43 protein-coding genes are annotated in these 45,086 nt (G+C 66.0%); 25 read left to right on the top strand and 18 right to left on the bottom strand.

The genetic code is table 11. The features are described 5' to 3' along the window. From lpdA to hmgA, 11 genes are all read right to left on the bottom strand, one after another. The coding region (gene lpdA, locus E8M83_RS13820; protein ID WP_137173925.1) for a dihydrolipoyl dehydrogenase at positions 1-1,319 on the bottom strand (1,319 nt) is incomplete at its 3' end. Between the two features lie 4 nt (positions 1,320-1,323). Next, positions 1,324-2,664, bottom strand: coding sequence for a dihydrolipoamide acetyltransferase family protein (locus tag E8M83_RS13815; protein WP_137173924.1), 1,341 nt, complete (start codon positions 2,662-2,664; stop codon positions 1,324-1,326). A gap of 3 nt (positions 2,665-2,667) precedes the next feature. Then, on the bottom strand, positions 2,668-3,726 hold the full coding sequence (locus E8M83_RS13810) for an alpha-ketoacid dehydrogenase subunit beta (RefSeq protein WP_373995050.1): 1,059 nt from the start codon (positions 3,724-3,726) through the stop codon (positions 2,668-2,670). Between the two features lie 2 nt (positions 3,727-3,728). Next, on the bottom strand, positions 3,729-4,961 hold the full coding sequence (locus tag E8M83_RS13805) for a 3-methyl-2-oxobutanoate dehydrogenase (2-methylpropanoyl-transferring) subunit alpha (protein WP_137173923.1): 1,233 nt from the start codon (positions 4,959-4,961) through the stop codon (positions 3,729-3,731). Positions 4,962-5,187: 226 nt separating this feature from the next. Next, on the bottom strand, positions 5,188-5,577 hold the full coding sequence (locus E8M83_RS13800; protein ID WP_137173922.1) for a hypothetical protein: 390 nt from the start codon (positions 5,575-5,577) through the stop codon (positions 5,188-5,190). 74 nt (positions 5,578-5,651) lie between these two features. Then, complete coding sequence (locus E8M83_RS13795; protein ID WP_137173921.1) at positions 5,652-7,004, bottom strand: amino acid permease; 1,353 nt, start codon at positions 7,002-7,004, stop codon at positions 5,652-5,654. Positions 7,005-7,246: 242 nt separating this feature from the next. Beyond that, positions 7,247-7,948, bottom strand: a complete 702-nt coding sequence (locus E8M83_RS13790) for an MBL fold metallo-hydrolase (RefSeq protein ID WP_137173920.1) — start codon at positions 7,946-7,948, stop codon at positions 7,247-7,249. Between the two features lie 66 nt (positions 7,949-8,014). Next, positions 8,015-8,821: a TlpA disulfide reductase family protein gene (locus tag E8M83_RS13785; RefSeq protein ID WP_137173919.1), complete on the bottom strand. Its 807-nt coding sequence runs from the start codon at positions 8,819-8,821 to the stop codon at positions 8,015-8,017. Between the two features lie 58 nt (positions 8,822-8,879). Beyond that, entirely contained in the window at positions 8,880-9,632 is a 753-nt protein-coding gene (locus tag E8M83_RS13780) for an SDR family NAD(P)-dependent oxidoreductase (protein ID WP_137173918.1), read from the bottom strand. A gap of 138 nt (positions 9,633-9,770) precedes the next feature. After that, entirely contained in the window at positions 9,771-11,096 is a 1,326-nt protein-coding gene (locus E8M83_RS13775) for a hemolysin family protein (RefSeq protein ID WP_137173917.1), read from the bottom strand. A gap of 120 nt (positions 11,097-11,216) precedes the next feature. Next, positions 11,217-12,524, bottom strand: coding sequence for a homogentisate 1,2-dioxygenase (gene hmgA / locus E8M83_RS13770; protein ID WP_137173916.1), 1,308 nt, complete (start codon positions 12,522-12,524; stop codon positions 11,217-11,219). 201 nt (positions 12,525-12,725) lie between these two features. On the opposite strand from hmgA, the gene E8M83_RS13765 reads away from it, so the two are divergent. The 5 genes from E8M83_RS13765 to E8M83_RS13745 all read left to right on the top strand — a co-directional run bounded on the left by E8M83_RS13765 (position 12,726) and on the right by E8M83_RS13745 (position 17,085). Next, positions 12,726-13,631 carry a LysR family transcriptional regulator gene (locus E8M83_RS13765; RefSeq protein ID WP_137173915.1) on the top strand — a complete coding sequence of 302 codons (906 nt, stop codon included), beginning with the start codon at positions 12,726-12,728 and terminating at the stop codon, positions 13,629-13,631. Between the two features lie 31 nt (positions 13,632-13,662). Beyond that, the gene (hppD, locus tag E8M83_RS13760; RefSeq protein WP_137173914.1) at positions 13,663-14,757 is read left to right on the top strand and encodes a 4-hydroxyphenylpyruvate dioxygenase; all 1,095 of its coding nucleotides are present in this window, start codon (positions 13,663-13,665) and stop codon (positions 14,755-14,757) included. Between the two features lie 101 nt (positions 14,758-14,858). Beyond that, entirely contained in the window at positions 14,859-15,227 is a 369-nt protein-coding gene (locus E8M83_RS13755) for a CidA/LrgA family protein (RefSeq protein ID WP_137173913.1), read from the top strand. Continuing rightward, positions 15,220-15,957 carry an LrgB family protein gene (locus tag E8M83_RS13750; RefSeq protein ID WP_137173912.1) on the top strand — a complete coding sequence of 246 codons (738 nt, stop codon included), beginning with the start codon at positions 15,220-15,222 and terminating at the stop codon, positions 15,955-15,957. The genes E8M83_RS13755 and E8M83_RS13750 overlap by 8 nt, the downstream gene beginning before the upstream one ends. A gap of 102 nt (positions 15,958-16,059) precedes the next feature. Beyond that, positions 16,060-17,085 carry a patatin-like phospholipase family protein gene (locus tag E8M83_RS13745; RefSeq protein ID WP_229491522.1) on the top strand — a complete coding sequence of 342 codons (1,026 nt, stop codon included), beginning with the start codon at positions 16,060-16,062 and terminating at the stop codon, positions 17,083-17,085. A 56-nt stretch (positions 17,086-17,141) separates the two neighbouring features. Here E8M83_RS13745 and E8M83_RS13740 read toward each other — a convergent pair whose 3' ends face one another. Next, on the bottom strand, positions 17,142-17,744 hold the full coding sequence (locus E8M83_RS13740; protein ID WP_137173910.1) for a hemerythrin domain-containing protein: 603 nt from the start codon (positions 17,742-17,744) through the stop codon (positions 17,142-17,144). Between the two features lie 348 nt (positions 17,745-18,092). Here E8M83_RS13740 and E8M83_RS13735 point away from each other — a divergent pair, with 348 nt between their 5' ends. From E8M83_RS13735 to E8M83_RS13720, 4 genes are all read left to right on the top strand, one after another. Next, the gene (locus E8M83_RS13735) at positions 18,093-19,094 is read left to right on the top strand and encodes a manganese catalase family protein (RefSeq protein WP_137173909.1); all 1,002 of its coding nucleotides are present in this window, start codon (positions 18,093-18,095) and stop codon (positions 19,092-19,094) included. A 62-nt stretch (positions 19,095-19,156) separates the two neighbouring features. Beyond that, a complete protein-coding gene (locus E8M83_RS13730) occupies positions 19,157-20,065 on the top strand; it encodes a ZIP family metal transporter (protein WP_137173908.1) in 909 nt (302 codons plus the stop codon). A gap of 104 nt (positions 20,066-20,169) precedes the next feature. Continuing rightward, positions 20,170-20,919, top strand: coding sequence for a TetR/AcrR family transcriptional regulator (locus E8M83_RS13725; RefSeq protein WP_137173907.1), 750 nt, complete (start codon positions 20,170-20,172; stop codon positions 20,917-20,919). A 55-nt stretch (positions 20,920-20,974) separates the two neighbouring features. Continuing rightward, the gene (locus E8M83_RS13720) at positions 20,975-21,460 is read left to right on the top strand and encodes a hypothetical protein (protein ID WP_137173906.1); all 486 of its coding nucleotides are present in this window, start codon (positions 20,975-20,977) and stop codon (positions 21,458-21,460) included. A gap of 76 nt (positions 21,461-21,536) precedes the next feature. Here the strand turns inward: E8M83_RS13720 and E8M83_RS13715 are convergent, their stop codons facing one another. Continuing rightward, entirely contained in the window at positions 21,537-22,880 is a 1,344-nt protein-coding gene (locus E8M83_RS13715; protein WP_137173905.1) for an MFS transporter, read from the bottom strand. 157 nt (positions 22,881-23,037) lie between these two features. On the opposite strand from E8M83_RS13715, the gene cyoA reads away from it, so the two are divergent. The 10 genes from cyoA (at position 23,038) to E8M83_RS13660 (ending at position 33,176) form a co-directional block, all read left to right on the top strand. After that, positions 23,038-24,045 (top strand): ubiquinol oxidase subunit II, encoded by a 1,008-nt coding sequence (gene cyoA, locus E8M83_RS13710; RefSeq protein WP_137173904.1) that lies wholly within the window; start codon positions 23,038-23,040, stop codon positions 24,043-24,045. A gap of 2 nt (positions 24,046-24,047) precedes the next feature. Beyond that, positions 24,048-26,057, top strand: a complete 2,010-nt coding sequence (gene cyoB / locus E8M83_RS13705; RefSeq protein WP_137173903.1) for a cytochrome o ubiquinol oxidase subunit I — start codon at positions 24,048-24,050, stop codon at positions 26,055-26,057. Beyond that, positions 26,050-26,688 (top strand): cytochrome o ubiquinol oxidase subunit III, encoded by a 639-nt coding sequence (gene cyoC / locus E8M83_RS13700; RefSeq protein WP_137173902.1) that lies wholly within the window; start codon positions 26,050-26,052, stop codon positions 26,686-26,688. The genes cyoB and cyoC overlap by 8 nt, the downstream gene beginning before the upstream one ends. Further along, positions 26,685-27,062, top strand: coding sequence for a cytochrome o ubiquinol oxidase subunit IV (gene cyoD, locus E8M83_RS13695; RefSeq protein WP_137173901.1), 378 nt, complete (start codon positions 26,685-26,687; stop codon positions 27,060-27,062). Before cyoC ends, cyoD begins: the two co-directional genes overlap by 4 nt. After that, positions 27,063-27,890, top strand: a complete 828-nt coding sequence (locus tag E8M83_RS13690) for an SURF1 family protein (RefSeq protein ID WP_137173900.1) — start codon at positions 27,063-27,065, stop codon at positions 27,888-27,890. Positions 27,891-27,939: 49 nt separating this feature from the next. Then, complete coding sequence (locus tag E8M83_RS13685; RefSeq protein ID WP_137173899.1) at positions 27,940-29,298, top strand: ATP-binding protein; 1,359 nt, start codon at positions 27,940-27,942, stop codon at positions 29,296-29,298. Further along, positions 29,285-29,824 carry a response regulator transcription factor gene (locus E8M83_RS13680; RefSeq protein WP_137173898.1) on the top strand — a complete coding sequence of 180 codons (540 nt, stop codon included), beginning with the start codon at positions 29,285-29,287 and terminating at the stop codon, positions 29,822-29,824. The genes E8M83_RS13685 and E8M83_RS13680 overlap by 14 nt, the downstream gene beginning before the upstream one ends. 15 nt (positions 29,825-29,839) lie before the next feature. Beyond that, positions 29,840-30,265: a cytochrome c family protein gene (locus E8M83_RS13675; protein WP_137173897.1), complete on the top strand. Its 426-nt coding sequence runs from the start codon at positions 29,840-29,842 to the stop codon at positions 30,263-30,265. Between the two features lie 570 nt (positions 30,266-30,835). Then, complete coding sequence (locus E8M83_RS13665) at positions 30,836-32,068, top strand: cation:proton antiporter (RefSeq protein ID WP_137173896.1); 1,233 nt, start codon at positions 30,836-30,838, stop codon at positions 32,066-32,068. Further along, on the top strand, positions 32,055-33,176 hold the full coding sequence (locus E8M83_RS13660) for a YbdK family carboxylate-amine ligase (RefSeq protein ID WP_137173895.1): 1,122 nt from the start codon (positions 32,055-32,057) through the stop codon (positions 33,174-33,176). Before E8M83_RS13665 ends, E8M83_RS13660 begins: the two co-directional genes overlap by 14 nt. Positions 33,177-33,179: 3 nt before the next feature. On the opposite strand, the gene E8M83_RS13655 is transcribed toward E8M83_RS13660, so the two are convergent. Beyond that, on the bottom strand, positions 33,180-33,680 hold the full coding sequence (locus E8M83_RS13655; protein WP_137173894.1) for a MarR family winged helix-turn-helix transcriptional regulator: 501 nt from the start codon (positions 33,678-33,680) through the stop codon (positions 33,180-33,182). Positions 33,681-33,781: 101 nt separating this feature from the next. Here E8M83_RS13655 and E8M83_RS13650 point away from each other — a divergent pair, with 101 nt between their 5' ends. Both E8M83_RS13650 and E8M83_RS13645 read left to right on the top strand, forming a co-directional pair. Then, positions 33,782-36,595 carry an EAL domain-containing protein gene (locus E8M83_RS13650; RefSeq protein ID WP_137173893.1) on the top strand — a complete coding sequence of 938 codons (2,814 nt, stop codon included), beginning with the start codon at positions 33,782-33,784 and terminating at the stop codon, positions 36,593-36,595. Positions 36,596-36,680: 85 nt separating this feature from the next. Continuing rightward, on the top strand, positions 36,681-39,161 hold the full coding sequence (locus E8M83_RS13645; protein ID WP_137173892.1) for a penicillin-binding protein 1A: 2,481 nt from the start codon (positions 36,681-36,683) through the stop codon (positions 39,159-39,161). Here the strand turns inward: E8M83_RS13645 and E8M83_RS13640 are convergent. Further along, positions 39,088-39,687 carry a M23 family metallopeptidase gene (locus E8M83_RS13640; protein WP_137173891.1) on the bottom strand — a complete coding sequence of 200 codons (600 nt, stop codon included), beginning with the start codon at positions 39,685-39,687 and terminating at the stop codon, positions 39,088-39,090. The two genes, E8M83_RS13645 and E8M83_RS13640, sit on opposite strands and share 74 nt — an antisense overlap. Positions 39,688-39,895: 208 nt before the next feature. Here E8M83_RS13640 and E8M83_RS13635 point away from each other — a divergent pair, with 208 nt between their 5' ends. Next, positions 39,896-40,654, top strand: a complete 759-nt coding sequence (locus E8M83_RS13635) for a class I SAM-dependent methyltransferase (RefSeq protein ID WP_137173890.1) — start codon at positions 39,896-39,898, stop codon at positions 40,652-40,654. Positions 40,655-40,675: 21 nt separating this feature from the next. Here the strand turns inward: E8M83_RS13635 and E8M83_RS13630 are convergent, their stop codons facing one another. Both E8M83_RS13630 and E8M83_RS13625 read right to left on the bottom strand, forming a co-directional pair. Beyond that, entirely contained in the window at positions 40,676-41,515 is an 840-nt protein-coding gene (locus E8M83_RS13630; RefSeq protein ID WP_137173889.1) for a glucose 1-dehydrogenase, read from the bottom strand. Between the two features lie 100 nt (positions 41,516-41,615). Continuing rightward, positions 41,616-41,792, bottom strand: coding sequence for a DUF3606 domain-containing protein (locus E8M83_RS13625; RefSeq protein WP_137173888.1), 177 nt, complete (start codon positions 41,790-41,792; stop codon positions 41,616-41,618). A gap of 172 nt (positions 41,793-41,964) precedes the next feature. Between E8M83_RS13625 and E8M83_RS13620 the strand changes: the two genes are divergently transcribed. From E8M83_RS13620 to E8M83_RS13610, 3 genes are read left to right on the top strand one after another with little or no spacing between them, the layout of a single operon-like run. After that, positions 41,965-42,285, top strand: a complete 321-nt coding sequence (locus E8M83_RS13620) for a thioredoxin family protein (protein WP_137173887.1) — start codon at positions 41,965-41,967, stop codon at positions 42,283-42,285. Further along, positions 42,282-43,580: an MFS transporter gene (locus tag E8M83_RS13615; protein ID WP_137173886.1), complete on the top strand. Its 1,299-nt coding sequence runs from the start codon at positions 42,282-42,284 to the stop codon at positions 43,578-43,580. Before E8M83_RS13620 ends, E8M83_RS13615 begins: the two co-directional genes overlap by 4 nt. Then, a complete protein-coding gene (locus tag E8M83_RS13610) occupies positions 43,577-44,059 on the top strand; it encodes a GNAT family N-acetyltransferase (RefSeq protein WP_170976802.1) in 483 nt (160 codons plus the stop codon). Before E8M83_RS13615 ends, E8M83_RS13610 begins: the two co-directional genes overlap by 4 nt. On the opposite strand, the gene E8M83_RS13605 is transcribed toward E8M83_RS13610, so the two are convergent. Further along, a complete protein-coding gene (locus tag E8M83_RS13605; protein ID WP_137173884.1) occupies positions 44,047-44,850 on the bottom strand; it encodes a YdiY family protein in 804 nt (267 codons plus the stop codon). The two genes, E8M83_RS13610 and E8M83_RS13605, sit on opposite strands and share 13 nt — an antisense overlap. Positions 44,851-45,086: the final 236 nt, after the last annotated feature.

Genomic DNA, 45,086 nt, shown 5'->3' with positions numbered 1-45,086 from the left:
ACGGTGCGCGCCACGTCTTCGAGCTGGGCGCCCAGCTCGATCGACTGGGTAAAGCCCGCGGCCAGTTCGGACACGCCGACGCCGACCGCCTGCCAGCCCAGGATCAGGTGGTTGTCCTTGCGCGCAACCACGCGCACGAAACCATCGACACTCTCGATCGTCATCGCACGGCCATTGGCGCTGAACGGGAAGTTGGCGCTAATCGCGTCGATGCCGGCAGCCGCCGCCTCGGCGGGCGACATGCCGGCCACGACGATCTCGGGATCGGTGTAGCACACCGCCGGAATCGCCGCCGGCTGGAACCAGCGGCGCTTGCCGGCGATGATCTCGGCCACCATCTCGCCCTGGGCCATGGCGCGGTGGGCCAGCATCGGTTCGCCCGTGAGGTCGCCGATGGCCCAGACGTTGCGCATCGAGGTACGGCACTGCTCATCGACCTTGATCGCGCGGCCGGCCATGTCGAGCATCAGGTTCTCGAGGCCCCAGCCGGTGGTCGCCGGCTTGCGGCCCACGGCCACCAGCACCTTGTCGGCGTCGAGGTAGGCCTCGACCCCGGAAGCGTCGCGCACTTTTACCTGCTCGCCTTCCATGCCCAGCACCGACGTCGCCAGCCGCAGCTCGATGCCGAGACGCTCGAGCGACTTGGCCACCGGCTTGACCAGCTCGGCGTCATAGGCCGGCAGGATGCGTTCCGCCGCCTCGACCACGGTGACCTGGCTGCCCAGCTTGCGGTAGGCGGTGCCCAGTTCCAGGCCGATGTAGCCGGCGCCGACCACCACCAGGCGGCGCGGCACGCCATCTTGCGACAGCGCCTCGGTCGACGAGATCACCGGTCCGCCGAAGGGCATGAAAGGCAGCTCGACGGCCTGCGAGCCGCTGGCCAGCAGCAGGTGCTCGCAGCGGATGCGCACCGTCTCCTGGCCGTCGGCCACCACCTCGACCGTCTTGCCGTCCAGGACCCGCGCCCATCCGTTCACCACGCGTACGCCCTGTTTCTTCAGCAGGGCGCCGACGCCGCCGGTCAGGCGCTTGACGATGCCGTCCTTCCAGGCCACGGTGCGCGCCAGGTCGATTTTCGGATTATCGACGCTGATGCCGAGTGGCGACTCCTGGGCCGCATAGGTCGCGGCCTTGTGGTATTCGTCGGCCGCGTGGATCAGCGCTTTCGACGGGATGCAGCCGATATTCAGGCAGGTGCCTCCCGGGTTGGCGCCTTCGACCACGATGGCCGGGATGCCGAGCTGGCCGGCGCGGATGCCGGCCACGTAGCCGCCGGGACCGCCGCCGATGATCAGTAAAGTCGTGTTGATCGTCTCCATCGGCTCACTCCACGAACAGGGTTGCAGGGAATTCGAGGTAGCCGCGGATCGCTTGCACGAACTGGGCCGCCACCATGCCGTCGATGACGCGGTGGTCGAACGAGGACGACAGGTTCATCATCTTGCGCGCCACCATCGCGCCGTCGCGGATCACCGGACGGTCGACGATGCGGTTGACGCCGACGATCGCGACTTCAGGGCGGTTGATCACCGGCGTGGTGACGATGCCGCCCAGCGCGCCCAGGCTGGTGATCGTGATGGTGGAGCCGGTCAGCTCGTCGCGGGTGGCCTTGCCGGTGCGCGCGGCTTCGGCCAGGCGCGCGATCTCGGCCGCGCTCGACCACGGATCGCGCGATTCGGCGTGGCGCACCACCGGCACCATCAGGCCGTTGTCGGTCTGGGCCGCGATGCCGATATGGGCCGCGTCATAGGTGGTCAGCAGGTTCTTGTCGTCGTCGTAGCGCGCGCTCATCATCGGATAGCTGCGCAGGGCCAGCACGACGGCGCGCATCAGGAGCGGCAGCAGGGTGAGTTTTCCCCGTTCTGCACCGTATCGGGCGTTAAGCTGGATGCGCAGCGCTTCGAGTTCGGTGACGTCGACTTCTTCGACATAGGTGAAGTGCGGGATGTGGCGTTTTGCATCCTGCATCTTCTCGGCGATCTTGCGGCGCAGGCCGATGATCTGGGTCGCGTGTTCGCCATGCTGCTCGGCGTAGCGTTCATCGCTACCGCCATTGGCGGCGCCGCGGCGGCCTTCGACGTGGGCGTCGAGGTCGGCGTGGGTGATGCGCCCGAGCGGACCGCTGCCGGCGACGAACTGGAGCTCTACACCCAAATCCCAGGCGCGCTGGCGCACGGCCGGCGGCGCCAATGGTTTCTCGCCTTCGGCGCGCAGCTGCGGCGCGCCCTTCGGGGCTGGCGCGGGACGTGGCCCCGGCCTGGCTGCCGGGGCAGGCGCGCCGGCAGGGGCCGGGGCCGAGGCTTCGCTGGTCGCCACGGCTTCGAGCTGGGGCTCGGCCACTTCCTCGGCCGGCGCGGTCGCGGCGGCGGTTTTCACCGGCTCCTGGACGGCCTTGGCGGCGCCGTCCTTCAGGTTGCCGGCGCCTTCGACTTCGAGGCGGATCAGTTCCGCGCCCACGGCCAGCGACTGGCCGATCGCGCCGCCCAGGCTCGTGATGGTGCCGGCGACCGGGGACGGAATCTCGACCGTCGCCTTGTCGGTCATGACGTCGGCCAGGACCTGGTCTTCCTTGACAACGTCGCCCGGCTGCACATGCCAGGCCACGACTTCGACTTCGGCGATGCCTTCGCCGAGGTCAGGCATCTTGATGACGTGAATACCCATGAATCAACCCTCCATCACGCGTTTCAGGGCCGCGCCGACACGGTCGGGCCCCGGGAAATAAGCCCACTCCTGCGCATGCGGATACGGGGTGTCCCAGCCGGCGACGCGCCCGATCGGCGCCTCGAGCTGGTAGAAACAATGCTCTTGCACCAGCGCGGCCAGTTCGGCGCCGAAGCCGCTGGTCTGGGTCGCTTCGTGCACGATCACGCAGCGGCCGGTCTTCTTGACCGAGGCGACGATGGTGTCGAGGTCGAGCGGCCAGATGCTGCGCAGGTCGATCACTTCGGCGTCGACGCCGGATTCGCGCGCCGCGGCTTCCGCCACCCAGACCATGGTGCCGTAGGCCAGCACGGTGACGTCGTTACCGGGGCGAACGATGGCGGCCTTGTCGAGGTCGACGGTGTAGTAGCCGGTCGGGACTTCGCCCTTCGGATGGCCGGACCACGGCACCACCGGACGGTCGTGGTGACCGTCAAACGGACCATTGTAAAGACGTTTGGGTTCCAGGAAGATCACCGGATCGTCGTTCTCGATCGAGGCGATCAAGAGGCCTTTCGCGTCATACGGATTGGACGGCATCACGGTGCGCAGGCCGCACACGTGGGTGAAGAAGGCCTCGGGGCTCTGGCTGTGGGTTTGCCCGCCATAGATGCCGCCGCCGCAAGGCATGCGGATCACCATCGACGAGGTGAATTCGCCGGCCGAGCGGTAGCGCAGGCGCGCCGCCTCGGACACGATCTGGTCGGTCGCCGGATAAAAATAGTCGGCAAACTGGATCTCGACCACGGGGCGCAGGCCATAGGCGGCCATGCCGACCGCGGTGCCGACGATGCCGCCTTCCGAGATCGGTGCGTCGAACACGCGCGACTTGCCATACTTGGCTTGCAGCCCATCCGTGACGCGGAACACGCCGCCGAAATAGCCGACGTCCTGGCCATACACCACCACGTTGCCATCACGTTCCATCATCACGTCCATGGCCGAGCGCAGGGCCTGGATCATGGTCATCGGCATAGTCTGTGACATATTCGCCGTTTCTTTTGCTTGATCGTCTCGTGCCATGCTCATACTCCCAACTGCTGACGCTGACGGCGCAGGTGCTCCGGCATGTCTTTATAAACGTCCTCGAACATGGTCGCGGCGCTCGGTGCGCGCTCGTCGCCCAGGATGCCGTAGCTCTCGGCTTCCTTCTGCGCGGCCAGCACTTCGGCCTCCAGCTCGGCCTGCACTGCCTCGTGCTCGGCGTCCGACCAGCAACCCAATTTGGTCAGGTACTGGCGCAGGCGGGCGATCGGGTCGCCCAGCGGGAAGCGGGCGTAGTCGTCGGCCGGACGATAGCGGGCCGGATCGTCCGAGGTCGAGTGCGGGCCGGCGCGGTAGGTGACCCATTCGATCAGGGTCGGTCCGAGGTTGCTGCGGGCGCGCTCGGCGGCCCAGCGCGAGGCCGACAGCACGGCCAGGAAGTCATTGCCGTCCACGCGCAGCGAGGCGATGCCGCTGCCGATGCCGCGGGTGGCGAAGGTCACGCTCTCGCCGCCGGCGATCGCCTGGAAGCTCGAGATCGCCCACTGGTTGTTGACCACGTTGAGGATGACCGGCGCGCGGTACACATGGGCAAAGGTGAGGGCGGTCGAGAAATCGGATTCGGCGGTGGCGCCGTCGCCGATCCAGGCCGAGGCGATTTTCGTGTCGCCCTTGATGGCGGACGCCATGGCCCAGCCGACGGCCTGCGGGTATTGGGTAGCGAGATTGCCCGAGATGGTGAAGAAGCCGGACTCACGCACCGAGTACATCACCGGCAACTGGCGGCCCTTGAGCGGATCGCGCTCGTTCGACAGCAGTTGGCAGATCATGTCGACCAGGGGCACCTCGCGCGCCATCAAGAGGCTTTGCTGGCGGTAGGTCGGGAAATTCATGTCGCCGTGCTGCAGCGCGAGGGCGTGGGCGGTGCCGATCGCCTCTTCGCCGAGCGAGATCATGTAGAAGGACATCTTCTTCTGGCGCTGGGCGATCACCATGCGCGCATCGAAGATGCGGGTCTTCATCATGGTGCGCAGGCCGAAGCGCAGCAGCTCGCGGTCGGGTTCCTCGGCCCAGGGGCCGACGGCATTGCCTTCCTCGTCGAGGACGCGGATCAGTTGTTGGGCGATGTCGCTTGTCTCCAACGGCGCGACATCGATCGGCGGACGCCGGACGGAACCGGCAGCGCTGACTTGTAGGTACGAAAAATCGGTCTTGCAGCCCGGGCGGCCGGTAGGCTCCGGTACGTGCAGCGACAGAGGATTGCTCTGGCTCATAGTTATGCTTTCCCTTTTGAGGTGTTTTGCAGCAAGGAGCATGATAGCCGGTTAGTTGACGTTTACGTCAACTGCGGATGACTATTTTCATATTGCGATGCAACATGGACCTGAACGCGTTCGCAGGATCTGGCGTATCGCCAACTATAGAATGCGTAGCGATTTTCGCGTTGGGCGTTGCCCGCAAAGTTTGAGCTCCGCGAAATGTCATCCACGCGGGAGGCAGCTAATCAGATGCAGGATAGGCAGCGATCGACAGCGTCAATCCGGTCGCGGCGATGCGCTGCAGGTCATGGGTGGTGAATTCGAGCACAGAAGCGAATTGAACGGCGTCGCCGACCGCGACACCGATGGACAGTTCGCCGTGAAGGTCGTAAGCGGGCAAGGTGACATTGCCGGTCACGCAGCGCTCCAGAAATTGCCGGATGCTCGCGAGCATGGCCGCCGGTGTCGGCGCATCGGCAATGTCGATCGTGCAGCCCGACGAAGCATGGACCCTGCCACGACTGCGTGGGTCGCCCGCCTTCCAGTTTGCTGACGTCTCAAGCTGGAGCGTGTGGCAGAACGCTGCGAGGGCACTGTCCGAGCCCAAGAGATGCAACAAGGCAATGTTCATGGTCGCGCGTGAGATTGGATGGCGCAGTGTAGCAGCGGCAGCCATCTAACCGCGCGCGGAAAAACCGCACGCCGTTAGCGCGGCCTGTGTCGCGCGCGCAGCCAGTAGCCCAGGCCCAGCACCGCCAGCCACACCGGAATCAGGAATACCGAGATGCGCAGGCCTGGCGTGAGCAGCATCACGATCAGAAGCAGTGCGACGAAGCCCAGGCAAACGTAGTTCGACAGCGGAAACCACGGGCTGCGGAAGGTCGCCCGTTCGCCCAGGTTGTCCTTGTGGCGACGGAAGCGCAGGTGGCTCCATGAAATCATTGCCCAGTTCAGGACCAGTGCGGCCGTGGCCAGGGTCATGACCATGCCCAGCGCCTCGCGCGGCAGGAAGTAATTGATCGCGATGGCGGAACCCGTGGCGACGGCCGATACGCCCAGCGCGACCAGCGGGACGCCGCGCCGGTTGGTGTATTTCAGCACCGCCGGCGCATTGCCCTGTTCGGCCAGGCCGAACAGCATGCGGCTGTTGGCGTACACGCAGCCGTTGTAGACCGACAGCGCGGCGGTCAGCACGACCAGATTGAGGACATTGGCGACCCAGCCGCTGTCGAGCGCCTGGAAGATCAGCACGAAGGGGCTGCCGCCGGTGACCACCTTTTGCCACGGATACAGCATCAGCAGCACGGCCAGGGCGCCGATGTAGAAGATCAGGATCCGGTACAGCGCGTTATTGGTGGCGCGCGGGATGGTGCGCGACGGGTCGTCGGCTTCGGCCGCGGTGATGCCGATCAGTTCCAGGCCGCCGAAGGAGAACATGATCACCGCCATCGCCATCGCCAGGCCGGCCACGCCATGGGGGAAGAAACCGCCGTGCTGCCACAGGTTGGCCACGCCGGCCTCGGGACCGGCGCCGCCGCCGACCAGGAGGTAGAGGCCGAAGACGATCATGCCGACCACCGCCACCACCTTGATCACGGCGAACCAGAACTCCATCTCGCCGAAGGCTTTCACGTTGAGCAGGCTGATGCAGTTGACCAGCACGAAGAAGCCGAGGGCCGAGACCCAGGTCGGCAGCTCAGGGAACCAGTACTGCATATAGATGCCGAGCGCGGTCAGCTCGGCCAGGCTGACCAGGATGTACATCACCCAGTAATTCCAGCCCGAGACGAAGCCGGCCCAGCGCCCGCAGTATTTGTCGGCGAAGTGGCTGAACGAGCCGGCGACCGGCTCGTCGACGATCATCTCGCCCAGCTGGCGCATGATCAAGAAGGCGACCGCGCCGGCGATCGCATACCCCAGCAGCACCGAGGGACCGGCCATCTGGATGGTCGAGGCGATGCCGAGGAACAGGCCGGTGCCGATCGCGCCACCGAGGGCGATCAGCTGGATGTGGCGGTTCTTCAGCCCGCGCTTGAGTTCATTGTGCCCGTCGGCCATGGTCGGTCTCTTCTTGCCAGAAAGACAGGGATTCTACTGCATCCTTGGGGCCGGGCAAACCTGCGCCGCGCTATTGAGCCACAGGCTATGCTGGCGTCGACGGCATGTCGCCGACCACTATCGAGGAGAACCTATGCGCAAGATGATCATGATGGCCCTGGCAGGGCTGATCTGGAAACAGTTCCAAACGAAAGTCCTGAAGCGTCCACCGGTACGCAAGAGTACCCGGCGCTACTGATACCTCACACGCTGTGCGGCAGGCCGAGGTTGCGGTTTGCCGGCACGGCGATATCCATCATCCGCGGGCGCGGCAGGTCGAGCGCGGCCATCAGGGCGATGAAATCGTCGCGGCTGCGATTGGCCAGGCGCGCATTGTGGCGCTTTTCCCAGCCGATGCTCGACACCGACTGGCCCTTGTAGTCGTGGCCGGGCCACACCCTCACGTGGTCGTCGAGCGTGAACAGCTTGCGGGTGACGCTGTCGTACAGGCTTTCCGGGCTGCCGCTCTGGAAGTCGGTACGTCCGCAGCCATCGATCAGCAGGGTGTCGCCGGTGAACAGGTTGCCACGCCACAGGTAGCACATGCTGCCCGCGGTATGGCCCGGCGTGTGGATTACCGCGATATGCTCGTGCAGGCCGAAGCGGATCTGGTCGCCATCCTGCAACTGCACCTCGGCCGGCGGAATGTCGCAGCCGCTCGGCACGCAGGCCATGGCGCCGGTATGCTCGCGCAAGCGGCCGGCCGACGTCACGTGGTCGGCATGGGCGTGCGTTTCGAGCACATGGGTCAGCTTCAATCCAAGTCGTTCGATATGGGCCAGGTCGCGCGTGAAATGGCGGTCGACCGGGTCGATGATGACGGCGTCGTAGCTGCCCGGCGCGGCCAGGATATAGGTAAAGGTCGACGATTCGGCGTCGAATAGCTGGATTGGATTGACTTGCATAGACATCTCCTCGGTTGCCGCGATGTTTTACCACAAGTCGTTGTGCGAGGGTAGCCTGCCGGCGGCTCACGGCCGCAGCATTTCCAGCTTGTCCCTCAGGGTCGCTTCCGACAGCTCGCCCACATGGCGCAATTGCAGCTTGCCGTCGGCGTCGTAGAACAAGGTGGTCGGATAGCCGGCCGCGCCGGTGCGCGCCGCCAACTGGCCGGCCGGATCGATCACCACATTCTTCAGGTGCAGCTGCTGGGTGGCCAGGAACCGCCGCACGATCACGCTCGACTCGCGCTGGTTGACGAACACAAAGCCGATCCCGGGGTTGGCCTCCTGCGCCGCCTGCATGGCGGGCATCTCACGCCGGCACGGCGGGCACCAGGTCGCCCACAGGTTGACCACCAGCGGCCGGTCGGCCAAGCTGCGCAGGGCGACTTCGCTGCCGTCGAGCCGGCGCACCATCACGTCGGGCATGGGCGGGCGCGGCGGGGCCAGGGCCTGGGCGGCCAGCTGGCCGCCGATCCAGACCGCGCCCCCGGCCAGCACGCTGGCCAGCAGCGGCCGGCGCAGCTCGGCGCGGCGCCGGGTGAGTTCGGCGCCGATCACACAGGCCACGATCAGGCCTGCCGACAGTTCAAAGCCGCCGTCGCGGATGTCGAGGGCGGTCCACGGCGCCCTGGTGTAGATGTCGTGGTGCTTGAGCACGAATACGGCGCGGGCGGCGACGAAGCCGACCAGTATCATCCGCCACAGCACCGTGCCGGCGTCCGCGCCGCGCCGGCGATACAGCCAGTCGGCCGTGGTGGTCGCCGCCAGGATGGCGAGCACCGTCAGCACCGCCGACAGCGGAATGATCAGGGGGCCGAGCTTGACGACGTCCATGGTGCCTTTCTTGCGCTGGCAAAGGCGCAAGTATACGCGCTTGGGCGCCGCCCCGCCGCTAGGCGATGTTCAGGCCCCCATCGACCGCCAGCACCTGGCCGGTGATCCACCCGCCCATCGGCCCCGCCAGGGAGACGATGACTTCGGCGACATCGTCCGGCTGGCCGCGGCGGCCCAGCGGAATGCGCGCCGTCTCGTCGGCCTTGACGGCCTCGATCTGTTCCGGCGTCAGCCCCATGCGCTCGGCCAGGAAGTCGGTCTCGGTCGGCCCGGCGGCGACCGCGTTGACGCGGATGCCACGCGGCGCCAGCTCAAGCGCCCAGCAGCGGGTCAAGTGTTCGATCGCGGCCTTGCTGGCGCCATAATGGGACAGCATGGCGCCAGCCTTGTGGCCGAAGGTCGAGGACAGGTTGACGATGACACCCCGGGTGGCTTCGAGATGGGGCAGCGCGGCGCGCGCCAGCAGCGACGGACCAACGACGTTCACCTCGAAGATGGCGCGGACCTGGTCCGCATCGGCGTCTTGCAGCGGCAGGATGGCCCCGGCGCCGGCGTTGTTCACCAATACATCCAGGCGGGCATGGCGCTCGACGACGGTGGCGATCGTGCGCACCGCATCGGCGGCCTTGCCGGCGTCGGCCACGATATAGTCGATGCCTGCGTGTTCGGCGGCGAGCGCCTCGAGCGGCGCTTCGCGCCGGCCGGTGACGACGACTCTCGCGCCTGCGCGCGCAAATTGCAGTGCGGCGGCGCGGCCGATGCCGGCGGCGCCGCCCGTGATCAAGACGACCTTGTCATTCATGTGCTGCATGGTGCTGACTCCTGTTTCGGTTGAATGGCGTGACCGTTCACGATGCGAGCGTGAACCTCACGTCCAGCAGACGAGCCGCGAGCAGGATGTGTGACACCGTGACGCCCAACCCTCCACAAAGGGAGAGGGGAAGCAGGATCAGGGGTTGCCGGGCGCTACCTCGGGCGGCGCCAGCTGGGCCACCAGTAGCCGGTCGATCCGGTTGCCATCCATATCGACCACCTCGATCCGGTAGCTGCCCCACTCGAAGAATTCAGAGGTCTTTGGAATATAGCCGAACTGGTACAGCACGAATCCGGCCAGCGTGTGATAGGCCCCCGTTTCCTCGTTCGGGAACCGGACATCGGTATTCATCAGGTCCCGGAAGCGATCGAGGTCGACGCCGCCGTCGAGCAGCCAGCTGCCGTCCTGGCGCTGCACGGCATCGGGGTCGTGCTCCTCTCCGATCACGGTGACGTCCCCCACCAGGGCGCTCATCACATCCGACAGGGTGACCATGCCCTGGATGTCGCCGTACTCGTCGACGATCAGGGCCAGCTCGGCGCGGTTCTTCTTGAACAGCTCGAGCAGCACCATCGCGCTCACGGTCTCGGGCACGAACAGGATCTCGGACACCGCGTGCTCGATGTTGACCGCCTCGAGCGAGCCATGGCGCACCGATTGCGCCAGCAGGTCGCGCACCTTTACATAGCCCAGGATCTGGGCGCGGTCACCGCGATAGACAGGGAAGCGGCTGTAGGCGTGGCAGCTGATCAGCTCGAGGGTGTCGCGGCGCTCGGCGTCGAGGTCGATCATGACCAGGTCGACCCGCGGCGTCATGAGCGCCTTCAGGTGGCGGTCGTCCAGGCGCAGCGCACGCGAGACGATGTCGTACTCGGTCTTTTCGAACAGGCCGGCGTCGGTGCCTTCCTTGAACATGCCGGCGATGTCTTCCTCGGTCGGGGCGTCTTCCTTTGCTTCGTGGATGCCCAGCAGGCGCACGATCGCCTCGGTCGTCAAGGAAAGCACCTTGACGAACGGCGACATGACCACCGACAGCATATTGAGCGGCGGCGCGATCAGGGTCGCCATCGTCTCGGGATGGCGCATCGCGATGCGTTTCGGGACCAGTTCGCCCAGGATGATCGAGACGAAGGTGATCCCCAGCACCACGATGAACAATGCAATCTCGTAGGCGTACGGCGCCAGCAAGCCAACGGACTCGATCTGCGGCTTCAGGCGCGAGACCAGCGAGGCTTCGCCGAAGGCGCCGGTAAAGATGCCGATCAGGGTGATGCCCACCTGGACGGTGGAGAGGAAATGGCTGGGATTGTCGGCCAGCGCGATGGCGGTGCGGGCGCCGTGGCTGCCTTCGGCGGCGCGCCGCTCGAGACGCATGCGCTTGGCGGAAACGAGCGCGAGTTCGCTCATTGCGAACACCCCGTTCAACAGGATCAGAACGAGGATGATCAATATGTCTGACATGCTGGGCACTTGCCCCATGACCGGTCGAACCGGGCCGCGGCCGGGCAGGCCCCGATGGCCCGCCCGCGAATCATGGCATAAATGACAAAATCCGGGAACACCGCAGCGTGCGCCAGGCTGTCAGGGCGTCAGTCGGAAATGCTTGCGTATGCCGGCCCAGCACTGCTGGTAATCCCCTTGCAGCTGGGGCGAGGCCAGCGCTTGCGCGGTGGGGACCAGGGCGGTGCGGGTCTCGAACATGAAGGCCATGGTGTCGCCGACCTTGTGCGGGCGGCTGGTGTCGGCATTGCTGGCCTTGTCGAAGGTGGCTGCGTCCGGACCGTGCCCGCTCATGCAATTGTGGATGCTGGCGCCGCCCGGCACGAAGCCTTCGGCCTTGGCGTCGTAGGCGCCGTGGATCAGGCCCATGAATTCGCTGGCCACGTTGCGGTGGAACCAGGGCGGACGGAAGGTGTCCTCGGCCGCCAGCCAGCGCGGCGGGAAGATCACGAAGTCGAGCGTGTCCACGCCCGGCGTGTCCGACGGCGACTGCAGCACCAGGAAGATCGACGGGTCCGGGTGGTCGTAGCTGATCGAGCCGATGGCGTTGAAGTGGCGCAGGTCGTATTTATACGGGACGTAATTGCCGTGCCATGCCACGACGTCCAGCGGCGAGTGCCCGATCGGGGCGCTCCACAGGCGGCCGCCGAACTTGGTCACCAGCGCGAAGTCGCCCTCGAGGTCCTCGTAGCGCGCTTGGGGCGTCAGGAAATCGCGCGGATTGGCCAGGCCGTTCGAGCCGAGCGGGCCCAGGTCGGGTAGTTGGAGCAGGGCGCCGAAGTTCTCGCAGATATAGCCGCGCGCCTCGCCATCGGGCAGCGCCACCTGGAAGCGCACGCCGCGCGGGATCACGGCGATTTCCTGCGGCTCCACTTCCAATAAACCCATTTCGGTGGCGATCGACAGCCGGCCATGCTGCGGCACGACCAGGAGTTCGCCGTCCGAATCATAGAAATACCGGCCCTCCATCGAACGATTCGCCGCATACAGATGGATGGCGCAGCCGCTCATGGCATCAAGCGAACCGTTGCCCGCCATGGTCATCCAGCCGTCGATGAAATCGGTCGGCGTCTCCGGCATCGGCAGCGGGCTCCAGCGCAGCTGGTTGGGCGGCGCCGGGGTGTCGAAGCGGCCCACCAGGCGCGGCGCGTCCAGGGGCGCGAAGCTGCCATGCACGGCAGCCGGGCGGATGCGGTATAGCCACGAGCGCCGGTTATGGCTGCGCGGGGCGGTAAAGGCAGTGCCCGACAATTGCTCGGCATACAGGCCATACGCGACGCGCTGGGGCGAGTTGCGGTGCTGGGGCAGGGCGCCGGGCAGGGCTTCGGTGGCGAACTCGTTGCCGAAGCCGCTCAGGTAGCCCGAGGGTCGGTCTGGCGCGTGGCGCATGGGGGTCTCCTGGACGGTAGATAGTCGGTTTGATGGCGCCACTCTAGAATAATCCGCCATGTTTTACGAGATGAATAGAAAAATGTAGACTATTTACATTATCAATATTACTGTTCGGCCTACCGCCTGGGCGTGGACAATGCGACTCACTTGCCGGCCTGGCCGGCAGCCTGGGACATCCATGATCGAAGCACACGGACCATGCTCGAAGCACACGATATCGACCTGAACCTGCTTGCTGTATTCCAGGAGGTATACAGGGAGCGCCAGATCTCGTCGGCCGCCCGGCGCCTGGGGCTGTCGCAGTCGGCCGTGAGCAATGCGCTGGCACGGCTGCGGCGCAGCTTTGGCGACGAGCTGTTCGTGCGCACAGCCAGCGGCATGCAGCCCACGCCCCTGGCGAGCCAGATGGCCGAGCCGATCGGCGCAGCGATGGCCCAGGTGGCGCTGGCCCTGAACCAGCGCAGCCGCTTCGAACCGGCTACCAGCAACCGCCGCTTCGTGCTGGCCATGACCGATGTCGGCGAGGTGTATTTCATGCCGTCCCTGATCGAGCGCTGCCGCCAGCTGGCGCCGCACGTCGAGATCAGTTCGGTGCGGGTAGGCATGCTGTCGCTCAAGGAAGAAATGGAAGGCGGGCGGGTCGACCTGGCGGTGGGGCCGTTCGAGGACGTCTCCGAGGCCCTGTACCAGCGCCATCTGTTCAGGCAGCCGTTCGTGTCGATGTTCCGCAAGGGCCATCCGCTGGGCAAGGGCGAGCTGACGCTGGCGCGCTTCACGGCGGCCGAGCACCTGCTGGTCGACGCCGCCGACAGCCCCTATGATCGCGTCAACGCAGCGCTGGCCAAGGCCGGCATCGGGCAGTCGACCCGGTTTCGGGTACCGCATTTCACGGCGGTGCCATATATCGTGAGCACCAGCGACCTGGTCGTGACGGTGCCGCAAAAACTGGCCGAGCGCGCCGGCCAGCCTTTCGGGCTCGAATGGGCGACGCCGCCACTCGAGCTGCCGGCATTGCAAACGAATATTTTCTGGCACCGCCGCTTCAACCAGGATCCGGGCAACCAGTGGTTGCGCGGCTTGCTGGCCGATGTGTTCGCGGAATGAGTCAACAACAGTCACACAAAAGGAAGAGACAATGGCAGACCTGTTTGAAAATCCGATGGGCCTGATGGGCTTCGAGTTCGTCGAATTCGCATCGCCCACGCCGGGCGTGCTCGAGCCGGTGTTCGAGGCGCTGGGCTTCACCAGGGTGGCGACCCACCGCTCGAAAGACGTGGTGCTGTACCGCCAGGGCGGCATCAACTTCATCGTCAACAACGAACCGAAGAGCTACGCCGCCTACTTCGCGGCCGAGCACGGTCCGTCGGCCTGCGGCATGGCGTTTCGCGTGAAAGATGCGCACAAGGCCTATGCGCGTGCGCTCGAGCTGGGCGCCCAGGCGGTCGAGATTCCGACCGGCCCGATGGAGCTGCGGCTGCCTGCCATCAAGGGCATCGGCGGCGCGCCGCTATACCTGATCGACCGTTTCGAAGAAGGCAAGTCAATTTATGACATCGACTTCGAATTCATCGACGGCGTCGACCGCAACCCCGCCGGCCACGGGCTGTCGATCATCGACCACCTGACCCACAACGTCTATCGCGGCCGCATGTCCTACTGGGCCGGCTTCTACGAGAAGCTGTTCAACTTCCGCGAGATCCGCTACTTCGACATCAAGGGCGAGTACACCGGCCTGACCTCGAAGGCGATGACGGCGCCGGACGGCATGATCCGCATTCCGCTCAACGAAGAAGGCAAGGCCGGCGGCGGCCAGATCGAGGAATTCCTGATGCAGTTCAACGGCGAGGGCATCCAGCACATCGCGCTGCTGACCGACGACCTGATCTCGACCGTCGACAAGCTGCGCGCGGCCGGCGTGCCCTTGATGTCGCCACCGCCGGACACGTATTACGAGATGCTCGACGAGCGCATCCCCGGCCATGGCCAGGACGCCGACCAGCTGAAAGTGCGCGGCCTGCTGCTCGATGGCGCCGTCAAGGATGGCCATGCGCGCCTGCTGGTGCAGATCTTCGGCGTGCCGCAACTGGGACCGGTGTTCTTCGAGTTCATCCAGCGCAAGGGCGACGACGGTTTCGGCGAGGGCAACTTCAAGGCCTTGTTCGAGTCGATCGAACGCGACCAGGTCAAGCGCGGCGCGATCGCCGGCGCTGCAATCGCGGCCGAGGCCTGATACCGCGCGTAGGCGACGCGCACGCCGCGTCGCAGGATTTGGTATCCTGACCACTTTTGCGGCGGCCGGCACGGCCGCCGTGTTGCGTCAGGAGTGGGTTCATGCTGGCTGCCTTTGCGGTCCTGTTGTTGTTCCAATGCCTGGGCGAAGGCATCGTATTCGTCTTTCATCTTCCCTTGCCGGGGCCGGTCGCCGGCATGCTGCTGCTGATGGTCGCGCTGGTCGCGCTGCCCGGACTACAGGCGCTGGTGGAGCAGGCGGCCAACACCCTGCTGTCGCACCTGTCGCTGCTGTTCGTGCCGGCCGGCGTCGGCATCGTGGTGGCGGCCGGCAGGGGCAGCGGCCATTGGCTTGCCATTCTCACATCGCTGGTGGCCAGCACCGTGCTGGCGCTGGCCGTCACCGGGCTGATCCTGCGCGGGTTGGGCGGCCCGGCCCCGGGCGACGGCGCGAAGGATGGCGATGCCTGATTTCGCCGGCTTGAGCCATTTCTGGGTATATCTGTCCGCTTCGCCGCTGCTGGGCTTGACGCTGACCCTGTGCGCCTATCTTGCGGCGCAGCGGATCTTCGCCCTGTGCGGCGCCTCGCCGCTGGCCAATCCGGTCGCCATCACGGTCGCGCTGATCGCCGGCGTGCTGTGGTTGTCGGGCATGTCGTACGAACGCTATTTCGCGGGCGCGCAATTCGTGCATTTCCTGCTCGGGCCGGCAACTGTGGCGCTGGCCGTGCCGCTGGTGCGCCAGCTGCCGCGCATGCGGCGCGCCTTGCTGCCGCTGGCCACGGCGCTGCTGGCCGGGAGCGTCACCGCCATCGTGTCGGCGGTCGCGATCGCGATCATGCTCGGGGCAACGCCCGAACTTGCGGCGACGCTCGGGCCGAAATCGGCCACCTCGCCGATCGCGATGGCGGTGTCCGAACGCCTCGGCGGGATTCCGGCCCTGACGGCGGCGCTGGTGATCGGGACCGGCATCTTCGGAGCGGTCGTTGGCACACAACTGTTCGCCATCTTGCGCGTGCGCTCCGACGCGGCGCGCGGCTTCGCGCTGGGCCTGGCCGCGCATGGCATCGGCACGGCGCGCGCGTTCCAGGTCAGCCCCGAGATGGGCGCCTTCGCCGGCCTGGCGATGGGACTGAACGGCGCGCTGACAGCCTTGCTCGCGCCGTGGCTGGCGCCGCTCGTGATGGCGTGGATGGGCTAGCAAGCTGCCCTGGTTCTCAGTTCATGCACCAAGGCTACGTTGCGCCGCACAATTGCCGGTGAAGTTAATCTGTGTCCAGTTTATTTCATGACGGAGCAGATTTTGACAAAGACAATCAGCATCGCCATCCAGGGTGGGGGCACGTACGGCGCTTTTGGCTGGGGTGTACTCGACCGCCTGTTGCAAGAAGACGAGCTGGTCATCGACGCATTGAGCGGTTCCAGCGCCGGCGCGATCAACGCGGTGGTGGTGGCCGACGGCTATGCCCGCGGCGGCGGCCGCGAGGGCGCGCGCAAGGCCCTCGACCGCTTCTGGCGCACGCTCGGCAGCGCGGCCACGCTGAGCCCGCTGCAGCGTACGCCGCTCGACCGCATGGCGCCCACCTTCACCATGGAATTCTCGCCGTTCTACCACCTGCTCGAGATGATGGGCGCCCTGATGGGACCGGTGCGCGAAGGTCCGCTGACGCTCAACCCTCTGCGCAACTTCCTTGCGTCCATGATCGATTTCGACCGGGTGCGCGATTGCGAGGAGCTGCAGGTGTTTATCGCGGCGACCAATGTGCGCACCGGCACCGGCAAGCTATTCCGGCGCGAAGAGCTCGACGTGCAGCGCCTGGTGGCCTCGGCCTGCCTGCCCACGGTGTTCGCGGCGGTCGAGGTCGAAGGCGAAATGTACTGGGATGGCAGTTATGTCGCCAATCCGCCGCTGGCGCCGCTGATGCGGCATTCCACGGCGAGCGACCTGGTCATCATCCAGAACAATCCGATCGCGCGCAGCGACATGCCGACCAATATCGCCGATATCGCCAACCGCTCCAACGAGATCGCCTTCAATATCAGCTTCGTGCGCGAAGTCAGCGCGCTGCAATACCTCAATGGAGTGCCCGACGAAAGCCGCGGCGCGGGCGCGGCGGCCCGCAACAAGCACCTGCACCTCATCAGCGGCAACGAGTTCCTGCAGGATCACGGCATCTCGGCCAAGATGAACGCCGAGATGCCGTTCCTGCAAATGCTCCATGATCAGGGTGTCAGCACCGCCGACCGCTGGCTCAAGGAGCATGGCGCCAGTCTGGGGGTCAGGTCGACGCTGGATCCGATGCCCGTGTTCTTCTCCGACGCGCTGTAAACGCCGCACGCCGCCGGTCTCGCGAGCGGCGGCGTGTCAGGCCCGGCGCGGCAGGGTCAGGTATGGGCTGGTTCTGTCTTCCAGGTGCTCTTCTTTGGCTTGAGCGCGAACGCGGCCAGGAGGGCGCCGGCCACGCCGATCACCATCGCCGCCGTGCTGCCCGAGAAGCCCACCAGGTGTTCCTTGGCCAGCTTGCCGGCCTTCGGTCCGACCAGCTGCATGCGGCGGCGCGTCATGTCGGCGCCCAATTCGGCCAAGCGCCGCTTGCCCAGGATCGCCTCGGCGTCCGGCAGCAGCTTGGTTTCTTCTTCTGCAACGTGGTGCATCACGTCGCGCATCAACTCCATGACCAGGTCGTCGTGACGCGGATCGGCGCCCGGGGTGCGGCGCAATTCGGCGATCAGGCGCCGCATCTCGTCGTGTTCTGGCTCGGCCTCGTGGATGAACGGTTCGCCGCCGTCGCGCTGGCGCATGACCGGATAGAAGATCTCTTCCTCGAGCGTGGCGTGGATTTCCAGGCCGTCGCAGATGGTCTCGGCCAGCGCTTTCTTGACGGTCGGGCTCTTGTCCTTGGAATACTGATGGAAGGTGACCATCACATGCGAGTGGTCGAAGCGGATCATGTCGGTGATGCTTGGGCTCAGTTGCTTGAGATTCATGGTAATACCCCCGTTCGTGATTGTTTGAACAATATGGTAGTCCGCGGCCGGGCGGCACGACTGTAGGCGCGCGCGCCGGTGGCTTGTAAGTCATCCCCGCAGCCGGCCGAACGCATGGGTTGACACATGCGTTCCAGCTGGCTTGATCGGAGGATTGTTTATTTGGAATAACACATTGTCACTTTTGTCCTACAAGGACACGGGAGCGCTCCTGACGGGAATTCGACCGCCGACCTGAGAACATGAACGCATTGGGTTGCCGATCCCGGCGGTGGCCCGTCGCGGGCAGTGTACGCAGGACGCGTCGCTGCCGGATTCTCATTCCCACTTCAATCGGAGATACCTGTCATGTTTGCACACAATAAGCGCTTGCAATACACAGTCCGGGTCAGCGGACCGAACCCCGGCCTGGCCAACCTGATGCTCGAGCAGTTCGGCGGCCCGCAGGGCGAACTGGCTGCCGCCATGCGTTACTTCACCCAGGCCGTCGCCGAAGACGATCCTGGCCGCAAGGACATGCTGTTCGATATCGCCACCGAGGAGCTGAGCCACCTCGAGGTGATCGGCCACATCGTCGCCATGCTCAACAAGGGCGCCAAGGGCCGCCTGGCCGAGGCGGCCGACGAAGAGGCCGAGATGTACAAGTCGATCACCGGCGCCGGCAACGACAGCCACATCACGCAGGTGCTGTACGGCGCCGGCGCGCCGCTGACCAATTCCGCCGGCGTGCCGTGGACGGCCGCCTACATCGACTCGATCACCGAGCCGACGGCCGACCTGCGCTCGAACATCGCGGCCGAGGCGCGCGCCAAGATCGTCTATGAGCGCCTGATCTCGCTGACCGACGATCCGGGCGTGAAGGAAGCGCTGGGCTTCCTGATGACGCGCGAAGTCGCCCACTTGAAATCGTTCGAGAAGGCGCTGTACTCGATGGAGCCTAATTTCCCGCCCGGCAAAATGCCGGTGGTGCCGGCCTTCGCCAGCGTCTACTACAATATGTCGCAGGGCGATGGCGAGATGCGCGGCCCGTGGAACCAGGGCGCCGACTGGGACTTCATCAGCGACCGCGAGAAGCAGGCGGCGGTCGACGGCGGTTCGGGCCAGGCCGAAGTGGCCCTGCCGAACGAAGACATCGACATCCTCCAGCAGATGTCCGCACGCACGATTTCGAACCCGGCGGCAACCCCTCGTACGGGGGCCGAGCTGGGGATGTTGCAATCGGCAAGCGGTGGTACTATTGCCAACGCGGGTGATGAATCGAAAGGCCAGGCCACGGTCGCTTCGATGGGCGGTCCGCTCGACGATACCGGTGTCGGTAATCCGATGGGTAGCGGCAAGCCGCTGAAGTAATCCCCCGGCGCCGGGGCCGCGCTCGACGTGCGGCCCCGGCGCAGTTTTTTACAGGAAGATGCATGGACATCCAGACCGAAAAAACAGAGCACCCCCGCAGCCTTGCGCGCTGGCTGACCCCACGCCGCGCCATCGGTTTCGGCATCTGCGCCATCGGATTCCTCGTCCTGCTCGGCAGCATGATCGAACAGATCATGAACGCCAATCCCAAGATGCTGGCGGCCCTGGCGGGCGGCAGCACCGCCGCGGCGGCGACCGCGCTGGGGACCTTGCCGGTCCTGTTCGCACAGAATTTCACGAAACGGACCTACGATTGCTTTTTGGGCTTTGGCGCCGGCGTCATGCTGGGCGCGACCGCCTTCTCGCTGGTGATCCCGGCGCTGTCCGCGGCAAAGACGGCAGGGGCGGGCAGCTGGGAATCGAGTCTCATGGTCGGCGCCGGCATCATGTTCGGAGCCGGCGCGATCCTGCTGCTCGGGCGCGCGGTGCGCACCGAGGGCATCCTGACCAACGACCCCGACAAGGTATCGCTGCGCCGCGCCTGGCTGTTCGTCTGGGCCGTGGCCCTGCACAACCTGCCCGAGGGCCTGGCCATCGGCGTGGCCTTCGCCGGGATCGATGTCGAGAAAGCCACCTCGCTTGCCACCGGCGTGTCGATCCAGGACGTGCCCGAGGGCCTGGTGGTGGCGCTTGCGCTGCACGCCGTCGGCTACAGCCGCCTGACGGCGGTCGCCATGGGCGTGGCCTCCGGCCTGGTCGAGCCGATCGCCGCCGTGTTCGGCGTGGCGCTGATCGGCATCTCGGCCGGCCTGCTGCCCTATGCGCTGGCCGCCGCCGCCGGCGCCATGCTGCTCGTGATCGTCAATGACGTGATTCCCGAATCGCGACAATCGGGCAACGGCACCCAGGCCAGCATCGCGCTGGTCTTCGGCTTCATCCTGATGACGGTGCTCGATACGGCGCTGTCCTGAGCCGCCGGCGGTCGACCACGGGTTGACCACGAAGTTGACCACCAGGTTGACCACGGCGGGCGATGGTCGTAGCATGAAGATCATCGCATCTCTGCAGGTCAAGCATGACTGTCCCAACAAAGCGGGAACAAACCCACGCCCGGATCCTCGACGTCGCCGCGCGCGCGCTGCGCCGTGACGGCTTCAAGGGCGTCGGCGTGGCCGACGTCATGAAAGGCGCCGGCCTGACCCACGGCGGCTTCTACGCCCATTTCGATTCGCGCGACGCCTTGCTGGTCGAGGCGCTCGAGCATGCCGACGCCGCGTCCAGCCCCAATCTCGAGCGCCGCGCGGCCGTCTTGCGCGAAGCCGGCGCCAGTGCGCTCGGCGCCCTGGTCACGGCCTACCTGTCCGACGAACACCTGGCCGCCTGCGAGGGCGGACTGGGCTGCGTGGTCGCCGCCCTCGGCTCCGAGATGGCGCGCCAGGAGGCGCCACTGCGCGACGTTGCGCGCGGCCGCATCGAGCGGCTGGTGCGCAGCGTCCAGGCGGCGCTCGAAGAGGGCGGGCATGGCGGCGAGGCAGTGCACGGCCAGGCCATGGCGCTCACCGGCGCCATGGTCGGCGCCCTGCAGATCGCCCGCACCTTCGGCCCCGATCCACAGGGTAGTGCGATGCTGGCGGCGAGCCGCCAGGCTCCCGACCAGCCGCCCGGCCGGCGTCGCCGCGACCTTGCTGGCGCATGCGGCGCTCATCGCCGCCTGGCAGCACGTGCGCGGGCCAGCGGTGCCGGAGCAAGGCGAACCGGATTTCGTGCAGTGGGTGCAGCTGGAGCCGAAGTCGCTTCGGGTCACCGTGCCGGGCGTCAAGCCTGACCGGGCAGGGGAGGTGCCGGCCATTCCACGCGTGACTGCAGCGCCAGGAAAAGCGATGCGGACCGATCGCGAATCCGTGGTTGCCCCGCCGGCGGTCGCTTCCTCTCCCGCGGCCGACCTGGAGGATGCGCAGCCGTCGCCTGCCACGCCGGTCCCGGGCAGCGCGCGCCAGATGATCGATCAGGCCAGGTTGGACGCCGGCGCCGCCGACCGGGCGCTGCGCAAGGAAAGCAAGCCAACCATCGTCGCGCCGCCTGACAGCCCGCAGATTCGCATGGCGAGCAAGTTCCGCGAAGCCGCGGCGCTGGCGCCGAACCGCTGGTACGAGGCGCCCAAGATCGTCGAACTGGTCAACGACGGTGGCGACGGCGCGCGCCGTTTCCGCGTGCTGACCGCGCTCGGCATCTATTGTGTCACCGAGCGCTCGCCCGCCACCAGCATCGACATGATCGAAAAGCACGGCAAGCAGAGGATTACCAACTGCGGGCATCAGCACGAGCAGCCGGCCAATCCGCAGCAATGGCGTACGGCGCGGGATTGACACTTAAAAATGGCCCTATATAAATGACAACGGCCCCGCAGGGCCGTTGTCATTTTCTTACATCCAGCGACAGGCGTCAGTCGCGAATCTCCAGCTTGCGGTTCAGGCTCAGCGCTGCCAGCGAGACCACGGCGCCTGACAGCAGGTAGAGGCTGACATAGCCCAGGCCGAAGTGCGCCGACAGGCCGAGCGCGACCAGCGGGGCGAAGGCTGCACCGACCAGCCAGGCCAGGTCGGACGTCAGCGCCGCGCCAGTGTAGCGGAAGCCCTTCTGGAAGTTCGAGGTCGTAGCGCCCGCGGCCTGGCCGTACGAGAAGCCCAGCAGGGTGAAGCCGATCAGGATGAAGGCGTTCTGGCCCATGGTGCCGCTATTGATCAGGAACGGGATCGACGCCGAGTACAGGGCGATCAGCGCCGCGGCCGTGCCCAGTGTAGTGCGGCGGCCCAGCTTGTCGGCCACGATGCCCGAGGCCAGCATGGCCAGTGCCGCGAGGCCGGCGCCCCACATCTGGACATGCAGGAACTCATCCATTGGGCGGGTGTCATAGAGCTGGATCCACGACAGCGGGAACACGGTCACCAGGTGGAACAGGGCGTAGCTGGCCAGGGCTGCCATGGCGCCAATGGCGATATTGCTGCCCTGTTTGCTCACCAGTTCGCCGACCGGGGCCGGATCGAGGTGGTGCGAGTCGAGCAGGCGGGCGTATTCAGGCGTACTGGCCAGGCGCAGGCGGGCGAAGGTGCCGACCACGTTGATGGCAAACGCGACGAAGAACGGGAAGCGCCAGCCCCAGGTCAGCAGTTCCTCTTCTGACAGGTAGGTGAGCATGTAGGCGAAGATGCCGGCCGCGATGACGAAACCAAGCGGTGCGCTCAATTGTCCCAGCATGGCGTACCATCCGCGCTTGTTCTCGGGTGCGCTAAGGGCGAGCAGCGAAGGCAGTCCGTCCCACGAGCCACCCTGGGCGAAACCCTGGGCGATACGCAAGGCCGCCAGCAGGATGATGGCGGTGGCGCCGATCTCGCTGTAACTTGGGAGCATGGCGATGACGACGGTGCTGGTACCCATCATGAGCAGCGAGATGCCGAGCTTCATGTCGCGGCTCCAGCGCTTCTGGATTGCCATGAACACGACCGTGCCGATCGGTCGTGCCACGAAGGCGAGGGCGAAGATGGCAAACGAATACAGGGTGGCGTCGAGCCGGTCTGCCCACGGGAAAAAAATGGCGGGGAAGACGAGGGCCGATGCGATGGCGTACGTGAAGAATTCGAAGTATTCCGCCGAACGGCCGACGACCACCCCCACGGCGATGTCGCCGGGACTGACATGTTCGTCCCGGGCATTGATGTTGCGAGCCCCACTGCTGGGGTGTGTGATTGGAGCGGCCCCTGCGCCGCCGGACGTCGTCGTGCTTTGCATATTGTGTTCTCCAGATGAGTCGACGGCCGCCGATGTTAGTAAAATTGCACCCCGAAATTACACCTCGGCAAAGGTGGGACAATGTGTCCAATGTTCTTTGGCGACCGTTGGCATTACAGTAGCATGTTCTCCTTCCATGTAACGTTAGATACCTAGCATGATTCCTAAAATTGTCCGCCGCGGACTCCCATTACTTCCACTTGCAGCGCTGGCCGGCTGCAATGCGGTCGTGATGAATCCTACCGGCGATATTGCGAAGCAGCAGGCCGATCTGATCATCGTTTCGGTTGCGCTGATGTTGTTGATCATCGTTCCGGTGATGATCCTGACTGTCCTGTTCGCCTGGCGATATCGCAAGAACGCCAACGCGAAGTACGAACCCGATTGGGACCACTCGACCAAGCTCGAGCTCATCATCTGGGGCGCGCCGCTCCTGATCATCATCGTCCTGGGCCTGATCACCTGGGTCAGCACCCACAAGCTGGACCCTTACCGTCCGCTCGAACGCCTGGACGAACACCGTCCGATCCCGGCCTCGACCAAGCCACTTGAAGTGCAGGTCGTCTCGCTGGACTGGAAATGGCTGTTCATCTATCCAGAGCAGGGCATCGCCTCGGTCAACCAGCTGGTGACCCCGATCGATACCCCGATCCGCTTCAAGATGACTTCCTCGACCGTGATGAACACGTTCTATATCCCGACCCTGGCCGGCATGATCTACACGATGCCGGGCATGCAGACGGAACTGAACGCGGTGCTGAACAAGACCGGTGACTATCAAGGCCTGTCGGCCAACTTCAGCGGCGACGGTTTCTCGCACATGAAGTTCGCCTATAAAGGCGTGAGCACCGAAGAGTTCAATACCTGGGTGCAGGAAATGAAGGCCAATACCGCCGTGCTCGACCGCGCCGACTACCTGGTGCTGGAAAAGCCGACCGCCAAGGAGGCCGTGCGCCACTACGGCCAGGTCGAGCCCGCGCTGTTCAACCGCATCCTGAACCGCTGCGTCGCAGAAGGCACGATGTGCATGAACCAGCAGATGCACGAAGACATGAAGCGCAACCAGATGGCAGCGGCCATCCGCCAGCAGACGCAGGGCGACAAGTCGCTCCTGGCCGAAGCGCTGGAAATGTGCGTCGCTCCTATTAATACCTTGATGAAGTAATCATGCAAGAATCATTCGACTTGACGAAGTTCATCTTCGGTCGGCTGGGCTGGGACGCGATCCCGTTCCATGAGCCGATTCTGATCGCTACCTTCGCAGGCGTGATCGTCGGCGGTCTGGCCCTCATCGGCCTGATCTCCTACTTCCGCGTGTGGGGCACCTTGTGGCGCGACTGGATCACCAGTATCGACCACAAGAAAATCGGGATCATGTACATGATCCTGGGCCTGATCATGTTCCTGCGCGGCTTCGCCGACGCGCTCATGATGCGCGCACAGCAGGCGATCGCCTTCGGCGACAATGCCGGCTTCCTGCCGCCGCACCACTACGACCAGGTCTTCACCGCCCACGGCGTGATCATGATCTTCTTCGTGGCGATGCCGTTCGTGACGGGCCTGATGAACTACGTTGTGCCGCTGCAGATCGGCGCGCGCGACGTGGCTTTCCCGTTCCTGAACAACTTCTCGTTCTGGATGACCGCCATGGGCGCAGTGCTCGTGATGGCCTCCCTGTTCGTGGGTGAATTCGGCCGTACCGGCTGGCTGGCGTATCCGCCGCTGTCGGGCATCCTGGCCAGTCCCGGCGTCGGCGTCGACTACTACATCTGGTCCTTGCAGGTGGCGGGTGTCGGTACGACCTTGTCTGGCGTGAACCTGATCGTCACCATCATCAAGATGCGCGCTCCGGGCATGGACCTGATGAAGATGCCAGTGTTTACCTGGACCTCGCTGTGCACCAACATCCTGATCGTGGTGACCTTCCCGATCCTGACCGCCGTGCTGGCCATGCTGGGCATGGACCGCCTGCTCGACACCGCGTTCTTCACGAGCGACCGTGGCGGCAACCCGATGATGTACGTCAACCTGATCTGGATCTGGGGCCACCCCGAGGTGTACATCCTGATCCTGCCGGCCTTCGGCATCTTCTCCGAGGTCGTCTCGACCTTCTGCGGCAAGCGCCTGTTCGGGTACACCTCGATGGTATACGCGACCTGCGTCATCATGGTGCTGTCGTACCTGGTCTGGCTGCACCACTTCTTCACCATGGGTTCGGGCGCCAGCGTCAATGCGTTCTTCGGCATCACTACGATGATCATCTCGATCCCGACCGGCGCCAAGATCTTCAACTGGCTGTTTACCATGTATCGCGGCCGCATCCGTTTCGAACTGCCGATGATGTGGACGATCTCGTTCATGCTGACCTTCGTGATCGGCGGCATGACCGGCGTCATGCTGGCCATCCCGGCGGCCGACTTCGTGCTGCACAACTCACTGTTCCTGATCGCCCACTTCCACAACGTGATCATCGGCGGTGTCGTGTTCGGTATCTTCGCGGGCCTGAACTACTGGTTCCCGAAAGCCTTCGGCTACAAGCTGGACCGTTTCTGGGGCCTGGTCTCGTTCTGGCTGTGGTCGATCGGCTTCTGGGTCGCGTTCACCCCGCCGTACATCCTGGGCTTCATGGGCTACACCCGTCGCGTGAGCCATTTCGACGATCCTTCGGTGCAGTGGCTGTTCCAGATCTCGTTCCTGGGCACCCTGATGATCGCCGGCGGTATCGGCGCGCTGCTGATGCAGATCTATGTCAGCTATCGCGATCGCAACACCGCTCGCCTGCGCGACTTCACCGGCGATCCATGGGAAGGCCGTACGCTGGAATGGGCGACCTCGTCGCCACCGCCAGACTACAACTTCGCGTTCACGCCAGTGGTGTACGACAACGACACCTTCGCCGACATGAAGAAGAACGGCTACCGTCGTCCGCTGAAGGACTTCGTGGCGATCCACATGCCAAAGAACACCGGCGCCGGCATCATCATCTCCGCGCTTGCGTGCGCGGTCGGCTTCGGCATCATCTGGCATATGTGGGCGTTCACCATCGTGGCATTCGTCGCCATGATGGCCGCGATCATCATCCATACCTTCAACTACAAGCGTGACTACTACATCCCGGCCGAAGAAGTGGCCCGGACCGAAGAAGCGCGTACCCGTATGCTGGAAAGCCATGTCTGAACTTAACGCATCTGTAACCGGCGGCAGCGTCGCCGACGACGTGAGCGGACGTTACATCGTCCGCGAACACCACCCGGAGCAGGGCACGCTGCTGGGCTTCTGGCTCTACCTGATGAGCGACTGCCTCATCTTCGCGTCCCTGTTCGCCACCTATGCGGTGCAGGGCCGTGCCTATGCGGGCGGTCCGACCGGGGCCGAGCTGTTCGAACTGCCGCTGATCGCGCTCAACACCGCGTTCCTGCTGGTGTCGTCGCTGACCTTCGGCTTCGCCATGATCGCGGCGCAAGCCAAGAACCTGGGCAAGGCCCGCATGTGGCTGGCCGTGACCGGTATCCTCGGCCTGGCCTTCCTGTGCGTGGAAATCTATGAGTTCCAGCACCTGATCCACATGGGCGCCGGTCCCCAGCGTTCGGGCTTCCTGACCGCGTTCTTTGCACTGGTCGGCACCCACGGCCTGCACGTGACGTTCGGCATCATCTGGCTGGTGACCTTGTTCTTCCAGTTGGGCAAACACGGCCTGACCCCCGAGAACTTCCGTCGCCTGTCGTGCCTGTCGCTGTTCTGGCACTTCCTGGACCTGATCTGGATCTTCGTCTTCACCTTCGTCTACCTGATGGGAGTCCTGCCATGAGCGACCACCACGACCACGGTCATCATGACCACGACGTCCATGTGACGCACTACAGCCAGAAGGATTACCTGGTCGGCTTCGCGCTGGCCGCCATCCTGACCATCATCCCGTTCTGGCTGGTGATGGGCAATGTGCTGGCGCCCGAGACGACCAAGTGGGTCATCCTGGCCTTCGCGGCAGTGCAGCTGATCGTGCAAATGATTTACTTCCTGCACTTGAACTCGAAGGCGGAAGGCGGCTGGAACATGATGGCGCTGATCCTGACCATCGTCATCCTGGTCATCGTGATGGCCGGTTCGATCTGGGTCATGCATCACATGAACACCAATATGATGCCTGGCATGGGTCCGAACAACACCCACGACATGACCTAAATGGCAGTAGTGCACGAACAGCCGGCAGGGCCGGCGGGTTTCGCCCAATCGCCTCGGCGCTCCGCCTTCGTGCGGCGCCTGCTGGCGGTGGCGGCCTTGTTGCTGTTCGTGCTGTTCGCCGGTCTGGGGACCTGGCAGGTGGTTCGCCTGCAATGGAAACTGGACCTGATCGAACGCGTCGACGCACGCGTTCATGCGGATCCCGTTGCGCCGCCGGCGGTGGCGCAATGGCCGCACGTCTCGAAAGAGTCCGACGAATACCGGCGCGTACGCCTGTCGGGCCACTATCTCTACGAATTGACCACGCCGGTCCAGGCTTTATCCGAACTTGGCGCCGGTTTCTGGCTGCTCACGCCGTTATGCACGGACGAGGGCCACATCGTTCTCATCAACCGCGGTTTCATCCCGTCCAGCGGCGATATCGCGACCCGCTATCCCGCCCGCAAGGCCGGCGCCGGTGCCTGCGCCGCAAGCCCGGGCGCGCGGGTGGAAGTCACTGGCCTGCTGCGCATCGCCGAGCCCAAGAGTGGTTTCCTGCGCGATAACGATCCCGTGGGCAACCGCTGGTATGCACGCGAAGTGGGCGCCATCGCCGCCGCGCGCGGTCTCGATGGCGCGCCGGTCGCGCCGTTCTTCGTCGATGCCGGCAAGGGCCAGGATCCGAAGGAAGCGCCAGAGACCGCCGTCGGCGGCCTGACCGTCATTTCCTTCCCAAATAATCACCTCGTCTATGCGCTCACTTGGTATGCTCTCGCCCTCATGGTGGCTGCGGCCGTGTGGTGGATCGCCCGTCACGAGGCGAAGCGCGGCAGCGAGTCCGACGACTGAGACGGTGCGCGGATCGGCATGGCCGACCCGCCGGATATAACGGTTCCCAATGCAATCACCGCTGGATTTCTTCGCCAGGGCGGCGCGTTCGTCGCCGTCCGCCGCCGCCGCGAACGTGGAGTTCGCGGCCGGCCACAAGAATATGCTGCAGCTGATCGAGCTGCGCTGGATCGCCGTCATCGGCCAGATCACCACCATCGCCTCGGCGATCCTGATCTTTCACATCGAACTGCCGCTGGTGCACATGCTGCAGGTGCTGGCCTGCCTGATCGCCTTCAACGTCGCCAGCCACCTGCGCTGGCACGAACGGCGGCCGGTGTCGAACGGCGAGATGTTCCTGGCGATCCTGGTCGACGTCTCGAGCCTGACCGTGCTGCTGTACCTGTCCGGCGGCACCACCAATCCGTTCGCCTTCTTGTACCTGCTGCAGGTGATCGTCTCGGCCGTGCTGCTCGACGTGCTGTGGACCTGGATCATCGTGGTCGTCACGATCGCCTGCATGGCCGGTCTGGCCATCTACGCCCAACCGCTCGCGCTGCCGTTCGACCATGCGCGCGGCATCGGCAGCCTGTACGTGCAGGGGCTGCTGGTGTGCTTCGCCCTGAACGCGGCGCTGCTGGTGATGTTCATCTCGCGCATTTCCGACAACGTGCGCGACAAGGCGACCCAGCTGGCCGCGCTGCGCCAGCGCGCCGCCGAAGAAGAACATATCGTGCGCATGGGTTTGCTCGCCAGCGGGGCGGCCCACGAACTGGGCACGCCGCTGTCCACCGTCTCGGTGATCCTGGGCGACTGGAAGCGCATGCCCGCCTTGCGCGACGACCCGGAACTGCTCGAAGAGCTGACCGAGATGCAGACCCAGCTCAAGCGCTGCAAGGCCATCGTCAGCGGCATCCTGCTGTCGGCCGGCGAGGCGCGCGGCGAATCTGCCGAGCGCACCACGGTCGGCCGCTTCCTCGACCGCCTGGCCGAGGACTGGGAGGCCAGCCGTCCGGTGCGCACCTTCATCTACAATAACCGGATCGGCGAGCACCTGCCGGTGGCCAGCGATTCGGCGCTGCGCCAGACCATCGACAACCTGCTCGACAATGCGCTCGAGGCCTCGCCCGACTGGGTCTATATGGACGCCCACATCGACGAGCGCACCCTGGTGGTGACGGTATTCGACCGCGGCCCCGGATTTGCGCCCAGCATGCTGGCCAATTTCGGCAAACCATACCACTCGACCAAGGGTAAACCCGGCGGCGGCCTCGGGCTGTTCCTGGCAGTGAACGTGGTGCGCAAGCTTGGTGGCACGGTCACCGCCCGCAACCGGCGCCAGGACGAGGACGGCGGGGCCGCCGTGACCATACGCCTGCCGCTGGCGGCCATCGAACTCGAAGAGGAAACAGACGATGCAGAATCCTGAGCCGCTGCTGCTCATCATCGAAGACGACGAAGCGTTCGCGCGCACCTTGAGCCGCTCCTTCGAGCGGCGCGGCTACCGCGTGCTGGGCGCTGCCAGCCTCGACGAGGCCCAGGCGGTGCTGGCCCAGCATAACCCAGGCTACGCCGTGGTCGACCTGAAACTCAAGGGCAATACCTCGGGCCTGGCCTGCGTGCAGCTGCTGCACGAACACGACCCGGACATGCTGATCGTGGTGCTGACCGGCTTTGCCAGCATCGCCACCGCGGTCGAGGCGATCAAGCTGGGCGCCGTCCAATACCTGGCCAAGCCGTCCGATGCCGACGATATCGAGGCCGCCTTCGGCCACGTGGCGGGCAGTGCCGACGTCGAGGTCACCAACCGCTCGACCTCGATCAAGACCCTGGAGTGGGAGCGCATCCATGCCGTGCTGGCCGAGACCGATTTCAATATCTCCGAAGCGGCGCGGCGCCTCGGCATGCACCGGCGCACCCTGGCGCGCAAGCTCGAGAAGCAGCGGGTCAAGTAGATGGGCAACCGGGGAATGAGGCTTGGCCTCGCGCTGGGCATGCTGCTGGCCCTTGGCGGCTGCGGCCGGACCGGCGACGCTGCCGTAGCGTCGGCTGGCGGCGAACCGTCGGCGGCCCGGGTCGAGGCCGGGCGCAAGCTGTTCGCGCGCTGCGCCGGTTGCCACGAAGTCGGGCCGAACGCCGGCAATATCTTCGGCCCGCAGCTCAATGGCGTTCTCGGACGCAAGGCGGGCAGTGCGGCAGGTTACAGCTATTCGCCGGCATTGAAAGAATCGGCGCTGGTGTGGGATGAACGGAACCTGGCCGCCTTCATCCGCGATTCGGAGGCAGTCATACCCGGCAACAAGATGCGCTTCATGAATTTCATGAGCGAGCAGCAGGCGGGAGAGATCGTGGCCTTCCTCGCCACGCAGGACGGGCCGGCGGCGACGGCGCGATGACGCCGGCTGGTCCAGCCGGCCGGGCAGCAGTGCCAGGCCGAGATCAGGACGCCATGCGGAAGGCCATGACGGCCGCCACCAGCCGCTGCGGCGCATCGAAACGCACGCCAACAAAAGCCCCGAGCACCAGCGCGGCGCCCGCGACAAGGCTCCACCATCCCGCCTGCAGCCATTCCGGCAGTGCGTCCGCTGTGCCTCCGGTGTTTCATCCATGTTAATATTTTCCGCCGCACAGTGTGCGTACGGAAGGCTAGAAAACACGGATTCCCACCCTGGCGGGCGGGTAGGGGAGCGTATCGCCCGTCTGTACATTCGCACAAATAGGGTTGCCACGATTATACTTTTCGGGCAGTATAGACGAGTGGCGACCGGCAGCGTCCGGATGCCCGATCAGCGATGAGGCGGCTCAACCCGTTTCTTTTCGTCCCCCGCATCCGTCGGGGGGCTTTTTTCGACCTCGCGGCGTAGCGTTCCCACATCTGCCGCGCCTGGCGCTCCCCGCGCCAAATCGGACCATTGTGCCTGTGCGGCTCCCTGCCGCCGATCGGCGCGTCCCACCGGAGATTTTGGATGAGCGAGTTGCTTTCACTCACGCATGCGCTGGCCTGGCCGCTGGCGCTGACGCTGGCCTGGATGGCCGGCGAGCTGCTGTACCGCTGGGCCAACGTGCCGCGTATTTCCATCTATGGCCTGTGCGGCTTCGTGTTCGGCAACCTGTCGAGCGGCTACCTGCCGCCGGCCCAGGCCGATAACTTCATGATGCTGGCCAATCTGGGTTTCGGCCTGATATTGTTCGAGCTCGGCTACCGCATCAACCTGCGCTGGCTGCGCACCAATCCCTGGCTGCTGCTCACCTCGCTGTTGGAGGCCGGCCTGACCTGGGCGGCCGTGTATTACGTCTCGCGCATCTGCGGCCTTGCCGTGCTGCCGGCCTGCCTGCTGGCGGCGCTGGCCATGGCCAGCTCGCCGGCCGGCCTGCTGCGCATCGTCAACGAGCAGGGCGGGGGCGGCCAGGTGACCGAGCGCGCCATGCACCTCACCGCGCTGAACTGCGTGCTGGCGGTGTTCGTGTTCAATGTGACGGTCGGCTTCGGCGTGTTCCAGACGTCGGGCGACGTGGTTCACGCCAGCTGGACCGGCCTGGTGGTGCTGGCCGCCTCCAGCGGCCTGGGTGCGGCAATGGGCTACCTGCTGCCGCTGTGGCAGCGCATCGCCGGCCACGCGCGCTCCAATTCGACCCTGACCTTCGCGGTCTTCGTGTTCCTGCTGGTGGCGATCACCCACGTGCTGAAACTGTCGCCGGTGCTGGCCGCGCTGACCTTCGGCCTGGTGGCCCGCCACCGCCGCGTCACCCTGAGCCCGGCCCAGCGCAATTTCGGCGCCCTGGGCGACTTGCTGACCGTGCTGCTGTTCTTCTTTGTCGCGACCACCATCGCCTGGCAGCCGACCGCCGAGGGCCTGATGCTCGGCCTGCTGCTGCTGCTGGTGCGCGCCATGGTCAAGGTGGCCGTGTGCACCGCCACCGCCCGCGTGTCGGGCATCTCGGCGCGCAAGGGCGCGCTGACCGGGGTGGCGATCATGCCGCTGACCGTGTTCGCCATCATCCTGATCGAGCAGACCCGGCGCTCGGGCGTCGACCTGTTCGACACCCTGGCCCCACTGGCGCCGCTGGCGGCGATGGCCATGATCCTGGAGGTGCTGGCGCCGATCCTGACCCAGATCGCCCTGCGCGGCGCACGCGAGTCGGGCCTGGCCAAATACAAGAACGCAGAAAAGAAGGAGGACCAGGATGCCGCTGCCTGAATTTGCCCGCTCGGAACCGCTGACCATGGGCGTGGAGCTCGAGCTGCAGCTGGTCGGCCTGTCGGATTTCGACCTCGCGCCGGCGTCGCCCGACATGCTCGACCTGCTGGCGCGCGCGCCGTTCCCGGGCGCCGTCACGCCCGAGATCACCGAGAGCATGATCGAAATCAACAGCAGCATCCACACCGGCTATGCGCCGCTGGTGGACGAGCTGCGCCTGATCCGCGACACCCTGCTGCGCGCCGGCGATCGCCTGAATGTCGGCGTGTGCGGCGGCGGCACCCACCCGTTCCAGCAATGGACCGAGCGCCGCATCTACGAAAAGCCGCGCTTTCGCGAAGTCTCGGCCTTGTACGGCTACCTGGCCAAGCAGTTCACCGTGTTCGGCCAGCATGTGCACATCGGCTGCGGCAGCGGCGACAACGCGCTGTACCTGCTGCATGCGCTGAACCGCTACATCCCGCACTTCATCGCCCTGTCGGCCTCGTCGCCCTTCCTGCAGGGGAGCGACACCCAGTTCCATTCGTCGCGCCTGAATTCGGTGTTCGCCTTCCCGCTGTCGGGCCGGGCGCCGTTCCTGCTCAAGTGGGAGGATTTCGAACGCGATTACTTCAAGCGCATGGAAGACACCGGCATCGTGCGCAGCATGAAGGACTTTTACTGGGACCTGCGCCCGAAGCCCGAATACGGCACCATCGAGCTGCGCGTGTGCGACACGCCGCTGACGGTCGAGCATGCGGCGGCACTGGCCGCCTACCTGCAGGCCCTGTGCAGCTATCTGCTCGAAGGCAACGAAGCGCCGCCGCGCGAAGACGATTACCTGGTCTATAACTACAACCGCTTCCAGGCCTGCCGTTTCGGCCTGGACGGCAATATCGTGCTGCCGCAAGAGCACCGGCCGGTCCTGCTGCGCGACGACATCCTGGCCACGCTGGCGCGCATCGCGCCGCATGCCGAAAAGCTCGGTTCCGGCGCGGCGCTGGCCTACCTGGCCCAGGTGACGAAGGCGGTGGGCGACGCCGAGCAGCTGCGCATCGTGCACGAACACGAGGGGAGCGTCGAGGCGATGGTCAATCTGGCCTTGGGGAAATTCCGCGGCGAGGTCTGAAGCTCAGGAATGGCTCAACGGAATCTTGCCCGCCGCTTCGTCCGCATCCAGGCGGGCGATCAGCGTCGCCAGGTCCTGTTCCAGGCGCAGCAGGGTAGCTTCGTCCAGGGTCGCCAGCGCATTCGGCAATACCCCGGCCAGCGGGGCAGGTGCACGGCGCAGCACTTCCTGGCCGGCGGGCAAGATGCGCAGGGCGACGCTGCGCCGGTCCGATCCTTCGCGCGCCGCGGCCACGTAGCCACGCTCGACCAGCCCGCGCACCAGGTTGCTGGCGGTCGACTGGTGGATGTCCATGGCGCGCCCAAGGCTGGTGGCGCCGATCCCGGGCTGGCTGTCGATCACCGACAGCGCCCAGACCTGGGCGCCGCCCAGCCCCGAATCGCGCTCGAGCTGGCGGAAATGGGTCTTGACGGCATTGAAGACGATGCGGAACTGGCGCAGCACGCGCTGGGGCGGGGCGTCGGCGGGCAGCAGCAGGGGTTCTGGATGGGGTTCGGGCGGCATGGGCGAGATGATAATGCAACCGGCCGGAAAGCGGGGCCGGCCGCGATTCTTTTTTAGATCCCGGGCCCCCTGAAAACGCCGTTCTGCGCTAGCATCGATTCATGCGCAATGCATCCGCCAGTCCTGGTGTCCCGGGTCGCGGCCTGTCCCGGGCCGCGCTGGGCACTTGTCTGCTCGGCCTGCTGCTCACCTCCCTGCTGTGCGGCGCGGTGCGCAAGATGGAATTCGACCGCACCCAGGCCGAGTTCGACCAGCGCGCCGTGGTGCGCGTGGCCGCCGTCACCCGCGCCTTCGCCGAGGCCACCGATGCCGCGCGCGCCGTCAACCTGTTCTTCCGCGCTTCCGAGGACATCACGCGCGCGGAATTCGATTCCTTCGCCCAGCCGCTGGTGGCGCGCCACGGCTACCTGCAGGCGCTGGTGTTCCAGCGCTTCGTCGGCCAAGCCGGGCGCGCCGCCTTCGAGGCGCAGCGCGGCGCGTTCTGGCCGGGTTTCGAGATCCGCGAGCGGGTACGCAGCGGCGCCTCCGGGCTGAGGCGGGCCGGTGTGCGCGAGCGCTACCTGGTCAACGACTACGTGGCGCCGATCGTCGGCAACGAGGTCACCTTCGGCTACGATGCCTGGTCGAATGCGCCGCAGCGGGTCTATACCCAGCGCGCGATCGACACCGGCGAGCCGGCCGCCAGCCCCATCATCGACCTCCTGCAGGGCGGTGGCGCGCGCCACGGCGTCCTGATCACCCTGCCGGTCTACCGGCCCGGCATGCGGCCGCTCGAGACGGCGTTGCGGCGGGCGACGGTGGTCGGCACCACCGAGGTGGTGATCGACGTCGGCCTGCTGGTGGGCGGCACGCTGGAATCGGTGCGCCTGCTCGACGACGACAACTTCGCGCTATCGCTGCGCGGCCCGGACGCGCTGGGCAATATCGTCACCGCCTACCAGCACGGCACCCTGGCCGCGCCCGTCGGCTGGTGGGAAAACGTCCTTGATCGCATGAACCTGCGCCATGTGGAAGCCTTCGAGATCGCCGGCAGCCCGTGGCAGGTGGTGGTTCAAGAGCAGCCGCCGGCGATCGGCAATCACATGGCCGAGATGGTCGCGATGGTGCTCGGCCTGATCCTCAGCTTCGCCGCGGCCGGCCTGGTCCAGCAGCGGGTGGCGCGCACGCGGCGCATCGAAGCCCTGGTCGAGCAGCGTACCGTGGCGCTCGAACGGGCCACGGGTTCGCTGCGCCTCTACGAACGGGCGATGGAGGCGAGCGCCAATCCGATCCTGCTGGTCGACGCCCGGCAGCCGGGCTATCCGATCGAGTACGCCAACCCTGCCTGCGAACGCACTTTCGGCTATCCGGCGCGCGAACTGGCCGGCCAGCCGCTCAAGCTGCTCGCCGGCCAGGACGACGACCAGCCGGCGCTGGACGACCTGCGCCTGGCGCTGCGCCAGCAGCGCGAGGACCATGCACTGGTCACCTTCCACACCAGCGACGGCGCCGAGCTGATCGGCGACGTGTACGTTGCGCCGGTGCGGGGCGCCGACGGCCAGGCCGGGCATTTCGTGGTCACCATCTACGACGTCACGACCGCCAAGCGCTACGAGGCCGAACTCGAACGCCATGCCCACTACGACACGCTCACCGGCCTGGCCAACCGCGCGCTGCTCAATGACCGCATCGAGCGCGCCATCGGCAACGCCGGCAACGTACCGGTATGGACCGTGCTGCTCGATTTCGACCACTTCAAGCTCATCAACGACACCCTCGGCCGGCGTGCCGGCGACGAGGCATTGCGCATGCTGGCCGGCCGCATCAAGGGCACGCTGCGCCCGGTCGACACCGCGGCCCGGGTCGGCGGCGACGACTTCGTGCTGGTGCTCGTTGGGGTGGCGGACGAGCGCCAGGCCGCGGCCCGCATCCAGCAGGTGCGCGAAGCAGTGGCCGAGCCGATCCAGCTCGCCGGCCAGCGCCTGGTGCTCAATTGCAGCGCCGGCGTGGCCGCTTTCCCGGCCGACGGCCTCGATGCCGATACCCTGGTCAAGCATGCCGAGATCGCGATGTACCGCGCCAAACAGGGCGGGCGCAACGGGGTCCAGTTCTACGCGCCGCACATGAACGCCCAGGCCTTCGACCGCCTGGCCCTCGAGAGCGCGCTGCGTCACGCGCTGCAAGACGAACAATTCGAGCTGCATTTCCAGCCCCAGGTCGACCTGGCCACCGGCCGCGTGGTCGGCACCGAGGCGCTGATCCGCTGGCGCCATCCCTTGCTGGGCACCGTGCGTCCCGACCGTTTCATCGCCCTGGCCGAAGAGACCGGCTTGATCGTCCCCATCGGGGCCTGGGTGCTGCTCGCCGCCTGCCGCCAGAACCGGCGCTGGCAGCGCGCCGGCCTGGGCCCACTGCGGATCGCGGTCAACCTGTCGGCGCGCCAGTTCGCCGAGCCCGACCTGGTCGACACCGTGGCCCGGGTGCTGGCCGAGACCGGCCTGCCGCCGTCCTCGCTCGAGATCGAGCTCACCGAAAGCATGATGATGGCCGACGCCGACGCCGCCATCCACACCATGGAATGCCTCAAGCGGATGGGCGTCAAGCTGTCGATCGACGACTTCGGCACCGGCTATTCGAGCCTGCAATACCTCAAACGGCTACCCGTGGACGTGCTCAAGATCGACCGCTCCTTCGTGCAGGACATCGTGGGCAACCCGGACGGCGCGGCCCTGGTCGACGCCATCATCTCGCTGGCCCACGGCCTGCGCATGCAGGTGATCGCCGAGGGCGTGGAGACGATCGAACAGCTCGACTACCTGCGCGGCTGCGGCTGCGACGAGGTGCAGGGCCACGTCTTCAGCCGCCCGCAGCCGGTGGAACGGGTCGAGGCGCTGCTGCGCGCCGGCCGCGTCGAGCCGGCCACCAGCCTCGCCTGACGCCCATCCCCTGTCGTGCCGTGGCCGGCGGCGCGGTCGGCTATACTTGCCGCACATTGATTGTTTGACAGGGCAGGTAGATCGAGTGGACCAGGAACACGACAACGAGAACACGGAAACCGCGGGCGCCGCGCCATCCGTGCAACAACGCATCGCGCTGGCCGCCCGGCGCCTGTGGGCCGGGGCCGGGCGCCATGCGGCGGCCCTCAAAAGCGGCGCCGGCCAGCGCCTGCATGGCCGGCCGTTGCCGGTCAAGCTGGCCCTGTTGTCGCTGTGGAGCCTGGCCGCCGGCCTGATGGCGATCCTGGCCTGGCTCCTGATCCTGATCCCGTTCACGCCCGGCATCGACGACCTGGAACAGGCCAGCCGCTCGCGGCCCTCGGTGATCCTGGACGCCGGCGGGCGGGCGCTGGGCACCTTCGAGCAGGGCCTGCAGGAGCGGGTCAAGCTGTCGCAGATTTCGCCGCACGTGGTCCAGGCCCTGGTCTCGACCGAGGATCACCGCTTCTACCAGCACCACGGCGTCGACTTCAAGCGCGTGGCCGGCGCGCTCTGGGCCAGCGTGAACGGCGACCCGCAGGGCGGCTCGACCATCACCCAGCAGCTGGCGCGCAATATGTTCCCGCAAGAGATCGGCCGCGCGCGCAGCGTGAGCCGCAAGATGAAGGAACTGATCACCGCGATCAAGATCGAGAACACCTACAGCAAGACGCAAATCCTGGAAGCCTACCTGAACACGGTGCCTTTCCTGTACAACGCGTATGGCATCGAAATGGCCTCGCGCACCTATTTCGGCAAGCCGGCGCAGAGGCTCGACGTGCTCGAATCGGCCACGCTGGTGGGCATGCTCAAGGGCACCCACTATTACAACCCAGTGGCCAATCCCGAGCGCTCGCTGGCGCGCCGCAATGTGGTGCTGGGCCAGATGCGCAAGCACGGCGCCTTCGACGACAAGCGCTACGACGCCCTCGTCAAGCGCCCGCTGCGCCTGCGCTTCGCGCGCCTGCCCGACCGCAGCGGCAAGGACAACCATTTCACCCACCACGTGCGCAAGTGGCTGCTCGACTGGGCCGACGAGAATGACTACAACCTGCAGCTCGACGGCCTGGTGGTGCGCACCACGCTCGATCCCGAGCTGCAGGCGGCGGCCGAGCGCGCGGTGCGGCGCCAGGCCGACATCCTGCAGGCGATCGCCGACGTCGAATGGGCCAACCCCAATGTGCCGCGTTCGACGGCGACCGCGACCTATACATCGCTGCGGCCCAACATCGACCCGTTCTCGTATTACTGGATCACCCATGCGCGCGAGCTGGACGCCTTCGTGCGCGAGACGGGCGCCTACCGCAATGCGGTCGAGGGCGGCGAAGAGCCTGCTGCGGCGCTCAAGCGCCTGAAGGGCGAGCGCGGCTTCATGAATGAGCTCAAGAGCACGAAATCGCGCCTGGAAGCGGGTTTCGTTGCCATCGATCCGGCCAGCGGGCAAGTAAAAGCCTGGGTCGGCAGCCGCGACTTCGAGCGCGACCAGTACGACCACGTGGCCCAGGCCTCGCGCCAGCCGGGATCGACCTTCAAGCCTTTCGTTTATGGCGCGGCGCTGGAACGCGGCATACCGGCCGACCAGGCCTACCGCGACGTGGTGCTCGAATTCCGCGGCGACGACGGCAGCGTGTGGAAGCCGACCGATATGGACGGCAATAGCGGACGCTCGATGCCGATGCGCGACGGCCTGGTGTTTTCCAAGAACACGATCACCGCCCAGGTGAGCCAGGAAATCGGCCTGCAGCCGATCGTGCGCCTGGCCCAGGGCCTGGGCATCCGCGAGAGCCGCCTGGAAGCCGTGCCGTCGCTGGCCCTGGGCACCAGCCCGGTCACCTTGCTGGAGATGGTCAGCAGCTATGCGACCATCGCCGCCCTGGGCGAATACCACAAGCCGATCTTCGTCAGCCGCATCGAGGACCGCGAGGGCAATGTGATCGCCGACTTCGGGACCGGCCAGCCGGAACGCGCGATGTCGCGCGAATCCGCCGAGGCCCTGGTCGACATGCTGCGGGGCGTCGTGACCCGCGGCACCGGCAACGGCGTGCGCAGCCGCTTCGGCATTCGCGGCGACCTGGCCGCCAAGACCGGCACCAGCCAGAACAACCAGGACGGCTGGTTCATCATGATGCATCCGAACCTGGTGGCCGGGGCCTGGGTGGGCTTCAACGACAACCGCGTTACCATCCGCAGCAGCTACTGGGGGCAGGGCGGCCACAATGCGGCGCTGGTGGTGGGCGACTTCTTCCGCGGCGCTTTCGACGCCGGCAGCCTGGACGCCAAGGCGACCCTGCCCGGCTGGCGCCCACCGCCGCCGCCGCCGCGCTACATCGAGGAAGAACCCGAGGAAATCTTCATCGACGAGGCGCTGGAAGTCACTCCCGAGGCCGGGCCGGAACCGATCGAGCCGGTGCTGCCCGCACCGGTGGAGGCGACCGAACCGTTCGAGGCAGCGCCTAGCGCGCCGCCGACTGGCGTCCCGACCCCGTCGGGCGATCCGCTTCCGCCGCCAGTGCCGTCGGCGCCGTGATCGCGGCCGGATCGGCTTTCAAGAGCGGATAGGGATTGATGGCGCCATCGGTGTCGTAGATGCCGTAGTGCAGGTGCGGCGGCGTGCCCTTGGCGTTGCCGGTGTTGCCGACATAGCCCAGCACCCGGCCGGCCTCGATGCGCATGCCGGCCTCGACGTCCGAGTAGCTGTCCAGGTGGGCATAGTAATGCCGCTGGCCGCCCGGACCCAGCACCCACACCACCAGGCCGCCGAGGCGGTTGGTGCCCACATTCGTGACGATGCCCTCGGTGCTCGAGAGCACCGGGGTGCCGCGCCTGGCGAAGATGTCGATGCCCTCGTGCTTGCGACCTTCGCTGCGCGCGCCGCCCCAGGTGTCGCGCAGCGCGCGCTGGCGCACGTCCTCGACCGGCACCGGCAGCGCCAGGGGCTTCGGCATGGCTGCCAGGCGCATGGTGTAGAGGGCCCGTTCGATATACGGTTCCAGCAGGCCATATCCCAGCACGAGGACGACGGCGACGAAGAGACTGCGCAGGAAAATCGACATGGTGGCTCCGTGGGACTGATGGTCATGCTATCCACTTGGGGGCGCTTGCGCCCATTCACAGGCTATCCGGGCCCGACCTGGACGGTGGACCTGGCGGCGCCGCAGGCATCGCTGTAATCAATTGTCGGAAATATGTAACTCCTACTAGTCGGTATCTATTGCCGCAGATAAACTGTTCCGCTGACTGAGGACACAGGGAGCAGGCGCGATGGACAGGAATGTGAAGGGAGAGCTGGTCGGCAGCAGGACGCCGGCCCAGCTCGAAAACGATCGGCGCTTCAAGGAAGTGGCCCTCAAGCAAATTGGCGATAGCGGCGAAAACTGGGCGGTCCACAGTCTTGCGATCATGAAGCGCAATGCGCTGGCCCGCGTGCTGTACCTGAACGACCTGTACCGGGAAATCGTCACCGTGCCGGGCGTGATCTGCGAGTTCGGCGTCCAGTGGGGGGCCAGCCTGGCGGTGCTGCTCAACCTTCGCAATATGTACGAGCCCTATAACGTCGAGCGCTTCATCTACGGGTTCGACACCTTTGCCGGCTTTGCTTCGGTGCACGAGAAGGATGGCGCCGAGGCAAAGGTGGGCGACTATGCTTCCATCGACAACTACGAAACGACGCTGGCCGAGATCCTCGGCTACCACGAGTCGATCTCGGCGTTCCAGCATCAGCGCAAGTTCGAATTGATCAAGGGCGACGCCACCCAGTCGGTCGACACCTGGCTCGACCAGCATCCCGGCGCCACGATCGCCCTCGCGATCTTCGACATGGATGTGTACGCGCCGACCAAGGCCGTGCTCGAGAAGATCAAGCCGCGCCTGACGAGCCGCTCGATCCTCGTCTTCGACGAATTCACGCACCAGAAATTCCCGGGTGAGGTGCAGGCGGTGAGGGAAGTCTTCGACATGCGGGACGTCGAGTTCACGCGCAGCATTCACCAGAGCCACGTGGCGATCATGAAATTCCGCTGATGCCGGCGGACCCGCCAGGCCTCAAAGGATAGGCGTGCCGCCCGTGACGGCAATGCGCGCACCCGAGATATAGCTTGCTTCATCGGACGCCAGCATCACGAATACCGGCGCCACTTCCTTTGGCTGGCCGGCGCGCTTCATCGGCACCTGGCTGCCGAAGTTCTCGACTTCTTCCGGCGGCATGGTGGATGGGATCAGCGGCGTCCAGATCGGACCCGGAGCCACCGAATTGACGCGGATGCCTTTCCCGGCCAGCAGCTGGGCCAGGCCGGCGCTGAAATTGGCGATCGCGCCCTTGGTCGTGGCGTAAGGCAGCAGGGTGGGTTTCGGATTATCCGAGTTGATGGAAGTGGTGTTGATGATCGACGAGCCCGGCGCCATATGCTTCACCGCCGCCTTGCAGAGGTGGAACATGGCGGTGATGTTCACCTTGAAGGTGTAGTCCCATTCGTCGTCCGGGATCTCGTCGAGCGAGTCGTGCGACATCTGGAATGCGGCGTTATTGACCAGCACGTCGATGCGGCCGAACTCGGCCACCGCCTTGTCGATGATGGAACGGCAGTGGGCGCGGTCGGCGATATCGCCCGGCACCAGGATGGCGCGGCGGCCCGCTTCCTCGACCAGGCGCGCGGTTTCTTGCGCGTCGTCGTGCTCGTCCAGGTAAGAAATCAGGACGTCGGCGCCTTCGCGCGCGAAGGCCAGCGCGACCGCGCGGCCGATGCCGCTGTCCCCGCCGGTGATCACGGTGGCCTTGTCCTGCAGGCGGCCAGAGCCGCGGTAGCTGGTTTCGCCATGGTCGGCTTGCGGGGTCAGGTCGGCTTCATGCCCGGGCGGTTGCTGCTGTTGCTTCGGTACTTCCATCGTTGACTCCGTTTTAATGGATTGCATGGGGAGAGCGCGGACCAGCCCAGGGCTGGTCCGCGCGATCGAACCGGTATCGATGCGAGGGTTTGCGGGGGATTCAGCGGCCCAGGTGTTCGCGCACCGCGCTGGCGCTCACGCCGACCTGTTCGACGGCGCGCTGCAATTCTTCGCGGGTCACGCCGAGGGCTTCGGTCCAGTAGCGGACCTCGTGCTCTTCGTGCATATTGATGCGGCTACGATCTTGCTGGCCGCGTTTGCTCAAATCATCCGACATGATGTGCTCCTTGTGAGACGGTGAGACACAGGGTGACAGCCTCGGGCGGCGGTTTCCGTTAGCTGCCACACGCTCGGGCGCCATCGGCGGCGCGTGACCGGCGCCGGGCATGCCATGCGGCCAAATTTGAGGTACGCTTGCGCTATTCGAATAGCAATAACAAGGAGATCCCATGGCCGCACCCTATGCAAGCTCCCAGCCTGAACGTAGCGCCATCGACGCTGCCGCAGGCCTGGTCGCCCTCGATTTCGGCGCCAACTGGTGCGGCTATTGCCGCGCCGCCGAGCCGCTGATCGACCAGGCACTGGCCGACTATCCCGCCGCGCAGCACATCAAGGTCGAGGATGGTCCGGGCCGCCCGCTGGGCCGTTCGTTCCGCATCAAGCTGTGGCCGACGGTCGTCGTGCTCAAGGATGGCCATGAGGTCGCGCGCGTGGTGCGCCCGACCGGCGCCGACGCCGTCCGCGAGGCGCTGGCCCAGGCGGGTGCATGAGCGACGCCGTCCTGGATCCACCGGCGTCCGCCAACAAGCCCCGTACCGTCCTGTTTGCAAGCCTGATCGGCACCACGATCGAGTTCTACGATTTCTATATCTATGCCACCGCCGCGGTGCTGGTGTTCCCGCGCCTGTTCTTCCCGGCGGCCGACCCCGGCGCCGCCATGCTGCAGTCGCTGGCGACCTTCGCCATCGCCTTTTTCGCGCGGCCGGTGGGTTCAGCCCTGTTCGGCCACTTCGGCGACCGCGTCGGGCGCAAGGCGACCCTGGTCGCGGCCCTGCTCACGATGGGCATCTCGACCATCCTGATCGGCATGCTGCCGACCTATGCCCAGATCGGCGTCGCCGCGCCCTTGCTGCTCGCGCTGTGCCGCTTCGGCCAGGGCCTGGGCCTGGGCGGCGAATGGGGCGGGGCGGTGCTGCTCGCGACCGAGAACGCGCCGCCGGGCAAGCGCGCCTGGTACGGCATGTTCCCGCAGCTCGGGGCGCCGATCGGCTTCTTCCTGTCGGGCGGCGTGTTCCTGCTGCTGGGCGAAATGATGAGCGACGAAGCCTTCTTCGCCTGGGGCTGGCGGATTCCCTTCCTGGCCAGCGCCCTGCTGGTCGGGGTGGGCCTGTACATCCGCCTGAAGATCACCGAGACGCCCGACTTCCAGAAAGTCCTGGACAGCAAGGCACGGGTCAAGGTGCCGGTGGTGGCCGTGCTGCGCGACCACCGCCGCGCGCTGGTGCTCGGCACCCTGATTGCGCTGTCGACCTTCGTCATCTTCTACCTGATGACGGTGTTCGCCCTGAGCTGGGGCACGGCGCAACTGGGCTTCACGCGCCAGCAATTCCTGGTGTTGCAACTGGTGGCGGTGGTGTTCTTCGCATTGACGATTCCGCCCTCGGCACTGTTGGCCGACAGGCGCGGACGGCGCACCGCCATGATGCTGGTCAGCGCCGCGATCGCCGTGTTCGGCCTGCTGTACGGCCCCCTGTTCGGCGCCGGCGGCTGGGTGGCGGTCACCATCTTCATGGTGCTCGGCATGTGCCTGGTCGGGTATACCTACGGTCCGCTCGGCACCTTGCTGGCCGAGCTGTTCCCGGCCGAGGTGCGCTACACGGGTGCGTCGCTGACCTTCAACTTCGCCGGCATCCTCGGCGCCTCGGTGGCGCCGTATATCGCGCTGTGGCTGGCGACCAACTACGGGCTCGAGTTCGTCGGCTATTACCTGAGCGCCGCCGCCCTGGTCAGCCTGGCGGCCCTGGCGCTGGCCAAGGATCTCGTGCCGTCCGCCGCCGCCAGGTGAGCCGGCGCTGCTTCGGCCGCCTCGGTGCGCGCCTCCCCGGACCGGCCGACGCGGCCTTCCTGGACGCGCTCTACCTCGATGCCCGTCCCGATCTCGGCGCGCTGCCGGTCCCGCGCAGTGTGATCGAGGGCATCGCGCGGCACCAGCGCCGGCTGCAGGTCGAAGACTACGCGCGGCGCTATCCCTTGTGCGAGACCTGGCTGCTGCTGGAGGAGGAGCGGCCGGTGGCGCGCGTGGTGCTGGACCGATCGGGTGGCGTGCTGCGGGTGGTGGACCTGTCGGTGGCGGCATCGGCGCGGCGGCGTGGCGTCGCGCGCACCGTGCTGCATGCGCTGCAGGAGGAGGGGACCGCCATGGCCTTGCGTGTGCTGACCGTTAACGCGGCGGCGCGCGCATTGTATGCAAAACTCGGATTCACGCTCCAGCGCAGCGAACCCGCCGCGCTGGAACTCGGCTGGAACCGCGGTCAGAACGAATAGACCATCGTCAGCGAAGTCTGGGTATCGGTGTTCTTCTTGTCGTCGGGGACGTTGCTGTCGTTGCGCACGCTGAAGCCGGCCTTCATCTGCATGCTGCCGTTGATCTTGGTGCTGAGCGAGGTCTCGGCCACCGAGTGGGTGTTGCCCGTGCCTTTCTCGACGCTGACGGTCTGGGCGAAGAAGGCGGACGGGCTGACCTGCCAGCGGAACTGGGCCGCGCTACGCACCGTCATGCCTTTTTCTTCTTCGTCGTTGTCGCGTACGCCGACCGAATAACCGGGACCGATCTCGACGTCGAGCGTCTTGTCGGGCGCCGTGTACCAGCGCGAACCGTAACCGATGCCGAGCGTCGAATAGCGGGTGTAGGCGCCGAACTTGTCGTCGGTGTGGGAGGCCAGCACGAAGGCGCGGCGGCCGTCGCCCAGGAGCTTGAGCGAGGCCTTGGCCGAGGTGGCCCAGCGCTGCGCCGAACGGCTCTTCTGGCGCTCGCCAAAGTCGTCCTCGTACTCGTCTTCCTTGAAGTAGCCGCTGGCGATGAATTCGTGGCTCCAGCGCGTGGTCTCGTGACGGGCGTCGATCTTGCCGGTGACCGAGGTGCCGTTGGTATTGCCCGAGGTCGTGATCGCGCCCAGCTCGGCGGAGGTGAACCAGCCGCCATCGGGAATCGCCGGCATCGCGACCGCCAGCGGGGCATGGACATCGCCAATTTGTGGAAGGTCGGGAGCGGCAAGCGCCACACCCGGGATGCCGGCCAGGGCCAGCGCCAGGATCGAATAAGGTTTCATCAGCATCAGTGGTAAAGCCGCGAGTTGGCGGACATTGTAACGCAAAGACAGTGCAATGCGATGCAATCAGGAATGAACCGGCCGCTGTTTAGTGGATGGCGGCGCGAACGACCGGTCGTTTTTAAAGGCGATGTCACCGTTATCTATGGATGAAGCTGATCGCGATGCGCAGCAATTGCTCTACAGAAGTAACTCGCCCACCATCGAGTGCCCACCGCCAACCCAGGTAATTGGGCAGGCGC

Origin of the sequence: Massilia sp. HP4 (genome assembly GCF_005222695.1) — a bacterium.
Classification (GTDB): Bacteria; Pseudomonadota; Gammaproteobacteria; order Burkholderiales; family Burkholderiaceae_D; genus Telluria.
The sequence above is the reverse complement of the archived record's forward strand: the minus strand, read 5'-3'. Positions and strand labels throughout refer to the sequence as shown.

Bases quoted from the DNA above. Each gene is read 5' to 3' on its own strand.
- E8M83_RS13660 (WP_137173895.1), top strand. From the start codon at position 32,055: ATGCCGCTGCCTGAATTTGCCCGCTCGGAACCGCTGACCATGGGCGTG.
- E8M83_RS13730 (WP_137173908.1), top strand. From the start codon at position 19,157: ATGGACATCCAGACCGAAAAAACAGAGCACCCCCGCAGCCTTGCGCGC.
- E8M83_RS13735 (WP_137173909.1), top strand. From the start codon at position 18,093: ATGTTTGCACACAATAAGCGCTTGCAATACACAGTCCGGGTCAGCGGA.
- E8M83_RS13615 (WP_137173886.1), top strand. From the start codon at position 42,282: ATGAGCGACGCCGTCCTGGATCCACCGGCGTCCGCCAACAAGCCCCGT.
- E8M83_RS13640 (WP_137173891.1), bottom strand. From the start codon at position 39,687: ATGTCGATTTTCCTGCGCAGTCTCTTCGTCGCCGTCGTCCTCGTGCTG.
- hmgA (WP_137173916.1), bottom strand. From the start codon at position 12,524: ATGCGCCACGCGCCAGACCGACCCTCGGGCTACCTGAGCGGCTTCGGC.
- E8M83_RS13720 (WP_137173906.1), top strand. From the start codon at position 20,975: ATGCGGACCGATCGCGAATCCGTGGTTGCCCCGCCGGCGGTCGCTTCC.
- E8M83_RS13715 (WP_137173905.1), bottom strand. From the start codon at position 22,880: ATGCAAAGCACGACGACGTCCGGCGGCGCAGGGGCCGCTCCAATCACA.
- E8M83_RS13630 (WP_137173889.1), bottom strand. From the start codon at position 41,515: ATGGAAGTACCGAAGCAACAGCAGCAACCGCCCGGGCATGAAGCCGAC.
- E8M83_RS13775 (WP_137173917.1), bottom strand. From the start codon at position 11,096: ATGTCAGACATATTGATCATCCTCGTTCTGATCCTGTTGAACGGGGTG.
- E8M83_RS13765 (WP_137173915.1), top strand. From the start codon at position 12,726: ATGCTCGAAGCACACGATATCGACCTGAACCTGCTTGCTGTATTCCAG.
- cyoA (WP_137173904.1), top strand. From the start codon at position 23,038: ATGATTCCTAAAATTGTCCGCCGCGGACTCCCATTACTTCCACTTGCA.
- E8M83_RS13790 (WP_137173920.1), bottom strand. From the start codon at position 7,948: ATGCAAGTCAATCCAATCCAGCTATTCGACGCCGAATCGTCGACCTTT.
- cyoC (WP_137173902.1), top strand. From the start codon at position 26,050: ATGTCTGAACTTAACGCATCTGTAACCGGCGGCAGCGTCGCCGACGAC.
- E8M83_RS13680 (WP_137173898.1), top strand. From the start codon at position 29,285: ATGCAGAATCCTGAGCCGCTGCTGCTCATCATCGAAGACGACGAAGCG.
- E8M83_RS13605 (WP_137173884.1), bottom strand. From the start codon at position 44,850: ATGCTGATGAAACCTTATTCGATCCTGGCGCTGGCCCTGGCCGGCATC.
- E8M83_RS13815 (WP_137173924.1), bottom strand. From the start codon at position 2,664: ATGGGTATTCACGTCATCAAGATGCCTGACCTCGGCGAAGGCATCGCC.
- E8M83_RS13690 (WP_137173900.1), top strand. From the start codon at position 27,063: ATGGCAGTAGTGCACGAACAGCCGGCAGGGCCGGCGGGTTTCGCCCAA.
- E8M83_RS13620 (WP_137173887.1), top strand. From the start codon at position 41,965: ATGGCCGCACCCTATGCAAGCTCCCAGCCTGAACGTAGCGCCATCGAC.
- E8M83_RS13800 (WP_137173922.1), bottom strand. From the start codon at position 5,577: ATGAACATTGCCTTGTTGCATCTCTTGGGCTCGGACAGTGCCCTCGCA.
- E8M83_RS13810 (WP_373995050.1), bottom strand. From the start codon at position 3,726: ATGGCACGAGACGATCAAGCAAAAGAAACGGCGAATATGTCACAGACT.
- hppD (WP_137173914.1), top strand. From the start codon at position 13,663: ATGGCAGACCTGTTTGAAAATCCGATGGGCCTGATGGGCTTCGAGTTC.
- E8M83_RS13665 (WP_137173896.1), top strand. From the start codon at position 30,836: ATGAGCGAGTTGCTTTCACTCACGCATGCGCTGGCCTGGCCGCTGGCG.
- E8M83_RS13795 (WP_137173921.1), bottom strand. From the start codon at position 7,004: ATGGCCGACGGGCACAATGAACTCAAGCGCGGGCTGAAGAACCGCCAC.
- E8M83_RS13805 (WP_137173923.1), bottom strand. From the start codon at position 4,961: ATGAGCCAGAGCAATCCTCTGTCGCTGCACGTACCGGAGCCTACCGGC.
- E8M83_RS13780 (WP_137173918.1), bottom strand. From the start codon at position 9,632: ATGCAGCACATGAATGACAAGGTCGTCTTGATCACGGGCGGCGCCGCC.
- E8M83_RS13635 (WP_137173890.1), top strand. From the start codon at position 39,896: ATGGACAGGAATGTGAAGGGAGAGCTGGTCGGCAGCAGGACGCCGGCC.
- E8M83_RS13750 (WP_137173912.1), top strand. From the start codon at position 15,220: ATGCCTGATTTCGCCGGCTTGAGCCATTTCTGGGTATATCTGTCCGCT.
- E8M83_RS13675 (WP_137173897.1), top strand. From the start codon at position 29,840: ATGAGGCTTGGCCTCGCGCTGGGCATGCTGCTGGCCCTTGGCGGCTGC.
- E8M83_RS13655 (WP_137173894.1), bottom strand. From the start codon at position 33,680: ATGCCGCCCGAACCCCATCCAGAACCCCTGCTGCTGCCCGCCGACGCC.
- cyoD (WP_137173901.1), top strand. From the start codon at position 26,685: ATGAGCGACCACCACGACCACGGTCATCATGACCACGACGTCCATGTG.
- E8M83_RS13650 (WP_137173893.1), top strand. From the start codon at position 33,782: ATGCGCAATGCATCCGCCAGTCCTGGTGTCCCGGGTCGCGGCCTGTCC.
- E8M83_RS13740 (WP_137173910.1), bottom strand. From the start codon at position 17,744: ATGAATCTCAAGCAACTGAGCCCAAGCATCACCGACATGATCCGCTTC.
- cyoB (WP_137173903.1), top strand. From the start codon at position 24,048: ATGCAAGAATCATTCGACTTGACGAAGTTCATCTTCGGTCGGCTGGGC.
- E8M83_RS13785 (WP_137173919.1), bottom strand. From the start codon at position 8,821: ATGGACGTCGTCAAGCTCGGCCCCCTGATCATTCCGCTGTCGGCGGTG.
- E8M83_RS13685 (WP_137173899.1), top strand. From the start codon at position 27,940: ATGCAATCACCGCTGGATTTCTTCGCCAGGGCGGCGCGTTCGTCGCCG.
- E8M83_RS13625 (WP_137173888.1), bottom strand. From the start codon at position 41,792: ATGTCGGATGATTTGAGCAAACGCGGCCAGCAAGATCGTAGCCGCATC.
- E8M83_RS13755 (WP_137173913.1), top strand. From the start codon at position 14,859: ATGCTGGCTGCCTTTGCGGTCCTGTTGTTGTTCCAATGCCTGGGCGAA.
- E8M83_RS13725 (WP_137173907.1), top strand. From the start codon at position 20,170: ATGACTGTCCCAACAAAGCGGGAACAAACCCACGCCCGGATCCTCGAC.